Consider the following 57,265-nt stretch of genomic DNA (forward strand, 5'->3'; position numbering starts at 1 on the left):
GTCCTGGTGCTCGTGCTCTGGCTGGTCGGGGCGCTGGCGTCCGAGCGGGGCGTGCCGCGAGAAGGGGCAGCAGGCGCGGACGGATCGGGCCCGCACAGCCCGGGTCAGGCCGACTCGAGGAGGGGCTCCGGGTCGCGGAGGCCGGGCACGAGGCCACGGCGGCGGCGGGCGGCGGCCAGCACGGTCACGGCGAGCGCCCCGACCAGCCAGAGCACGAGCACCAGGACCGCGTGCGCGACTCCGATGCTGCCGCCGGCGATCAGCGAGCGGAACGCCTCCACCGTCCAGGTCAGCGGCAGCACGCCGTGGATCGCCTGGAAGAAGGCGGGCGCGGTCTCGACCGGGTAGGTGCCTCCGGCCGAGGACAGCTGCAGCACGATCATCAGCAGCGCCAGGAATCGGCCCGGGGCGTCCAGCAGCGCGATCAGCGCCTGGTTGATCGCCACGAAGGTGAGGCTCGTGAGCACGGCGATCCCGATCAGCCCGGGCAGGTTCGACGCCTCGACGCCCACTCCGAAGCGGATGACGAGCGCGGCCAGGACGCCCTGGGCGACCGCCATCAGCGCGCCGGGCAGGTAGCTGCGCAGTGCGATGACCCAGGCGGGACGGCGCGCGGCGAGGAGGCGGGAGCTGAGCGGGGCGCTCATCAGGTAGAAGGCCAGCGCGCCGACCCAGAGCGCGAGGGCCATGAAGTAGGGGGCGAGGCCGTAGCCGTAGGACGGCACGCGGTTCATCCGCTCGGCGTCGATCCCGACCGGGGCGGCCGCGACGGTGCTGAGCTCCTGCGCCTGCTCGCCGGTGTAGGTGGGCACGTCGTCCGCGCCGTCCGAGAGCTTCGTGTCGAGGGTGCGCGATCCGGAGGCGAGGGAGTCGATCCCGTCGGCGAGGTCCTGCGAACCGGTGGCCGCGTCGGCCGAGCCGGTCGCGGCGGTCTCGGCGCCGTCCGCGAGGTCCGACGCGCCCGTCGCGAGGGCGGCCGTCCCGGAGGCGAGGTCGGAGGCGCCGGCGGCCGCGGAGGCGATCCCGCTGGTGAGCGGGCCGACCGCGCCGGAGAGGGTGTCCACTCCGCCGGCGACCTGCGCGGCTCCGCCGTCGAGGGTCGCAGCTCCCTGGGCTAGGGCCTGCGCACCGGTCTGCAGCTTCTGGGCGCCGTCGGCGGCGGAGGTCGCCCCGGTGGACAGAGCGGCGGTGCCGGTCGCGAGGTCGGCGGCTCCGCCCGAGACCGTGGCGGCACCGGCGGCGAGCGCCGTCAGTCCGCTGCCGTCGTCGCCGACGAGCGCGGTCGCACCGGAGGCGAGCGTCTGCGCGCCCGCGTCCGCCGTGGCGGCTCCGCCCGCGAGAGCGGCCGCACCCTGCTCGAGGGCGGTCAGCTCGGCCACGCGCTGGGCGTCGGACAGCGAGTCGTACCGAGAGAGCAGGGAGGCGAGGCCGGAGTCGACTCCGGTCGCTCCGGTGGCGAGTTGCGGAGTGGCGGTCGCGAGCGCTCCCGCGCCGGTCACGAGCTGCTGGGCTCCTGCGAGGGCCTTCCCCGCTCCGTCGGAGAGGGAGGCGGACCCGGTGGCCAGCGCCTCGGCGCCGGACGCCGCCGAGGCCGCGCCGTCCTTCAGGGTCGACGCCCCCGCGGCGAGGTCGGCGGCGCCCGAGGCGAGCGACGCCGCTCCGCCGTCGAGCTGCTGGGCGCCGTCGGCGACCGTGCGGGCTCCCGTGTCGAGCGCCGCCGCCTGGTCGGGCAGCTGACCGGTCCCGCTCGCGATCCGCTGGAGTCCCGACGAGAGGTCGGACGCTCCGGAGGCCGCGCTCCCCGCGCCCGAGCGGAGGGAGTCGGCGCCGGTCGCCAGCTGCGCGGTGCCGTCCTGCAGCTGCGCGAGCCCGACGACCAGCTCGGAGGAGCCGGACGCGGCGGTCCCGGCGCCGTCCGCCAGCTGAGCGGCGCCGTCGGCCGCCTGCTCGAGGCTCGAGTGCACGTCGGTGAAGCCGAGGTAGACGTTCTCGAGGTAGGTCGCGCCGACCTTCTCCTCCAGCGTCTTCGTCACGGTGGTGCCGATGGTGGAGGCGATGTTGCCGACGATCAGGTTGGCCGCGTCGTTCGTCTCGATCGACAGCTTCGCCTGCACGGCCGCGGCGGGGTCGTCGCCGCCGACGGAGGCGACGTCGGCCGAGAAGCCGGCCGGCACCGTCAGCACGGCGAGGACGTCGCCGGAGGCGAGCTCGCGGGACGCCTCGTCGGCACCGGTCGCCGTCCAGGCGAAGTCCGAGCCGGACGTGTCGGTGGTGAGCTGCTCGGTCAGGTCGTCGCCGAGGGCGAGCGCGGAGCCGTCCGAGGCGGTCGCGCCGGTGTCCTCGTTGACGATCGCGGCGGGCACCGTGTCGAGGTGGTGCGTGGGATCGAGGTTGGCCGAGGTCAGCAGTCCCGCGTAGATCAGCGGGATGAGCGCGATCGCGGCGAAGACGACGACGAGGCGCGGGTTCACGGCGCGCAGGGCGCGGCGGAGCGGGGTGGTGGTCATGGTCCTTCTACTTCGTGGAGTGCAGGGCGGCGAGCCGCGGCGAGGCGACTCCGGTGACGAGGAGCTCGGCGATGTCGGCGGAGGCCGAGGCCACGGGACGGCGGGCGTCGCCGTCGAGGAGCCAGCCGACGACCAGCCAGGTGGTACCGGCGGCGAGGAGGACGGCGAAGCGCTCGACGCGGGCGTGGTCGCCGCCGCCCGATCCGCGCTCGGCGAGGGGCGAGAAGGCGAGGAGCCGCTGCGCGAGGAACGCGACGACCGACTCCTGCACGGCGCGGGCCGTGCCTCCGCTCAGCACGCGGCGGTAGAAGTCGGCGTGCACGAGCAGGCCCTCGAGGAGCCCGCGGACGATGCGGGGGACCGCGCCCTCCCAGTCGGCGGGGGCGGTGCCGGGAGCGACGTCACCGAACAGCGCGTGCATCCGCTCCACCGCGGCGGCCTCGATCAGTGACGGCACATCCCCGAAGTGCTGGTAGAACGTGGGGCGGCTGACACCCGCGGCGCCGCAGAGCTCCGTGATGGAGGGCTGGTCGTCGCCCGGGCGGTCGAGGGCACTCGTGATCGCGGTGAGCAGGAGCTCGCGCGAGCGGGTGAGCCGCGGATCGGTCACGGGGTCCTTCTTCCCGGCGCGAGGAGCGCCTTCTTTACGTCCGTCAGATAACTTACAACCGTAAAGAAGAGCGCGCAAGGGTCAGGAGGAGGGCGGCTCCGGGAGCAGCGTCGAGATGGCGGACGTGTCGACGATCACCGAGTCGTGCGGAGTCAGTCCCGGGCTCCGGGGCGTCGGCACCGGCAGGCGCACGAGCAGGGCGCCCGGATCCACGCCGAAGCGCCCGGAGCGGGTGCGGCCGACCGGATCGCCGTCCAGCTCGGCGAGCACCGGCTGGTCGAGCTCGAACGAGAACTCGCGGCCGGGCCACTGCCGGAGCGAGGCGAGCCCGTTGCGGTTGCCGGTCGCCACGTCCAGCGCGAGGCCGAAGCGCCGACGCAGCAGCACCAGCTCCAGGTCGCCGTCGTCGAGCACGGCTCCGGCGGCCAGCTCGATGTTCGCCACCACGGAGCTGCAGTTGCAGGCCAGCACCATGAAGCAGCGCTGCGGAGGCTCCTCCGCGCCGTCGATCGTGAGGGTCACCTCGAATCCGGCCTTGAACATCGCCGGCGCGCCCGCCGCGAAGTAGGCGCCCCAGCCCACCCGCTTCTTCAGCTCCTCGTCCGTCTTGTCCATGATCTCGGCGTCCAGGCCCACCCCGCCCATCACCATGAACACCCGCTCCTCGCCGTCGTCGAAAGCGGCCGTGCCCACGTCGATGGCGCGGTCCTGCCCGAGCAGGGCGATCTCCACCGCCTCGGGCAGCGAGCCGAGCGGGATCCCGAGGTTCCGCGCGAGGAGGTTGCCCGTGCCGCTGGGCAGCAGGCCGTAGGGGACGCCGGTCCCCCGCAGCACCGTGGCGACGGCGCGGACGGTGCCGTCGCCTCCCATCGAGCACACCAGGTCCGGGCCCGCCTCGAGCGCGGCGCGGGCCGCAGCGGCACCGGAGTCGCCCGGACTGGTCTCGAACCAGAGCGGCTCGTTCCAGCCGTGGCGGCGCGCGATCGTCGCGACCAGGTCCTCCGCGGCGCCGACGTCGTCGAACTTGCTCGGGTTGATCACGACGGCGACGGTGCGCTTCTCAGGTGCCTTCACCCCGTCAGTCTGACGGCACCGGCGACCGGTCCAGTCGCGCTGACGCCTCCAGCGCGAGCACGGCGCCGATCTCGGCCGAGAGCGTGGCGGGCAGCGACGGAGGCGCGTCCCAGCGGGGCCCGGCCAGCAGCACGCCGCGGCGGACGCTCGAGCTCTGCAGCGCGGCGACGCTGCCGGTGACGAAACCGCGGACGCGAGCCGCCACCGCGGGCGCGACTCCGCTCGTCGTGGCGAGGTCGACGAGGTGCCGGTAGGCGATGCCGCCGAACAGGGCGCCGTCCCCCGATCCCTGGTCGACGAAGACGCCGTCGGGGGCGAGCCGGTCCAGCAGGTCCTCGGCCGTGCGGGAGGCGTGGGCCACCAGGCGGGGGTCGGGCCGCAGGCGGTGCAGGGCGAGCGCCGCGCCGATGTAGACGGCGTGGTTGTAGCTGAAGGCCCAGTCGTCGCGCGCGGAGCCTCCCTCGCGGCCGATGCCGTCTGCGACGAAGCCGGTGTCGTCGTCGCGGAGGCGCACGTGCATCCAGTCGAGGGCGGCGCGCGAGAGCTCCTCCCGGCCGTCGGGCCGCAGCCGCTCCAGGCGGGCGCCGAGGATCGCGAACGGGCCGTTGGCGGGCGCGTTCTTGTAGTCGAGCTGCCGGCGGCGCCAGGCGAGGCTCGCCCCGTGGCGGAGGTTCCACCCCTTCGCGACGGCGAAGCGCCAGAGGCGGTCGGCCCGGTCGAGGAAGCGCGGGTCGCCGGAGGCCTCCCCGAGGCGGGCGAGCGCGCCGCCGAGCCACATCATGTCGTCGAAGTAGCCGTTGACCAGGCGCCCGCCGTTGCGGAGGCGGATCGCACGGTGGATCCGCCGGGCACGCTCCAGGTGCGCCTCGTCGCCCGTGCGCTCGAAGGCGTCGACGGCCGCGTCGATCGCGTGCGCGAGCCACCAGTAGTTGAACTCGAGGTCGGCCCGCAGCGAGGTCGGGTAGCTCATGTGGTAGCCCAGCAGCGGCACCGCGAAGAGCCGCTCGAGGCTCTCCTGCGCGGTGTCCGCGGGGCTACTCGTAGATGTGCGGGGCGAGGACGGCGACATCGCGGAGGTTGCGGTAGCGCTCGGCGTAGTCGAGCCCGTAGCCGATCACGAACTCGTTCGGGATGTCGAAGCCGACGTAGGCCACGTCGACCTCGACCTTGGCGGCCGCGGGCTTGCGGAACAGCGCGCAGATCTCGACGGACTCGGCGCCACGGCTGCGGAGGTTGCCCTGCAGCCACGAGAGCGTGAGGCCGGAGTCGATGATGTCCTCGACGATCAGCACCTTGCGGTTCGTGATGTCGGAGTCGAGGTCCTTCAGGATCCGCACGACGCCGGAGGACTTGGTGCCGCTCCCGTAGGACGAGACGGCCATCCAGTCCATGACGATGTCGAGCTTGAGCTCGCGGGCCAGATCGGCCATCACCATCACGGCGCCGCGCAGCACCCCGACGATGAGCAGGTTCTCGCCCGCGTAGTCGCGCTCGATGGCGCGGGCCAGGTCGCGGATCCGCTCGTGGATCTCGGCCTCGGTGTAGAGGACCTCGGTGATGTCGTCGGCGATGTCGGCTGCTTCCACCCGGCCACTCTACGGGTGCCCGGCCCCCGTCTCCCCTCCGCGAGACTCCGCTCCTGTACACCTCCGCCGGCGAGTCGCGTGCCGGAGCGGCATCTCGCGGGGAGGGGTCGGGCGTCGCGCGGGGACCGGGGGTCGCGGGAACGGGTCAGGGGGCCGCGGGTGCGAAGACGAGGGTGGTGCCGCGGCGGGTGGCGAGGACGCCGGGGAGGTCGACGCCCTTCTGGCCGTGCCAGTCGGTGACCAGCGCGGCGACCGCCAGCGTCTGCGAGCGCGAGAGCGCGACTCCGAACTCGTTCGCCACGACCAGGCGGATGATCCGCTGCCGCAGCGCCGGCGGGTCCGCCGCGAGCCCGCGCGCGTCGACCGTGACGTGCCCCGCCTCGTCCTGGCCCACCAGCTCGAGCGCCCAGTCGAGGGCGAGCGCGTCGAGCGCGTCCCCGTCCTCCCGCAGCTGCTCGGCCGTGCGCGCCAGAGCATGGGCCACTCCCGGCCCGAGCTCGTCCTCCAGCACGGGCAGCACGCGGTTCCGCACCCGGACCCGCGAGTAGCGGGGGTCGTCGTTGTGCGGGTCGTCCCACGGCACGAGCCCCTGGTCGGAGCAGGCGAGGCGGGTCGTCTCGCGCCGCAGGCCCAGAATCGGCCGACGCAGCTGCCCGCTGACCGGCGCCATCCCGTGCAGCGAGGCCGCACCGGCTCCTCGTGCCAGGCCCAACAGCACCGTCTCGGCCTGGTCGTCGAGGGTGTGGCCCAGGAGGATCGCGGCGGCGCCCGTCGCGGTCAGCGCGTCGTCGAAGGCGCGGTAGCGCGCGCTGCGGGCGGCCGCCTCCGGACCGCCCTCGGCGGACACCGTCACCACCTCGCGCAGCACCGGCGCGAGCCCCAGCGCGTGCGCCTGCTCCGCCGCCCGCCGCGCGACCTCGGCCGACGCCTCCTGCAGCCCGTGATCGACGATCACCGCGCCGGCCCGCCTCCCGCCCCGCGGGGCCTCGAAGGCGACCGCCGCCGCGAGCGCGAGCGAGTCCGCTCCCCCGCTCAGCGCGACCAGCACCAGCGCTCCGGGGTCGAGCCCGTCGAGGCTCTCGCGCACCGCCCGCCGCAGATCGGCGACGGCGGGGGTCAGGCGGGGGCGATCGGGCACATCAAGTAACGTAATGCCAGCGATCCGCCCCTCCCGCGCGCGCACCCGCGCGAGCGTTCCGGAGGCCGATCCGTCCGCCGATGCGCCGCTCACGGCGCCACCGACTCAAGGAGAGAGCATGGCCGCATACGACGTCGTCGTCGAGATCCCCAAGGGGAGCCGCAACAAGTACGAGGTCGACCACGAGACCGGTCGCGTCTACCTCGACCGCGTGCTCTTCACCTCCTTCGTCTACCCGACGGACTACGGGTACTTCGAGAACACCCTCGGCCTCGACGGCGACCCCGTCGACGCGCTGGTGCTGCTCGAGTACCCCGTCTTCCCGGGCGTGGGCGTCTCCGTCCGCCCGGTCGGCGTGCTCAACATGAGCGACGAGGCCGGCTCCGACGCGAAGGTGATCGTGGTCCCCGCGAAGGACCCGCGCTGGCAGCACATCCAGGACATCGGCGACGTCCCGGAGCAGACGAAGAACGAGATCAAGCACTTCTTCGAGCGCTACAAGGACCTCGAGCCCGGCAAGTGGGTCAAGGTCGACGCGTGGGGCGACGCCGCCGAGGCGGAGCAGATCGTCCAGGACGGCATCAAGAAGCTGGCCGAAGAGGGTCACTGACCCCTCGCATCAACGAAGGAACCCCCTCCCGTCGTCTCGACAGGAGGGGGTTCTCTCGTTGTGCTGTGCGGCCGCGGCTCAGGCGGCCGGGCGGCCGACCATGCCGGCGGGCGTGCCCCAGGTGTTCCAGATGCGCACGGGCTTGCCGTAGTCGGCGGCCTCGATGATCTGGTTGTTCCCGAGGTAGATGGCCACGTGGTAGTAGTCCCCGCCGCCACCCCAGAAGATCAGGTCGCCGCGCTGGCGCTGGCTGTAGGGGACGAGCTTGCCGGCGCCGGCCATCGTGTTGTACTGGTTCGTCGCCGAGTGGGTGCCGATGTAGATGCCCGAGGACGCGTACGAGGCCTTGGTGAGGCCCGAGCAGTCCCACTGGTCCGGGCCCATGCCGCCGAGGACGTACTCCTCGCCGAGCTGCGCCATCGCGTACGAGATCGCGTTCTCGACGGCGCCGCTGGTCGGCACCAGGACCGGAGCGGTGACCGGCTGCGGGAGCGGCTGAGCCGCCGGCTGGGCGATCGGCTGAGCAGCGGGCTGGGCCGGAGCCGGAGCCGGCTGCTGCTGCGCGGGCTGCGGAGCGGCGGGCTGCGGGAGGGACGCGGTCTGACGCGACGGGGCGGCGGCGTCGGCCTGCGCCGAGGACTGCTGCTGGGCGGAGCGGGCGGTGGACTGCGCCTGAGCGGCGGCCTCCGCCTCGGCCTGCGCCTGGGCGGCGGCCTCGTCGGCCTGGCGCTTCTGCTCGCCCGCGAGGTACTGGGTCTCGGCCTCGACCGAGGAGTCCTTCAGCAGCGCGAGCTGGGCGACCAGCTCCTGCGACTTCTCCTCCTGCGCCGAGAGCGACGCGCGGGCCGACTCGGCGGCGGCGTCGGCGTCCTTGCGGGCTGCGTCCGCCTCGTCCGAGAGCGCCTGGTGCTCGGTGACGGCGAGGTCGGCCTGGTCGCCGAGCGACTCCGCGTTCTGCTTGTCGGCGAGGGCGTCGGCGTAGACCTTCTGCGACTGCTCCGAGAGCTGCGACATCGCGCCGAGCTGGTAGAGCAGGTCGCCCGCGTCCTTGCCCTTGGCCACGAGGCTGGCGGAGAGGTCGCCACCGGCGGCGCGAGAGAGGTGCGCGGCCAGCAGGCCGGCGCGCATCTTCGAGGTCTGGGCCTTGGCGGAGGCGGTGGTCGCCTTCTCGTCGAGGTCGTCGACGGCCTTCGCAGCGGCGTCGAGCGCCTCCTTGGCCTGGCGCCAGGCCTCGGCCTTCTTCATCGCGGTGATCGACTTCTCGTCGACCGCGGTCTGCAGGCTCGCGATGAGGCCGGTGATCGAGTCGATCTCGGCCTGCTTGCTCGCCTCGTCCTTCTTGGCGTTCTGCACGTCGTCCCACGAGGGGTACTTCGCGTCGTCGGCGAGGGCCGGGGTGATGCCGAGGGACGCGGTGACCGCCGTGACCGCGAAGGCGGCGGAGATGACGAGCGGGAGGCGGCCCTTCCAGGCGCGCTCCCGGGGTGCCGGGGTGAAGGTGCGTGCGGTCGTCTGTGCGTCAGCCAAGGGTGACTCCTCGTTGGGCCATGAAAGGTTGGGCGTCGACGGCGGAGCCGTTGACGCGGGTCTCGAAGTGCAGGTGGCAGCCGGTGGAGGCGCCGGTCGAGCCGACGGCGGCGATCTGCTCGCCCGCCTGGACCTGCTGGCCGACGCGGACGTAGATCCCGCCGGACATGATGTGGGCGTAGCCGGTGCTGATGCCGCTGCCGTGGTCGATCAGAACCCAGTTGCCGTAGGTGCCGTTGGGGCCCGCGTAGGAGACGGTGCCGCTGTGCGCCGCGAAGATCGGGATGCCGCAGCCGCCCGCGAGGTCGGTGCCGCGGTGGTACGAGCCGGAGGATCCTCCGCCGGTCGAGATGCTGTCGCGCGGGCCGAAGGTGCCGGTGATGCGGCCCCCGGCAGGGCGGACCCAGCCGGAGTCGCTGACGGCGCTGGAGCCGCCGCCGCCCGAGGGGGCGACGTACCCGCCGCCGCCACCGCTGCCGCCGCTGGACGCGGCTGCGGCCCGGGCGGCCTCGCGGCGCGCGGCCTCGGCCTGGGCGGCGGCCTGACGGGCGGCCTCCTCCTCGGCGAGCTTCCGGAGGCGCTCGGCCTCGCGGGCGGCGACGCCGGCCTCGTACTCGGCCACGGTCTTCGACTCGGTGTCGCGGAGCGCGGCGAGCTGCTGCTCGAGCACGACGCTCTGCTCCTGCTGCTCGGCGAGCGCGGCCTCGGACGCCTCCTGAGCGGCGGTCGCCTCGGCCAGCTTCTGCTCGGCGGCGACGCGGAGGCGCTCGCGCTCCGTCTGCGCGACCTCGGCCTGGTCGGCGAGGGACGACGCGGTGTTCCGGGCGGTGCTGGCCTGCTCGTAGATCGCGGAGGAGCGCTCGACCAGCTTGGTCATGCTCCCGATCTTCGACAGCAGCTGGTCGGCCTGGCCGGCCTTCTGGTCGAGGAAGATGTTGACGGACAGGTCGGTGCCGGTGCTGCGGTAGAGCTGCGCGGCGAGCAGGCCCGCCTGCTGCGAGGCCTTGTCGGCCTCCTCGGCGCTGGCGGCGGCCCGGTCCTCGAGCTTCTTCGACTGGTCCGAGGCCTCGTCGAACGCCTGCTGAGCGGCGAAGTGCTCGTCGCCGCGCTGCTGCGCGAGCTGCTGAGCGGAGGCGACCTCGCTCTGGAGGTCGCCGATCAGGGACGTGATCCGGTCGACCTGAGCGGCGGCGGCGGCGGTGTCGCCCTTCGCCGCCTCGACGTCGGCCCACGACGGGTACTCGACCGCCTGGGCGGGAGTGGCGACGAGCAGGCCGGCGACGAGCGCGACGACGGCGGAGGCCAGGGCAGCACCTCGGAGTCGCCCGAGTCGCGGCGCGCCGGGGAGGCGGGCGGGACGCGGACGGCGCAGGGAGTGGGGCATGGGACCTCGGGGATAGGGGGCCCTCCCTCCGCGGCGGTGCGGCTCCGGCGCGCGGGTGGGGGGAAGAGCGATTCCGCCCCACCCTAACCGCGGCCCTGCCCGATCTCCTAGACCCGGGTCAACCCCGGACGGGGTGCACGCCGCCTGCGGAACCGTCGATTTTGCATCCTGCGCCGCGGCCCCCTATGCTTGCGTGTCGGTAGTCATGGGGGGTCGGCCGCAGGGTCACCCCGCGAGTCTCCGGCCCCATCGTTTAGTGGCCTAGGACACCGCCCTTTCACGGCGGCAGCACGGGTTCGAATCCCGTTGGGGTCACGGATGGGTCGGTACTACCAGCACCACCAGAAGTACCAGCACCACCGGAAAGTGCGCCGGCTCGAGAGGGTCGGGGCGTGAAAATAGAACAGCCTCGAAGGCAGTATGCTTGTCTTCGCAACGAGGCCCTGTAGCGCAGTTGGTTAGCGTGCCGCCCTGTCACGGCGGAGGTCGCGGGTTCAAGTCCCGTCAGGGTCGCAAAGAGGCCCTTCCGAGAGGAAGGGCCTTTTTCAGGAGATCACCTCTCCAGCGACATCACGTCGCAACGGCTCTGTAGCTCAGTTGGTAGAGCGCACGACTGAAAATCGTGAGGTCACGGGATCGACGCCCGTCGGAGCCACTGGAACCCTCGCCTAGCTTCTACATGGCGGGGGTTTCTTCGTACCCGGAGGTCCCCGCCGCCGCGATCCGCCGCACATCCCTCCCGTTCCGGACCGCGCCGAGCAGTGACGGCAGCCCGGATCCCGTCCAGGCGGTCTGCGTAGGCTGGCCCGGCCATGCAACCCGACGCCTTCCCGCCGCCCGATCCCGCGACGCTCGCGCCCGACTCCGCTGCGACGACGTCGTGGCCGGCCGAGCCCCTCCCCTCGGTCCACGCGCCCTACTCCTCCCTCCTCTACCTGCCCGATCCTCGGGTCCGCTGGGGCCTGCCGACCGCCGTGCTCACGATCGTCGGGATCGTCCTGCCGCTGGCCGTGCTCATCCTGCTGTTCGGGTTCGGCGTGCTCCCCTACTCCGCCGGACTCGCCTTCGCGGGGGCGCTCGCGAGCTACCTCGTCGCGCTGATCGTCCCGTTCGCGGCGTCTCGGCTGCGCGGGCTGGGCACGATGGCGGCCGACTTCGGGCTGCGGTTCCGCTGGATCGACGTGCCCATCGGGATCGGGCTCGGCATCGCAGTGCGCGTCGTGATCCTGTTCGTGCTCGCCGCGTTCGCTCCGCTCCTCCAGGACGCGCAGGGGAACCTCGACATCGACCCCGATCCGCTGTGGTTCGTGCTGAGCTCGGTCCTCATCCCCGTCGTCGTCGCGCCGCTGGTCGAGGAGGTCCTCTGCCGCGGCGTCGTGATGCGCGCGGTGCGGAACCGGATGCTCCGGGGCTCGGCGGAGTCGGCGCCGCCCACCCGCGGCCGCCGCGTCTGGGCGATGGTGTTCAGCATCCTGGCGTCCACGGCGGTCTTCGCCCTGCTGCACGGGCACCAGATGGTGAACCCGGCGACGATCGTGACGCTCGGCGTGACGACGGTCACCGCGGGACTCGCGCACGGCTGGATCGCGACGATCACCGGGCGGCTCGGAGCGGCGATCGTCTCGCACGCGACGCTGAACGGCTCCGCGGTGCTGCTGCTGGCGCTGCTGCCGCTGCTGACTCCGTAGGGGGATCTCGAGAGGCCCGCTGCGCGGGGTGCTCGATCGGCAGGAGTCGGGGCGGCCCGATCGGGGGCGTGGGGCGGCGCGTCAGACGTCGTAGGTGCGCGCCCCGGGCAGCGGGCCGCGGACCTGGCGGTGGAGGCGCTCCATGTCGGCGTCGAGGGTGGCGGCGGTGCGGGCCGCGTCGGCGAGGCCGTCGAGGAGCTCCTGCGGGACCTGGCGGTCGTACTTGTAGTAGATCTTGTGCTCCAGGCTCGCCCAGAAGTCCATCGCGATGGTCCGGAACTGCACCTCGACGCAGACGTCGACCGATCCGCCGGAGAGGAACACGGGCACCTCGACGATCGCGTGCAGGCTCTTGTAGCCGTTCTCCTTCGGCTCGGCGATGTAGTCCTTCACCTCGAGCACCGTCACGTCGGACTGCGAGGTGAGCAGGTCGAAGACGCGGTAGACGTCCGAGACGAAGCTGCAGGTGATCCGCACGCCGGCGATGTCGGTGATCGCGTCGGCGATGCCCTCGAAGGTCGTCTCGCAGCCCTTGCGCTCGATCTTCTCGATCAGGCTGTCGGCCGACTTGAGCCGGCTCGTGACGTGCTCGATCGGGTTGTACTCCTGCAGCTCGCGGAACTCCTCCTGCAGGATCGACACCTTCGTGACGATCTCGTCCATCCCGAACTTGTACTGGAGCATGAAGCGCGCGAAGTCGTCGCGCAGGGCGCGGATCTCGGCGACGGTGGTGGCGTCGAGCGCTTCGGCGACGGCATCCGTCAGCGGAGGGACGGCGTGCGCGGGTTCGGGGATGCGGGATTCCACAGTCGGACACCCTACGCGCGGAGTCGTTCGAGACCGGTGGGAGGCGCCCGGCCTAGCCTGGGAGCGTGATCACCGAGCCCCGCCCGCTGCGCTTCTGCGCGTTCGTCATGAACACCGCCTCCCACATCCAGCACGGCCTCTGGCGCCACCCCGACGCCCGGCAGGACGAGTTCGACGACGTGCAGCTCTGGATCGACCTCGCCCGGACGCTGGAGCGCGGCCGCTTCGACGCGATGTTCTTCGCCGACGTGGCGGGGCTCTACGGTCCGGCGGACGGCGACTGGGACGTCAACGCCCGCGAGGGGCTGCAGCTGCCCAGCAACGACCCGTCCGTGCTGCTCTCGGCCCTGGCAGTGAGCACCGAGCACCTCGGCTTCGCGTTCACGAGCTCGGTGCTGCAGTCGCATCCGTTCGACTTCGCCCGGAAGGTCTCGACCCTCGACCACCTCTCGAAGGGGCGGATCGCCTGGAACATCGTCACCAGCGCCCTCGACGGCGCGGCCCGCAACTTCGGCTACGACCGGCTCGAGGAGCACGACGAGCGCTACGCCTGGGCGCAGGAGTACCTCGACGTGGTCTACAAGCTGTGGGAGGGCTCGTGGGACGACGGTGCGCTCCTGCGCGACAAGAGCGGCTCCTTCGCCGACCCGGCGCGCATCCACCGCATAGACCACGTCGGGAAGCGCTACCGCGTGCAGGGGCCGCACCTCTCGGCTCCGTCGCCCCAGCGCACGCCCGTGCTCTTCCAGGCCGGCTCCTCCCCCGCGGGTCGGCGCTTCGCCGCGCGGAACGCGGAGGCGCAGTTCGTGTTCTCGGGGTCGCCGGAGAAGACCCGCGAGCTGATCGAGGACACGCGGGCCCTCGCCGCGGCGGCCGGTCGCGGAGCGGGTGCGCCCTCCTTCTACCTGGGGCTCTCCTTCATCACCGGCGACACGGAGGAGGAGGCGCGCCGCGCTGAGCGCGAGATCGACGAGTACCTCTCCTCCGACGCCTTCCTCGTGCACTCGAACCTCGGCTTCGACCCGGCGACGGGCGAGAAGCTCGACCCCGACCTGCCGCTCTCGGCGATCGAGACCTACGCCGGCCAGAGCCACCTGCAGTGGATCCGCGACGCCTCCCCCGACCGCGAGCCGACCGTCCGCGACCTGGCCCGGCTCTCGGCGAAGCTGCGCGGACGGGTCGTCGGCACTCCCGAGCAGATCGCCGACCACCTGGCGGGCTGGCGCGACGCGGGGATCGACGGGATCAACGTCGTCAACTGGATCCTGCCCGGCAGCTACGAGGAGTTCGTCGACCGGGTGATGCCGGTGCTCCAGGAGCGGGGCCTCGCGCAGACCGAGTACGCCGAGGGGACGCTGCGCCGCAAGCTGTTCGGGACGGACGAGCTGCCGGCGACGCACCCGGCGCGGGCGTACCGTGGGGCGTTCGCGGGCTGAGCCCTCGCGGGCCGGGCTCTGCGCGTCCACTGCCCCTGCACCGGCTGCCCGCCCCGCCCCGCGCTCTCCGCCGAGCTGGGGACGCGAGGGCGGGCGCGGCTCCGTAGCGTCGAGGGATGATCCAGACCTGGGGAGTCCTGACCGCGCTGTACGGAGTCGTCGTGACGGCGGTCGCGGTGCTCGCGATCGTCCTGCTGGTGCTGCTGTGCCGCCTGGTGCTCGCCGCGCGCGAGAACCTGCAGACCTCGACGAGGCTGCGCGAGCTGCAGATCGAGCGGATGCTGCTCGAGGACGAGTAGCGGACGCGCGACGCCGGCCGCGATCAGGTCCTCGGCGAGGAGCAGTCGCGGCCGACGACGCGCGGTCCGGTCAGGGCAGAGCGGGTCGCGCCTCCGGGCGGGGCGCCCGCGGGATGAGCAGGCCGAGGGCGACGGCGACCAGCGCTCCGATCGCGCCGATCACGAACGTGGTCTCGAAGCCCTGCGAGCTCGGCAGCTGCACGTCGCCGACGGACACGGTCAGCTGCGCGAGCACGCCCGCGGTCACGGCGGAGGAGAGCGTCGTGCCGAGGGTGCGCATCAGCGAGTTCAGCCCGTTCGCGGCGGCGGTCTCCGAGGCGGGGACGGCGTGCATGATGAGCGTCGGCATCGCGGCGTAGGCGAGGCCCAGCCCGACGCCGATGAGGGCGTTGATCACCAGGATCTGCCACACCTCGCCGCCGAACGGGAGGATCAGCAGGTACGAGACCGCGATCAGCCCGGAGCCGGCGATCAGCACGAGCCGCGGCCCGGACTGCGCCGAGAGGCGGGCGGCGAGCGGGGACGTGGCCATCATCGCCAGGCCCGAGGGCGCGAGCACGAGGCTCGCCACGATCAGGCTCAGGCCGAAGCCGACGCCCGACGCGGCCGGCAGCTCGAGGCGCTGCGGCAGCGTGATCTGGGCGCCGAAGAACGCGAAACCGACCGCCACCGAGGCGAGGTTGGTGAAGAGCACGGCGGGGCGGGCGGCCACCCGGAGGTCGACGAGCGGGCTCTCCTGCCGCAACTCGTACCAGCCCCAGAGGAGCAGGACGGCGATGCCGCCGAGGCCGGAGCCGAGGATCGCGGGGCTCGTCCAGCCGGAGTCGTTGCCGCGCGAGACGGCGATCAGCACGCCGCTCAGTCCGAGGGCGAGGCCGATCGTGCCGACCACGTCGAAGGTGCCGGGCGAGCGCAGCGTCGACACCGGCACGACCAGGAGGACGAGGACGATGTCGAGGACGCCGAGGCCCGCGGACATCCAGAACAGGACGTGCCAGTCGGTGTTCTGCGCGATGAGGGCGCTGAGCGGCAGGCCGAGCGCGCCGCCGATGCCGAGGGTCGCGCTGACCAGGGCGATCGCGCCGGGGAGCCGGTCGCGGTGGAGTGTGTCGCGGAGGATCGAGATGCCGAGCGGGATGACGCCCATCACTGCGCCCTGGAGGGCCCGGCCCACGACCAGCGTCCACACGTCACCCGCGAAGGCGCAGACGATCGAGCCGATCACGAGCACGACCAGCGCGGCCACGGCCATCCGCCGCTTGCCGTAGAGGTCGCCGAGGCGGCCCGAGACCGGGGTGAGGATGCAGGCGCTCAGCAGCGTCGCGGTGATCACCCACGCGGTCTCGTTGCGGTCGGCGCCGAGCAGCGTCGGCAGCTCGGACTGGATCGGGACGACCAGCGTCTGCATGAAGGAGGCGCTCATGCCCGCGAAGGCGAGGACGGCGGTGATGAGGCGCGGGTCCGGCGAGCGGGTCAGGGAGCGTCTGTCGGAGTCGGGCACGGCGGTCCTTCGTGTCGGCGGCGGACGCGCACCCGGACCGCGGCGGCGGGCGGGCCGTCGTCGGCGGGATCGTATCGCTCGGCTCTGCTTTCGACCGGCTCGGGGCTCAACGGCGCGGGGCGCCGCTTTGTTCCCTCCTTCTCCTTCCCGCGCGCGTCGGGCAGGACGAGGATGGGCGGATGATCGACATCGAGAGCTGGATCGCCCGCTACGAGAAGGCCTGGGCCACGGACGACGCGGCCGATGTGGCCGCACTGTTCACCGAGGACGCCGAGTACTTCACGGCGCCGCACCGCGACGCGATCACTCCGCGCGACGCGATCGTGGAGTGGTGGCTGGCGGAGGAGGAGCCCGCCGACCCGACCTTCGCGTGGGGCCTGGTCGCGCTGACGGAGGAGACCGCCGTGGTGGAGGCGCGCACCGTCTATCCGGGCGACCGCACCTACCTGAACCTCTGGGTCATCCGCTTCGCCCCCGACGGGCGGGCGCGCTCGTTCACCGAGTGGTACATGGAGGAGCCGGCCGACTCCGTGTCCTGACCCGCGCGGGTCCCCAGGGAGTGGCGAGGAGCCCTCAGCGGCGCCCGGTCAGAGCTGCGCGGCCGCGAAGGTGTCGCAGCTGGTGGCGTCGCCCTCGAAGCCGGCCTGGAACCAGCGCTGGCGCTGCTCGGCCGAGCCGTGCGTCCACCCCTCCGGATCGACGGTGCCGGTGGCCTGCTCCTGGATGCGGTCGTCGCCGACGGCGGCCGCGGCGCCGAGCGCGTCCTGGTACTCCTGCGCCGTCACCGGCTTGAGGTAGGGCGTGCCGGTCTCGTCGGGCACCGTCGAGGCGTCGCCCACCCAGGCTCCGGCGAAGCAGTCGGCCTGCAGCTCGAGGCGCACCGAGTCCGACTCGGGGCCGGTGCCGGAGCGGTCCGCCGACTCCATCGCGCCGGTCAGGTTCTGGATGTGGTGGCCCCACTCGTGGGCGAGGATGTACATCTGCGCGAGCGATCCGCCCGAGGTGTCGAACCGGGTGCGCAGCTCGTCGAAGAAGTCGGTGTCGAGGTAGATCGTCCGGTCCGGCGGGCAGTAGAACGGGCCGACCGCGGCGGTCGCGCTCCCGCAGCCGGTGGTGGTGCTGTCCTCGAACAGGTCGACGCCGGTCGGGGTCGTGTAGGCGACTCCGAGGGTCGGCGTCTGCTCGCCCCAGTAGCGGTCGAGCGACTCGGCCGCACCCTCGAGGCGGCAGTCGACCTGCGTGTTCGCGTCGGCGCCGCTGTCGCAGGCCACCGCGGTGGAGGTGACGCCCTCCGGCGAGGACCCGCCTCCGCCGAACACCTCGCCGAGGCCCGAGAGGTTCACGCCGAGCAGCTGCGAGAGCAGCGCGAGCACGACCACGCCCACCGCACCCCCGCCGACGGCGATGCCGGTGGTGCGGCCGCGGCGGCGGACCTTGCCGCCGCTGAGCTGGGAGTCGTCGTTGAAGGTCATGCCGACGAAGCTAGCGCTCCGCGGACGGGCTCCGCTCGGGCTTGCGGTCAGCCCCAGCGCGACTCGCTGGCCGAGCGGATGATCTCGAGCAGCGCCTCGCGCAGGGGGCCGTGCTCGAGCGAGCCCGGGAACATGTCGACCTCGAGGCGGTGCGCCCGGCGCCAGGCCTCGCCGCCCGCGTCGGTGAGCGCGACGAGCTGCCGGCGGCGGTCCGACGGATCCGTGGTGCGCGAGACGTGGCCCTCGCGCTCGAGGCGCTCGATGGTGCGCGACATGGTCTGCACCTCGACGTGGGCCGCGGCGGCCAGCTCCTTCTGCGCGACGGGACCCGCCTGCAGGAGGTGCAGCACGATCAGGCCGGCGTGGGTGAGGCCGATCTCGGCGAGAGCGCCGTGCCAGGCGTGCTCGACCATCCGGGAGGCGGTGGAGAGCAGCCGGCCGGTGGGCCAGTCCTCCATCCCGGAGGCGTCGTCCGCGCGCATCTGATCAGGGTAGACCCGCTCCCGGGGCACGACGGCACCGGGCGCGGGACGCTCAGGCACGGGCGCCCGGGCATCCCGGCCGCGAGGCGCGGACCGCCCCGCGCGTCAGGACGCGAAGCGGTCCGTCGCCTCGATCAGCGCGTCGAGGATCCCCGGCTCGTCGAAGGCGTGGCCCGCGTCGGCGATCATCCGGAAGTCGGCCTCGGGCCAGGCCCGGTGCAGGTCCCAGGCGGTGAAGGCCGGGGTGCACATGTCGTAGCGGCCCTGCACGATGACGGCCGGGATGTCGCGGAGGACGCCGGCGTCGCGGATCAGCTGCCCCTCCTCCAGCCAGCCCCTGTGCACGAAGAAGTGGTTCTCGATGCGGGCGAAGGCGAGCGCGAAGACGGGATCGGACCAGTCCGCGATCAGCTCCGGCTTCTGCAGGAGGGTGATGGTCGACGCCTCCCAGGTGGTCCAGGCGACACCGGCGGGGCCGTGCACGGCGGGGTCCGCGTCGTGGAGCAGGCGGTAGTACGCCTCGATGAGGCTGCCCCGCTCGCCGGCCGGGACGACGGAGGTGTAGCCCTCCCAGAGGTCCGGGTAGACCGCGGCGGCGCCGCCCTCGTAGAACCACTCGAGCTCGGCGCGGCGGAGGGTGAAGATCCCGCGGAGGACGATCTCGCTGACCCGCTCGGGGTGGGTCTCGGCGTAGGCGAGGGCGAGGGTCGAGCCCCAGGAGCCGCCGAGCACGAGCCAGCGCTCGACGCCGAGGTGCTCGCGGAGGCGCTCGATGTCGGCGACCAGGTACCAGGTGGTGTTGGTCGAGAGGTCGGCCTCCGGCTCGCCGGCGTGCGGGGTCGAGCGGCCGCACATGCGCTGGTCGAACAGCACGATGCGGTACTTCTCGGGGTCGAACAGCCGGCGGTGGGCGGGCGAGGTGCCGGCTCCGGGGCCGCCGTGCAGGAACACGACGGACTTGCCCTCGGGGTTGCCCGAGACCTCCCAGTAGAGCGAGTGGCCGTCGCCGACGTCGAGCATGCCGGAGTCGTGGGGCTCGATCTCGGGGTACAGAGTGCGCATGGCCCGCACCCTACCGACTGTCAGGGTCGCGGTCCGCGAGGCGGGCGGCCCGGCACCGGAGAGGGCGGGAGCGCCCGCGTCCATCCGGCGCACCCGCCTCCCGCGGTCGTTACTGTGGAGCGGACCTGCACGCCCCCGTCGAAGGAGCCCCCATGCCCACCACTGTGCGCGGCGTCATCGCCCGGTCGAAGGGCGCTCCCGTAGAGCTCGTCGACATCGTCGTCCCCGATCCGGGCCCGGGCGAGGCCGTGGTCGACATCGAGACCTGCGGTGTCTGCCACACCGACTTCCACTACCGCGAGGGCGGGATCAGCGACGACTTCCCCTTCCTCCTCGGTCACGAGGCGGCCGGACGGGTCAGCGCGATCGGAGAGGGAGTCACCCATGTCGCGGTCGGCGACTTCGTGGTCCTCAACTGGCGCGCGGTCTGCGGCGAGTGCCGGGCCTGCACCCGGGCCGAGCCCTGGTACTGCTTCGACACCTTCAACGCGACGCAGCGGATGACCCTGGAGGACGGCACCGAGCTCAGCCCCGCCCTCGGGATCGGCGCCTTCGCCGAGAAGACCCTCGTGCACGCGAAGCAGTGCACGAAGGTCGATCCGGAGGCGGACCCCGCCGCGGTGGGCCTGCTCGGCTGCGGGATCATGGCCGGCCTCGGCGCGGCGATGAACACCGGGAACGTGACGCGCGGCGACTCCGTCGCGGTCATCGGCTGCGGAGGAGTCGGCACGGCCGCCGTGGTCGGCGCCGCTCTCGCGGGCGCCGGCACGGTCATCGCGATCGACCGGGACCCCAAGAAGCTGGTTGCGGCCGAGACGCTCGGCGCCACGCACGTCATCGACTCCAGCGGCCTCGACGAGGCGGGCGTCATCGCGGCGGTGCAGGCCCTGACGAACGGCTTCGGAGCGGACGTCGTCATCGACGCTGTGGGCCGCCCCGAGACCTGGCGCCAGGCGTTCTACGCCCGCGACCTCGCCGGGACCGTGGTGCTGGTCGGGGTGCCGACTCCCGAGATGACCCTCGAGATCCCCCTGCTCGACGTCTTCGGCCGCGGTGGATCGCTGAAGTCGAGCTGGTACGGCGACTGCCTGCCCGAGCGCGACTTCCCGATGCTGACCGGCCTCTACCTCCAGGGCCGCCTGCCCCTGGACGAGTTCGTGAGCGAGCGGATCGGGATCGAGGACATCGAGGAGGCCTTCGCCACGATGGCCGGCGGCGACGTGCTCCGCTCGGTGGTGGTGCTCTGATGGGCGCGCGGATCGAGCAGCTCGTCACGAGCGGCACCTTCAGCCTCGACGGCGGCACCTGGGACGTCGACAACAACGTCTGGATCGTCGGCGACGACTCCGAGTGCGTCGTCATCGACGCGGCCCACGACGCGGACGCGATCCTCGCGGCCGTCGGCGAGCGCCGGCTCCTCGCCGTGCTGCTGACCCACGGGCACGACGACCACCTCGACGCGGTCGAGGGAGTCCGCGCTGCGACCGGCGCCCCGGTGCTGCTCCACGAGGCCGACCGGATGCTGTGGGACGCCGTGCACCCCGGCACGGCCCCGAGCGGCGCCCTGGTCGACGGGCGGATCGTGCCCGTCGCCGGCGTCGAGCTCGAGGTGCGGCACACCCCGGGCCACACCCCCGGCGCCGTCTGCTTCGTCGCCGAGGCGCTCGGCACGGTGTTCACCGGCGACACGCTCTTCCAGGGCGGGCCGGGAGCCACCGGCCGCTCCTACAGCGACTTCCCGACGATCATCGACTCGATCACGGAGCGCCTGCTGACGCTGCCCGCCGCGACGGTCGTCCGGACCGGCCACGGCGACTCGACCACGATCGGAGCGGAGGCGCCGCACCGCGAGGAGTGGATCGCGCGCGGGCACTGACCGGGCGGGGCGGGGGCAGAGGCTGCCGGCCCTCCCGCTTCGGCGTTCTGCTCGCCCGGATGTCCGACGGGTGTGGGAGTTTCGCAACCGATGGTCGTGCTCCCTTGTTACCGTGAACAATCGCCGGTACCGTGCGAAGACCATACCGCTGGCGGGATCCCCCGTCCGCCCACCGGTTCGCTGCAGAACCCGAGAGGACACGTCGACGATGACGTCACGACCCCCGGGCGGAGGCAGGCCCTCGCGCCTGCTCGCCGCCACCCTCGCCGCATCCGCGACGATCGCCCTCGCCGCCGGCGCCGCCGTGCCGGTCGCCGTCGCCGCGACAGCGGCGACCACTCCCGCGCAGAGCCTGCTCGCGGACTTCACCTTCGACACCGCCCCGAGCGGAGGCGCCTTCACCGACAGGTCGACCCGCGCCGCCGTGAAGGGCACGCCGACCCTCGTCGCCGGGCGCACCGGGCAGGGCAGCGCCGTCTCGCTGTCGTCCTCGTTCTGGCTCGACCTCACCGCGACCGACGGGCAGCCGCTGCTGAAGGGTCGCGACTCCGTCACTCTGTCGTACGACTCCAAGCCCGCCGCCGCGGACAACGTCGGCTGGTCGGTCTTCGCCGCTCGCTCGGCCGCGACCCAGGACTACGCCCAGGAGAAGTACGTCGGCGTCCTCGACAGGACGAACGGCCTCACCGTCGAGCGCTACGCCAACAGCGGCGCCCGCGACTCCTCGGGCAACCTCACCGGCCCGAGCAGCACGGAGTGGAAGCACGTCGATCTCGTGCTGAGCGGCGGCACCGCCCGCCTCTACGTCGACGCGAAGCCCGTGGCCGTCACGACGGCCGGCCCCTCGCTCGCGACGGTCCTCGGATCGACCGGCGGAGTCCTGCAGATCGGCAAGGCCAACTGGGGCGGCGGGGAGTACTTCACCGGACTCCTCGACAATCTGCGCGTCTACGACCGCGCCCTGACCGGAGCCGAGCTGGGCGCGACGAGCAGCACTGTGGCGACCGACCTGCGCGCCGCACTCGACGTCCCCACGACCGTGCTCGGCGACCTGCCCGCGCAGGTCCTCGGGAACACCGTGACGTGGACCGCCTCCGGCGCCGGCGCCGCGCGCGTCTCCTCCACCGGCGCCGTGAACCTCTCGGGCCTCACCGCTCCCGTCGCCGTCCGCCTCCAGGCAGCCGTCGCCGGGCAGACCTACGCGTGGGACAGCACCCTCGCCGTGCCCGGCGGGCGCATCGCCACCTCCGTCAAGACCGTCACCACGACGAACGGAGTGAAGGACGACCCGCTGGCGTACAACGACGACCGCCGCGCGGACTCGCTCTTCACGGCCGCACTGCCCGCCGGCGCGACCACCTGGGAGCCGCTGAACCGCTCGCAGTCGATCCTCTCCGTCCTCAAGGACGGCGATCAGGCGCAGCGCCCGAACGCCCAGATGGGCTCGCCGCTGCTGTTCCGCTCGAAGGACGGCTCGCTCGGCGCGGTCTCGTCGCAGAACAACGCCACGGACTCCGTCTACCTCTGGAGCTCCGCCGACGGCCGCACGTTCCGCGACCAGCGCGTCCTCCGGGTCGCGCCGGGCTCGGTCGTGACCGACCCGCGGATCGTCTTCGACTCCGCCCTCGGCGTCTACAAGCTGTTCTGGACCGATCTGCTCACCACCGAGGGCCGCGTGACGCTGTTCACGGACCTCGCCTCCGGCACCGCTCCCGGAGCGACCACCCGCGCCGACGCCCGCGTCCCCGGTGTCCAGGGCTCGGGTCTCCCCGCCGGGTTCACCCAGGGCCAGGCCGGCGAGACGGCGCTGACCTCGACCGAGTTCAGCACGTTCTACCGCGAGTACGTCGACCTGAAGAACACCGGTGTGAAGTCGCTCAGCGGCTCCGTCGACTCCGGCGCCGGATCCGCTGCGATCGCCGCAGCGCTCCCGGGGCAGGCCGTGATGGAGTACAACGACGGCTCGACCAAGTCGCTCAACGTCGACTGGCAGGACGATCTGACCACCGCCGTCGACACCTCGCGTCCCGGGACCTACCGGGTCACCGGCTCCGTCCAGCAGGACCCCGAGGCGATGGTCAACGAGGCCCGCGCGGATCCGCACGTCTTCTTCAACGAGGACGACGGCTACTACTACCTCACGGGCTCGCACTACGGTCAGGACTCGCTCGGCCCGATCGAGGAGAGCTCCAGCTACCGCAAGATCGGCCTCAAGCGCTCGAAGACCATCGCCGGTCTCGACTCCGCTCCCGAGCAGATCGTGATCGACCCCGACGCCGGCACGCCCGGTCGCCAGAGCCAGTACCCGAACACCTTCTACGGCTGGGGCGGATACATCTGGGCGCAGGAGTTCCACAAGATCAACGGCACCTGGTGGATCGTCGCCGGCATGAACAAGGGCTACGCGCCTGTGGGCGGCTGGTGCGACAACACCGTCCTGATCCCCTACACCGGGACCGACGCCTCGATCGCCGAGGGCGGATTCCTCGACCAGACGAAGTGGGGCGAGCCGGTCGTCCTCGAGGGCGCGGCCTTCGACGTCAGCTACATCGACCGCCAGGAGAACGGCGCCACCCAGGGCTACTGGGTCCTGCCCAACGGCAACACGCTCTCCCTCGCCAAGGCGACGATGGGGCCCAAGGGCACCGTCCCGCTGGTGACCGGTGCGGTCACCCGCATCTACGGCGAGAGCCAGCCGTGGGAGTCGGGCAAGCGCTCGCCGACCCCGTCCGACACCACCGAGGGCAACGACCAGGGCGTCGTCGAGGCACCGTTCATCGTGTCCAAGGGAGGACGCATGTACCTCACCTACTCGGGCGGAACGGTCGACAAGTACTACTCGCTCGGCCTGCTCACGGCCGACGCGAGTGCCGACCTCCTCAACCCCGCGACGTGGACGCAGACCGCGTTCCCCGTGCTGGACACCGAGGACACCTACCTGGGCCGCCTCGGCGCGGACGAGACGCAGTACTTCTCGCGCCAGCAGGCCGGCACCGGGCACAACTCGTTCGTCGAGGACGAGTCGGGCAACCTGCTCCTCGCCTACCACGCCCGCCCCTACCCGGACCCGCACACGGCGACCGATCCGCAGAACGCGGGCGGCCTGTTCGATTCGGACCGCAACACCTGGTTCAAGGGCGTGAACATCCGCGCGAGCGGCCGGCTCGACCTCTCGCTCTCGAAGGAGCAGGAGGTGGCCTCGGCCAACCGCACCGTCACGGCGACGATCACCGTGAAGGCGCCGGCTGTGCCCGTCACCGCCACTGCAGCGGCTCGCTGCGTCGCGGGCAAGGTGGTGGTCACGCTGACCACTGTCAACAAGGCCGCGTCGACCGCCGACCTCCGCTGGAACACCCTGTGGGGCGCGAAGACGCAGCAGATCGATGCGGGCCGGACCGCCTCGCTGGCCGTGACCACGCGGGCCGCCTCGGTCGCCGCCGGCACCGTCCAGGGGGTCGCCACCGTCGGCAGCGCCTCCGCTCCCGTGAGCGCCGCCTACCCGGCGCTCCGCTGCGGCTGACCTGACCGGGTCCTCCGACCGACGACGCCCGGCCGCCTCTCACCTGAGGGCGGCCGGGCGTCGTCGTTCCGGTCTGCGGTGATGTGCCGGGCGACCGGGTCGCGACCCTCGATGATCTCGGCGGTGCAGCCGGCATCGCGGGAGAAGACCCACCGGATGACGCGGCCGCGTCGGACGACCGGACCGTTGCGATCCACGAACGACTCCCCATCGAGGGGAGGTCGTCGGTCGGCGACCTACGGGGTGTCGTGAGTCGGACGGGAAGAGGCGAGCCGGTCTGCCGCTGCTGCACGAACCGGCCCGCCCCTTCGGCATCGTCTCAGTGGACGAGGGCGGCCTCCGCCTCGTCCCAGGCGGGGTTCAGGTCTTCCTTCTTCCCTCGGATGAGGAGGAATCCGGTGAGGGAGGCCGCGACCATGGTCACTGCTGCGGCCAGGAACACGGCCTTGTAGCCGTCGGTGAATGCGGTGAGCTCGGCCGTTCCGGACGCGATGGCGGAGTCCGCGGTGCTCGCGTAGAACACGGTGAACACCGCGAGACCGATGGACCCGCCGATGTGGAAGACGGAGTTGACGACGGCGGAGGCCACTCCGGCGTCCTCGTTCTCGACCCCGAGAAGGGCGAGGTTCTGGACGGGCACGAAGAGCATGGAGAGTCCGATTCCGAGCACGACCAGGGCGGGCAGGACCTGGAGGAAGTAGTTCCCGTCCGGGGTGATGCCGAGGAGCAGGAAGAGTCCTGCTGCCGAGACGAGCGGCCCGACGATCATCAGGGGTCGGGGGCCGAACGTGTTGAGGATCTTCGTGGTGACGGGCGAGAACGCCATGATCGCGACGGTCATGGCGAGGTTCGCGAGTCCTGCCATCAGCGGTCCCATTCCGAGCACGATCTGGAAGTAGAACGCGAGATAGAGGATGGCCCCGATCATCACGGCGCCATTGGCGGCCTGGATCAGGATCGCGCCGCCTCGCACACGACGCAGGATGACGCGCAGGGGCAGCAACGGCTGGTCGACCGTGCGTTCAATGAGCACGAAGACGGTCAGCAGGACGATGCCGAGTGCGAGGAAGGCGACGGTGTCGATCGCGCCCCATCCGTGCTCGGCTCGGGTGAACCCGTAGACGATCGCGCCCAGTCCCAGGGTCACGGTGACGGTTCCCCAGACGTCGTAGCGGTTGTCTCCTTCCGCCTTGCTCTCGCGGAGCACGAGAGCCCCGCCGACGAGGCCGAAGGCGACGAAGATGAGGTTGACGAAGAGGCACCAGCGCCAGTCGGTGAATTCGGTGAGCACGCCGCCCAGGATCAGGCCGATTGCGGCTCCGGATCCGGCGACCGTGCCGAAGACGGCGAAGGCGAGATTGCGCTCCTTGCCGTGGGCGAACGTCACGGTGAGCATGGCGAGTGCGGCGGGGGCGAGCAGTGCCGCGAAGGCGCCCTGGACGCCGCGAGCGATGACGAGTTCCATGCCGCTCTGCGACAGTCCGGCCCAGAGCGAGGCCGCTCCGAAGCCGATCATTCCGACCATGAAGGTGCGCTTGCGGCCCCAGTAATCGGCGATCCGACCGCCCAGAAGGAGAAGTGCTCCGAAGGCGAGGGCGTAGGCGGTGACGACCCACTGGCGCAGGCTGTCGCTCATCCCGAGATCCAGTTGGGCCTGAGGCAGGGCGATGGTGACGATCATCGTGTCGAGGACGACGACGAGCTGGGTCATGGCGAGAACGGCGAGCGCCCACCAGCGGGCGTTCGGCTTGTCCGCGATTCTGGACATGAAGAAACCTCCAGGCTTCTGAGGAATGAAGTCGCTGGAGGTTTTCAGCCTCGGATCCCGCACCGGCAGTGCATCTGACCGCCCGCAGCTCCGAAGCTGGGCAGGCCGTTACAGTACCACAACTGTACAATCATGAATGTACAGTTGCTCTCTGATTCGTCGACCGTGACAGCCGTCCCTCCGGCTGCAGTCCGTCGTCAGGACGGCTCGACACCGAGGGGGTCGAGCCTCACCTTCCGACGTCGGCAGGAGAGGATGGCAGACTGGCGGCCGACGCTGTCGCACCCGCTCGTGCGGTGACGCGTCGACACCCTCCGGGCGCCTCAGCACCCGCCGTCCCTAGCCGCTCACTCGGACCGAGGGAGCGGCGGAATCGATCACGACATGGAACCGAACCCGCCCAGCGGTGAGGGGGTCCTGGCTTCTCCTCGGACGTCTCCTCGCGCGACGCGACCCAACAACCGGACTCGGATCCTCGACGCAGCGGTCCGTGTCGCGGCGAGGGAAGGTTCTGTTCGCGTCACGCTCGAAGCGACTGCCGAAGAGGCTGGGCTGACACGCGGTGGAATGATGTACCACTTCCGCGATCGAGCCGATCTCGCCCATGCTCTCCAGGAGCACGTCGCGGCCGGCTGGGAAGCCCAGCTGATCGACGTCGCGGGGAAGACCGCGGACGAGGCCACCTTGACGGAGCGCGTGAGTGCCTACGTCACCGTCGCCCTGACGCCGTCGACGCATATGCAGATCGGACTCCTCCAGGCCACGGGCAGCGACACCGCTCTCCGAGCGCCGGTAGCGGAGGTGCGCCGAAGGTGGACGCCCTCCGCAGAGGAGACCGCGACCGATCCGATCACTCTCCGCCAGTTCATCGCCTGCCTTGCGGCTGACGGCCTGTGGTCGCACCACTCCCTCGGAGGCGATCGGATACCGGACGACACTCGAGCCGCGGTGATCTCCGAGATCGTCCAGCTCTCCAGCACGGGGTGATGCACGAAGGGCGCGTTCCGGCGTGAGGCGGATCCCGGTCGGAGGAGCTCGACCGGGACCGAGACTCTTCCTTCTGCAGTCGAGGATCAGGACAGGCCTGTCCCCGGACCCGGCTCCTGGGTCGAGGCGAGCCCCAGGCCGGCCTCGCACTGCTGAGGATGCAGCAGGGACGGCCTCCTCGAGGAGCGCCGCCATCGCGTCGCGCCACGGCAGCACGGTCGCGAACGCGGCGCCCAGGATGGTCGGCGACGCCTCGTGCTGCCCCGGAGCGCCCAGGACGCAGTCGGAGGCGACGTCCATGTCGAAGTCGCGCCACGTGGAGCGTCACCGACACGACCGATCCGACGACGGCCGACCAGGAGACGTCCCGCGTGCGCCCGCACAGGCACTCGGCTCGTCAGCGGGACAGCAGCGCGACGTGGATCTCCTCGGCGAGGAGGTCCAGTGCTCTGGCGTGGGACGCCAGGAAGGCCCGGCCGTCGCGCGTGATCGAGAAGCGCTCGATGCGCTGCAGCGGGGTCCTCCTGCCTCTCTCAAGGAGCACCAGACCCCGGCGAGAGAGCCGCAGGAGGCGCTTGCGCACCTCGACGACATCGACACGGTCACCGGAGCGGTGGTCGAGAACCTCTCGGAGGCGGGACTCGCCGCGGTTCTCGCCGGTCGCGAGCGCGATCAGGATGAAGACGTCGGTGCTGCAGTCGAGCCCGCAGGCTCCGCAGCGGTTCGTGCACCGCGCAGAGCGTGCCAGGGACACGAGGAATCGATCGAGGCGCATCAAGGGTGTCTCCTGGGGAACGGCGGTCTCCTGCTGCAACGAGAGGAACGGGCCGGACCGGTCACGGTCGGCCCGCATCCGGGAGTCCGCTCAGGAGAGGTTCGCACATCAGCGATCGGTCCGGACAGCAGGATACGGCCCGATCGCCGCCCCGGTCCGCAGCCGGTGGTGATGCCGCCGCGGCGGAATCGTCGGGCGATCAGGGTCGAGGACCCGTCCCAACGGCGCAGGGGGGGCTCAGGAGAGAGGGAGGGCGTTGCCGTTGATCAGCAGGAGGTCGTGTCCTCCGACCGCAGCTGCGCTGCCGGCCGCTCCGTCGTCCTTTTCCTCGGTGAGGGTGTGCGACTGCGCGACCTTCGTCAGCACGGGCCCGATCGTCGGGACCGTCCCGGCCCTCCTACTGTGGTGCATCTCGTCGGTCGTCCTTCTGAGGTGGCGGCACTGCAGGGCGGCGCAGTGCCGGTCGGGGGCGGGACGACGAGGGAGCGGGCGATCGTGGCGCCCGCTCCCTCACCGTCTCAGCGGCAGCTGCGCGCCGTGTAGTCGACGCTCGTCTGCGTGCTGACCGTCTTCCCGTCGACGACGGCCTTTCCTGTCGCGGCCACCGACCCCGCGGGGATCGAGACCGCTCGGGTGGTGACGGCGCTCGACGCGGACGATCCCGGAGCGACTCCGGTCACGGTCTTCGAGCCGAAGGCGGTGACGGTCGTGATGTCCATGATCGAGCGGCTGTCGTTCTTGACCACAGTGGTCAGGACGACCTTCCCGCTGACGCAGCGGGTCGACGCCGTGGCGGTCACGGTCAGGGGCGACGTGACGGTGACCTTGGCGGTCACAGTCCGGTTCGCGGGTGCGACCTCCTCCGTCGGCGTCAGGTCGAAGACCGGCCGGCCGTCGGCGGCGTAGTGGATGCGGGCGAGACGGGTGTCGCGGCCGTCACCCCCGACTCCGTTGCCCCAGGTGTGGTAGACGTACACGTCGTTGCCGTCCTCGTCCTGGGTGACGGCTCCGTGGCCGGGACCCTGCTCGTAGGTGCGGTAGTCGAGGACGCCGTCGGGCAGGGGAACGCTCTGCAGGAGCGGGGCGTCGTACTTGGTCCAGCTCGCGATGTCGGTCAGGTCACTGCCCTCCTTCGCCCAGGCGCCGCCCACGATGTACTTCGGGCTGACGCCGCTGCTGGAGTAGACGAGCGTGATCCTCCCGTCGCGCTGGATCGCGAACGCTCCCTCGGACAGGTGGTCCTCGAACGTCAGCGAGGGCACGATGATCGGGGTCGGCTCGCCGATGACGCGGGTGGGGTTCGCGGGATCGACCTTGGCGATCCAGGTCGCCGGGTCGCTCACTCCGTTGTCGACGTAGCGCTGGGACCAGGCGTAGTACGCAGTTCCACCGGACTCGAAGTAGGTCATGTCGAGGCTGATGTTGCGTCCCGTGCCGGGGCGTCCGAGGGCGCTCCCATCGCTCTTCACGACGGCGCGCGGCGCGCTCCAGTCGGAGGGGTTCGCGGGGTCTCCGCCGTCGCGCAGCTGCATGATGTGCGCCTGCACCGTGAACCACTGACCGTTCTGGTTCGACTGGTCGTTGTCCGGGTTGAAGCACGGGGCGAACAGGATGGAGAGCTTGCCGCCGATCTCGTGGATCTCGGGGGCCCAGTAGCAGCCCGCGATCACCTTGCCCTCGGCGGTGCGGTCCATCCGCGTGGTGCGGTTGAGGAGGTCCACCTCACGGGCCCGTCCGCCGTTGTCGTCGCTGAGCTGGTCGATGCTGTCGGCGACCCGGATCGGCAGGTGCTGCGAGGCGACGTTGTTGTTGTTCGTGTCGTCCGTGGCGGTGAAGAGGTACTGCGTCTTCCCGTTGCGCTCGTAGCGGTAGATCGTCGGATCCGCGCGGTTGTAGGCGAACGGCTCGTTGTACTGCCGCTGGCGGACGGTCCCGGAGAGGTCGTACGTTCCCGGGCCCTTCGCGGCGAGGTCGGCGAGCTGCTGCTGGTTCCAGTCGATGCCGAGGCTGCCGGTCGAGCCGTCGTTGTAGGAGAGCTGCGCCTTCACTCCGGACAGGGCGGAGGTATCGCCCTGATCGATCGTCTGCGGTGCGACCGAGGATCCGGTGTTGACCGTGCGGCCGAACCTCTTCACGAGCGAGTCGGCGACGGAGCCGGAGACCGTCAGCGCGCCGCCCGGCAGAGCGTCGGCGACGCGGCCCGGGACTCCGGAGAGGTCGGGAGCGGCGACGGTGGCGGGGCTTCCTCCGAGGACCGCACCGCGGTTCCCGTCGGTCACGACGACGCTGCGACGGCCGCCGTCCTTCGGCCAGAACGCCTGCGCGCGGAGCTCGGTGCGGGCGAGGTCAGTGACGGTCGTGTACTTCGCCGCCCCGGAGGAGTCCGTCCAGGAGACGAGGTAGCGGTTCTGGTCCGTGTCGAAGACGGCCTTCGGCGCGACGACGCCGCCGGTGGTGCCGAGGTCGATGAGGCCGAGCTCGGTGAAGTCGGACGCGGTGGCGTCCGTGGCCTTGAAGATCAGAGCGCTCGAGGCCCCGGTGCCGTCGGACGCGCCCGACTGCAGGACGCGCGTGGCGATCACGCCGACGGTGCCGTCGGCGAAGGTGAACAGCGAGGGGTTCGCGAGGCCGCGGTTGTCGGCCTTGTCGGTTCCGAGGAAGACCCCGTCGGCGAAGAGGACTCCCGAGTTGCCCGAGAGCGGTGCTGCGTCGGCGACGGACGAGCCGAGTGCCAGGTGGAGGCCGCGGGCGATCGTGTCCTGGTTCGCCTTGTCCTCGCCGGTCGGCGTCCGGGTGTACGACACCACGGTCTTCGCCGTGGAGGCGCTGAGGACGGTGGTGCGGAAGGTCTTCGTCAGCGTGGTGGCGCCGACCTTCACGGAGGCGGTGAGCGCGAGTGCCCGGTCGGTCGCCGAATCGTTCACGAGGCGGCTGCCGGACAGGCCGGCACCGTCCGCGCTCCACGACACGGTGTAGCCGGCGACCGTGGGAAGAGCGGTTCCGGAGGCGACGGTCGGCGGGACGACGAGGGCGGTGCGCAGGCGCGCCGTGGCGTCGGCCTCGGTGTCGGCGGCGACGGTGACGGTTCGCGCGGTGCCGGTGGCGGCGGATCCGGCGAACGTCGCGGTCGGGGTCAGGGTCACGGTGGCGTTCGCCGAGCCGGGTGCCGGGCGGCGCACGGAGCCGTCGGTGCCGATCACCGCGGGGTCGCTGCTCGCCCAGGTGAGGACGGAGCCGCCCGCGCCGCGGGTCGGGAGGGAGAGGTCGCTGGTGACGGGTCCGGTCACGGCGATGGTCGCCGCGGCGGCGTCCGATGCAGCGATCGCGGCAGCGGCCGGAGCCGCGTCCTCGCGCACCTGGTCCTGGGTCAGTGCGGAGGAGTAGACGTGCACGTCGTCCATCGCCCCGGCGAAGAGAGGGTCGGGGCCGTAGAACGACTTGCCGAGGAGGCCGGAGAAGGCGGAGGTGCCGACAGTCGCCGCTCCGGTCGCGGAGGTCGGGGTGGTCTGGGCGAGCCGGCCGTCGACGTAGGTCGAGACGCTGACGCCGCTGCGCAGGACCACGGCGACATGGCTCCAGCGGCCGGTGGCGGCGGGACCGGAGTCGGCCGCGCGCTGCTCCGAGCCGTTCTTCACGGCACCGATCAGGCTGCTTCCGCACTGGGGCGTGGTGAAGAGGTACCGCTCGGTCGACTGCCCGAGCGCGTACGCCCAGCTGCAGTTCTGGTTCCCCTCCCAGCGCAGCCAGGCCGACATGGTCACGTCGGTGGTGGCCGCCGTGGTCAGTCCCGGCGCGATCTCGGCGTAGGCGGCGGAGCTGCCTGCGGCGCCGCCGGGGAGGCGGAGTGCGCGGTCGGTGCCGCCGCGCGGACCGGCGACGGTCGTCGCTCCGGTCCCGCGCACGGTGGCGGAGCGGCCGGCAGCGGAGTCGGTCAGGGTCGTGCCCGCGCCCACGGCGGAGCCGACGGCGGCGGACGAGGAGAAGTCGTAGGAGAGGACCGGGCTGGGCACCGCGGCCTGTGCGGGTGCCGCGCCGAGCGCAGCCCCTCCCGCTGTCAGGCTCGCGGCGACCAGGAGGGCCGTCGTGCGTCGGAACCGCATTGTTCGTCTACTTCCGTGGGAGAGGTGGATTCGGGGAGCACGGAGCCAGGGTCCATGCTCCCCTGCTCTGGTGGCCGGAGGCCCCGGAACGGAGGAGGTCAGGGGAGGGGCGGCTGGACGCCGCCCCTCCCCTGTCACCGGCCTAGCGGCAGGTGAGCGCCGAGTACGGCGCGGTGGCCGTCCTGGTGCCGTTCGCGTCCTTCGAGGCGACGCTCACCTCGCCCGCGGTGACCGAGGTCGCCCGGGTGGTGAAGGCGGCGGACACGGACTTGCCGGGAGCGACCCCGGCGAAGGTCCTGCTCCCCCACTGCGAGCCGACGGTCATCTCGACCGTGGAGCCGCTCGTGTTGGTGCCGGTCGCGGTGACCGTCACCTTGCCGGCGACGCAGCGGCTCGCGGCCGAGGCCGTCAGCGACGGTCCGGGAGGAGCCGTGGCGGTGATGGTGGCGATGGCCGGCGTCGCTGCCGAGTTGGCGAGCTGTCCGCGCACCTGCACGGTGTCGCCCGCCTTCTTCAGCGAGCTGAGATCGGCGGTCGCCCACGTCACGGCGACCGTCTCACGGTGGCCGTCCTTGAACGTCGCGCCCACCGTGGCGGGCAGGTCGACGGTGGTCGATCCGGCCTGAACGGTCCGCGCCACGGCGTCGATCGAGGTCACCAGGAGCGACGGGTTCCACTTCGCGGCGAGCCCGTCGCGCTCCTTCGCAGTGATGGAGACGACGGATCCGTGGCGGGGCGACGTCGGCAGCGAGAAGCTGCTGGGGATCGTCCACTGGATGTCGCCCTCGAGCGAGTTCGTGCCGAGCGGGATGTAGCCGCGTCCGCCGTAGTTGTCGGTCCAGAGGAAGTACTTGTACCCCGCCCGGTCGCCCTCGTTGGTCTTGAAGATCTCGGGACCCTCGACCTCCGGCGTTCCGGCGGTGCGGCCGATGCAGGTGTCGATGAGGCTCCACGCACCGGAGGCGGTGGTGGCGCGGAGGTTCGTCGACTTCTGTCCGATGATGTCGGGCGAGGGGCAGCCGCTGGTCTGGGTCGCCTTCGTGAAGCGGTAGTAGGTGTCGCCGTCCTTGAGCATCGTGGCGTCGATCAGTCCGTTGCTCTTGTTGAGCGAGGGGACGTCAGCGGCCTTGAACCAGACCTCGGGGGTGGTGAAGTCGCGGAAGTCGCGGGTGGTGGACGTGAGGATCTGCGGTCCGTTGCCGTCCTCGACGTTGCGCGTGCTGTCGGTGAAGAGGGCCGAGGTCCAGTAGACGACGTAGGCGTCGATGGTGGGGTCGTAGGTGGCCTCCGGTGCCCAGGTCATGCCCGCGTTGGGCAGGTTGACCTCGACGTGGCGCTGCTGGCCCCAGTTGACGAGGTCCGTGGACTCCCAGATCTCGAGGTAGCGGCTGCCGCGGTTGGTCGATCCGCCGAAGCCGGTGGTGCCGACGGAGAGGTCGGTGGCCATCAGGAAGAAGCGGTCGCCCTCCTTCGAGCGGAAGACGAACGGGTCGCGCAGCCCCTTCGTGCCCATGGTGGAGGTGAGGATCGGCTGGGCGTCGTTCAGGGTCTTCCACGTGAGCGAGTCGTTGCCGTCGGAGGTCGCGAAGCGGATCTTCTCGCCTTCGATGCTGTCGCCGGTGAAGTACGCGAACAGGTACGCGTCGAGGTCGCTCGCGGCCACGGGAGCCGCGGCCGGAACGGTGCGCGTGAGCGTCCGCACGAGGGGCGTGGTGCCGGGCACCGTGACCGTCGCGGTGAGGGTGACGGTGGTGTCGGCGGACGGGCGCGTGAGCGAGCCCTTCGCGACGACGTTCGGCGCGGTGCCCTTGTCGGCGGAGGTGATGACGGCCTCGTTCGACGAGGTCCAGCTGACCACGGCGCTGGAGCTGTTCGCGCGCGCGGCGGTGGCGGCGACGTCGGCTCCGGTCGAGGGCAGGTTCAGGCTGCCGCGCACCGGTCCGGCGAGAGCGGGATCGTTGCTGATGCCGTCGGCGACGGCCCGGGCGAGCTCGGCCTCGGCGCTGTCACCGGCGGCGTACGCCGGGACGAACACGGTGGTGGCACGGCCGACGACGGTGATGCCGCCGTGGACGGCGGTCGGGGTCAGCGTGACGGTGGCGTCCGGGCTGCCCGCGGCGGGCCGGGTGACGACGCCGCTGGTGCTGACGACGCCGGGGGCGCTCGACGTCCAGGTGATCGTGGAGCCGTTGGCGCCGGTCGTGGGGAGGGCGAGGTTCGAGGTCACGTTCGAGGTGTCGCCGAGCGAGACGGCGGCGTCCTGGTTCGCGAGAACCGAGTGCACGGATGCGGCGCTCTGCTGCACCTGGCCGGCGGTGAGCGCGGAGGTCCAGACCTGCATGTCGTCGATGGCACCGGCCCAGTAGGCGTCCGCGCCGTAGAACGATTTGCCGAGGAAGCCGGAGAACGTGGACGTGCCGATCGCGGACGCGGCGGTGAAGGTCGTGCTGCCCTGGCCGACGAGAGCTCCGTCGAAGTAGGTCGAGACCGACTGGCCGCCCTTGACGACGACCGCCATGTGCACCCAGCGGTTCGCGGCGACCGGAGTGTTGCCTGCGGCCCGCACCTCGGAGCCGCTCTTGATCGCGCCGAAGCCGGCCGGTCCGCACTTCGTGGTGGAGAGGACGTGGGAGTCGACGCTGGAGCCGAGCGTGAAGGGCCAGGTGCAGTCCGGAGCACCGCTCCAGCGCAGCCAGGCGGACATCGTGACGTCCTGCGTGCCGGCGGGGATCAGGCCCGGCGCGATCCGGACGTGCGGCGCGGCCGACGTGCTCGATCCGCCCGGGAGCGAGAGAGCGCGGTCGGTGGAGGCGCCGGAGGGACCCGCGACGCTGGTCGCGCCGGAGTTGATCAGGGTGCCGGGGTGGTTGCCCGGAGCGGAGTCGGCGACGACGGCTCCGTTGGCGAGCGTCGCACCGATGCCGTCGAACGAGTACTGCAGCGCGGGAGCGGGGACGGTCTCTGCGGCGCCGGCGGCGCCGATCGGTCCGAGGACGCCGCCGAGGCAGGCGATGGCGAGCGTCAGCGCGGCGCCCGCTCGGGGGAGGCGTGAGCGCCGGGTGCGCTCCTGCCGGGGGGTTCGTGACATGGGGGGTCCTTCAGGTGAGGGGTCGGAGGGGGAGGACGGAGCCCGCGCGATCGGCCGGCGGAGTGGTGAGTCCGGCGTCCGTCTGGCGGGGAGGGAATCGCCGGGAGGCGGCCCGGGACGCGGGCCTGGCGACCCGTGATCGGGAGGCGGAGGTCGACGTGCGTGCGAGGACGGGACGTCGCGCGCTGCGGGCGCCGACCGCGGTCACCGCGTGGGAGGTGTCGGCGGGGCCGACAGTCATCGGCGCCGGGCGTGGGCCTGCGGCGGGAGGGTGCGGCGGGAGGGTGGTGCTGTCGTCATCATCGACGTTCCTCTCAGGTTCGCCTTCGAACCGGTCGGAGTGGGACGCGAGGCGCGAGGACGCGCTTGCCCACTTCAGGTGACACCGTACCGACTTTTGTTAACGGTAACAATGGCGGATTCCCGGGCGATGCCGCAGTGACGGCGGGTGTGAGCGCTCTCTCCCTGCGAGCACGGGGATCCGCGTGGACGGATCACCCTCGCCCGGCGGGGCTCGGACCGGATCCGCTCGAGACCGGCACTTGACACCGGCTCCGCGACCGGTCGATGGTTGTCCACGTCAACATGCAGGTCGTGATCAGCTTCCCATCCCACTCGGAGCGTCGGCGCTGACGCGTCCCGCGGCGGGACGACCGGATCACCATCCCGGTCGCTCCGGCGCATCCTCTGCCGTGCTCCGATCCCTTCGGACACGGCTCCTTCCTGCGACCCTCATCCGCGTCCCTTCGGGGACGCCGGATGTCTGTGAAAGGCACCCATGTCCCGGACAACGAAGTCCCACCCCTCCAAGCGCCTGATCGGCGCCCTGATCGCGGCCGTCGTCGGGATCACGACCTTCGGCATCAGCTCGCCCGCCTCTGCAGCCACCGCCCCGGTCGGCCTCGGATCGGCGCAGGAGATCCGCAACCAGCACAGCAGCATGTGTCTCGACGACTTCGACTTCGGCACTCAGCCCGGAGCCGAGGTGCGGCAGTGGAGCTGCACCGAGGGGAGCAACCAGCGCTGGCAGGTCACCGACCTCGGCACCGGCTACGCCGAGATCAAGAACACCTTCAGCAACCTCTGCCTCGACAACTTCGACTTCGGCACCACCCCGGGCTCGGACGTGCGGCAGTGGAGCTGCAACGGCAGCACCGCCCAGCAGTGGCGGATCACCTCCGTCGGCGGAGGCTACGCCGAGATCGCCAATCGGCACAGCGACCTCTGCCTCGACAACAAGGACTTCCGCCAGCTCGACGGCTCCCCCATTCAGCAGTGGACCTGCACCGGCTCCAAGGCCCAGCGCTGGGCACTGACCGATCCGACCGTGCAGAAGATCACCTGGACGCTGAACCGCGTCGCGAGCCCGACCGCTGACGAGGCCGACGCCTACGCCCGCATCACCGACGCGATGGACCGCGCCGTGGCCCGCTACAACCGCCTCAGCAACATCTCCCGCTCCCTGACCGTCTCGTACAGCCCCGGAACCCCGACGGCCGATGCGAACATCTACGGCCAGATCCGCTTCGGCAAGGAGCGCGTCTACATGGTGGAGGGCACCGCCATGCACGAGATCTCGCACACCGTGGGCTTGGGCACGTCGACCACCTTCAACACGAACTGCGAGAACAGCAGCTGGGACTCGGCCCTGGCACTGCTGCGCACCTGGGACGGACCGGACGCGACAATCCAGTGCACCCCGGGTCACATCTTGAACTACGGCCTCAACTACAACAGCGAGTTCAGCCAGCTGAACCTCGAGCGCCACGTGAAGCTGGTGCAGTCCATGCTCAGTGACGGCATGTAGCCGTCACTCGAGGCACGCCCGAACGAGCATCCTCGCCGCCCCTCGCGGGCGGCCGGCGCCGGCGGGGCGGGGAACCAGAGCCTTCCCCCCCGCCGGCGCCGCATGCCCCGATGTCTCCCTCCGGAGGCGCGGGGCAGCGGAGCGCTCGGGAGTCGAGGAGGGCCCCTCGACCGGGTGGTCGCAGCCGACGTGCCGGACGCCGCACCCTGGGGAGGGGGCGTCCGGCACGTCTTCCTCGTGTCGGCGCCGTCCGGTCCGCCGGACCCCCCGGAGGCGCATGACGGGCGGCGTCTGCGGGCGCTAGCGGTTCTGCTCGACGGTGCTCGGCGCGGTCCGGTGCGTCTCCGGCGCCTCCGTGCCGACGGGCTCCGCCTCCCCGCTCGCCGCGGCCTCCCGCAGGTACTGCGCCGACATGACGCGGTAAGAGCGGGTGAGCATCGCCGCGCCGGCCGCGATGATCATGACGACTCCGCCGACCAGGAACACCAGCGCGATCCCCCGGCCGATGCCGTCGCCCAGCAGCCCGCCGAACGCCGAGCGCCCGGCCGGCGACTCCATGTACGGGATGAGCGCGAACTCGGCGATCGGGGCGATGAGGAACGACGTGATCGGAGCGGCGGCCGACTCGAACGCCGCCGCGAAGCCGAAGACGCGCCCCTGGGTCTCGAAGGGGACGACCTTCTGGATCACCGTCTGCTCGGCGGCCTCGACCGCCGGGATCAGGGTCATGTAGATCCAGATGCCGCCGGCGTAGAGCCACCACCAGTCGCGGAGGGTGAAGACCGCGCCGATCAGGCCCATCGCCATCACGAGCAGCAGCATCGTCCGGATCGGGTTCCTCCCGAGACCGAACCTCGCGACGAGCAGACCGCCGATGACGAAACCGGTCGCCGTCACTCCGAGCACCACGCCCCACAGCTCGACCGGGAACAGCTCGAGGCCGTACGGGTCCATCAGCGCCATGTAGACGCCGCCGATCAGGTTGTTGAACGTCGAGAAGACGATGAGCGCGAACAGCCCGGTCGCCGCCCGCACCGCGGTGATGCTGCCGCGGAGATCGATCAGCGGCGCCCTCTCCCCCGTCGGCGCGGGCCGGTCCTCCGGGATGCGCAGGAAGAGGAGGTGCAGGAGCGCGGCGGCGGAGAGGCCGATCGCGATCACCAGCGTCCACCCCATGCCGAGCAGGCCGATGGCGAGCCCGCTGAAGACGCTCGTCACCACGAAGGCGAGGCCCTGGACCGTCCCGACGAGGCCGTTTGCGCGGGCGTGCCCCTCCACCGGGACCAGCAGGGTCACCGTCGTGGACAGGGCGATGTTGCGCATGTTCTCGATGACGGCGCCGAAGAGGATCGTTCCCGAGAACACCCAGAACCAGGGGGCGCGGAAGTCCAGGAGCGCCGCCTCGGGCAGCGCGAGGAAGAGACCGCCCGCGACGCCGAACGACACGAGCGTGACCGCCCCGGCGAAGACCATGACGCGGAACTTGCGGTGCCGGTCCACGATCGTGCCGAAGGCCATCGCGAAGACCGCGACGAGCAGCATGTAGGCGCCGCCGATGATCCCGGTCGCCAGGACGGAGCGCGTCTCGAGGTACACCCAGAACGTGAGCGCGAACCAGAGGAAGCTCGTCGTCACGTTCGCGACGGCGGTGTTGAGGAGGATCTGGTGGAAGTCGCGGAGCTTCGTCGAGGTGTCGGCGTCGGCTCCGGGCACGGGGGCGGTCGAGGACACGGCTTCCCTCCGCTCGCGACGGCGCCGTCGGTCCCGCGGCGGGAGTCGAGGGTCGTCGCAGCCACTGTAGGACCGCGCCGTCGGCGAGTCGAGAGGGGCCGGGCGTCCGGCGGGGATGCGCTGCCGCCTCCCGCGCGGACGCGGGCGCCGCCGCCCTCGCGACCCGGATCAGCGGGCCTCGGGGGCGGTGGCGCCGACGGGTCAGACGATGGCGGCGCGGAGGGCCGCGGCGGCCTCGCCGACGTCCGGGGCGCCGTAGATGGCCCCGCCCGCGACGGCCACGAGGGCGCCGGCGCGCTGCACCGACTCGATGGTGGCGGTGCTCACGCCGCCCGCGACCGAGAACGGCACGCCGGAGGACTCGCCGTCGCGCAGCAGGGTCTCGAAGGTGAAGCCCTCCTCCGCCTGCTCGTCCAGACCGGCGTGCATCTCGACGAACTCGGCGCCGAGGGCGACGACCTCGCGGGCGCGGGCGGCCTTGTCGGGCACGCCGATGAGGTCGACGACGACGCCCTTGCCGTGCTTCCTCCCGGCGGCGATCGCGCCGGCGATGGTGCTGTCGCCGGCGACGCCGAGGACCGTCACGAGGTCGGCGCCGGCCGCGAAGGCCATGTCGGCCTCGAGCTCGCCCGCGTCCATCGTCTTGAGGTCGGCGAAGACCGTCTTGTCGGGGTGCGCCTCCTTGATGGCGGTGATGGCGGAGAGGCCGGCGCTCTTGATGAGCGGGGTGCCCAGCTCGAGGATGTCGACGTGCGGGGCGGCGGCAGCGGCGAGCTCGAGGGCGGCGTCGGTGCTGAGTGTGTCCATGGCGAACTGGAGCTTCACGGGGTTCTTCTTCCTGTCGAGGTGGGGAGTCGGGTCATTCGAGGTTCGCGTGGCGCGGCCAGAGCTCGTCGGCGCTGTCGCCGCGGCGCTGCCAGAGCGCGTGGAACAGGGCGTCGCCGGTGAGCACGACGACCTGCTCGAAGAGCCCGCCGGAGTACTGCGCCGAGGCGGCCCCGGAGCGGTCGAGCTTGTCGGCGGCGGGCACGACCACCACGGCGGAGGCGAGCCCGGCCAGCGGGGAGTCGGCGGCGGTCGTGATCGCCGCGACCCGCGCTCCGGCGTCGACGGCGGCCTGCGCGGCGCGGACGATGCCCCCGGTGGTGCCGGAGCCGCTCGCGGTGAGCAGCACGTCGCCGCCGCGGATCGCCGGGGTCGTCACGTCGCCGACCACGTGCACGACGAGTCCGAGGTGCATGAGGCGCATGGCGGTCATCCGCAGGGCGAGGCCGGAGCGGCCGGCGCCGTGGACGAAGACGCGGTCGGCGCCGGCGAGCAGCTCGAGGACGGGCTCGAGCCGGTCGGTCGTCAGCGAGGCGGTCGCGGCGGACACCTCGGCGGCGATCACGGCGAGCGCCTCTGCGGGGTCGGTGGTGCGGTCGTCAGCGGGCATGGGTCCACAGTGCGCCCGGCGACCGGATCCGCGCGCCACCTGATCGAGGAGGTCCGCCTACCCGATCGGGTGGGCGGTGCCGCTCGCGGGTAGGACGGGTAGGTTCGGGGGATGGATCCCGCCGAGTCCCCCGCCTCCCGCACCCTGCTGCAGCAGCACGCCCGCACGGTGGCCGAGCAGGCCGACCGGCACGCGGTGGCGCTGGAGTCGGTGCTCGCCGCCCTGCGCGCCGAGCGCCTCGACGACCGTGCGGCCCGCACCGTCGCGATCGACATCGCCGCGAACGCCCTGGTCGAGCTGCGCACCGCCTCGGACGAGCAGCGCAGCGCGATGCTGGAGCCCGTCGTGGGCGCGTTCGCGCGGCTCCGGAGCGACCTGCGTCCGCTCGTGCGCTTCGGCGACCTCGACGTGCAGTTCGTCGAGCCGCCCGCCACCGGGCGCGCCCTCCCCGGCGAGGTGGCGCACGCCGCCCGCGCGATCGTGCGGAGCGCCGTGCTGGCCTTCGTGGAGTCGGAGCAGACGCGCCGGGTGCGGATCCAGTGGGACTGCGACGGGCTCAACCTGCTCATCGAGATCCGCGACGACGGCCGGGGCGAGCTGACGACCCGCGACGACGCCCTGCGCCCGATCGCCGAGCGCGTCCGCGGGCTCGACGGGGAGCTCTCGGTCGCGTCGACCGCGGGCTGGGGGTCGACCCTGTCGATCCGCCTCCCCCTCGATCCGCCGGCGCAGCCCGACGGGCTCGACCTCGCCGAGCTCAGCGCCCGCGAGCGGGAGGTGCTGAACCTGATCACGCTCGGCGCCTCGAACCAGCGGATCGCGGACGACCTCGGCATCAGCGGCAACACCGTGAAGTTCCACGTGTCGAACCTGCTGCGCAAGGCCGGGGCCCGCACCCGGGCGGAGCTGGCGGCGCTGGCGCGCTGATCGATCGGGGTGCCCCGCCCGGCAGCACGGCCCTGACAGACCCCCCGGATGCACGGACGGGCCGCGGCGGCCGCCGAGGGTCCCCCCTCTGTGGCGCCGCGGCCCGTCCGGCCGATCAGCGCGTCCCGATCACTCGCTCCGGAGCAGCCCGAAGCGGAACCGGCCGGAGCCGTCGAGCGTGTCGTCGATGCCCGAGATCGTGGAGGAGGCGATGACGGTCTCCGTGCCCTCGAGGAGCGGCACGGTGATCGCCTTCTCCGCCGCGAGGCGCTGCGCCTCCTCGATCGCCGCGGTGCGCTCGTCGCCGGGGGCCAGGCTCCGCTCGCGCAGCACGACCTCGTTGTAGGCGTCGTCCTTCACGGCGGCGCCGAGGATGGAGGGGGCCTCGTCGGTGCCGTAGAGCAGGTTCAGGTAGTTGTCCGAGTCCGGGTAGTCCGCGAACCAGCCCTGCTGGTAGAGCGGGTAGGAGGTCGACTTCTCCTTCACGTACTGCGTCCACTCCGTCGACTGCAGGTCGACCGTGAACAGCCCGCTGCGCTCGAGCTGGTTCTTGATGAGCGCGTACTCGTCCGAGGTGCTGGAGCCGTAGTGGTCGGTGTTGTACTGCAGCTTGAGATCGACGGGACCGGTGATCCCGGCCGCCTGGAGCGCGGCGGCGGCCTCGTCCGCGCTGGGACCGCCGCTCCCGTCGCCGAAGGCCTCCTCGTACGCCGGCGTCGATCCGGTCAGAGCGCTGGGGACGATCGAGTAGACCGGCGCGTAGGTGCCCTTGTAGACCTGGTCCGACAGCTCGTCGCGGTCGATCAGGTCGGCGACGGCGGTGCGGACGGCGAGCGCCTTGTCGGCGTCGGCCTCGGAGGTCGCGGAGCCGTAGGGCATGGTCTCGGGGTTGAAGACCAGGAAGCGCATCTCGGCACCGGGACCGGAGTGCACCGTCAGGCCCTCCTCGCCGCGGAGGTCCTCCGTGTCGGTCGCGTTCAGCGTGCGGTAGGCGACCGCGATCTCGCCGCGCTGGATGTCGAGCTTGAGGTTGCTCTCGTCCGCCTAGTAGCGGACGATCACGGACTCGTTGGCGGCGGCGCCGAGGAGGCCGTCGTAGGAGTCGTTGCGGGTGAGCTGCACGAGCGAGTTCAGCGTGTAGCTCGTGATGGAGTACTGCCCGTTGAAGGCGTCGCCGGCGACGATGTCGTCGTCGGTGGTGAGGGAGTCGGCCGAGAAGACGTCCTCGTCGACGATCGCGGCGGCGGGGCTGGTGAGGATCTGGGGCCAGAGGGCGTTGTCCGGGGTGGCCAGTGTGAAGACGACGGTGGAGTCGTCCTCCGCCTCGACCGAGACCATGTCCGAGAGCAGCGACGAGGGGCCGTTCGGAGCGGCGATCGCCACCTGGCGCTCGAAGGTGAAGACCACGTCCGAGGCGGTGAGCGGATTGCCGTTGGCGAAGGCGGCGTCCTCGCGCAGGGCGACGCGGTAGTGGGTGGGGTCGGTGAACTCGGCCGAGGCCGCGAGGTCCGGCACGGGATCCGTCGATCCGGGGGCGGAGGTCAGCAGCCAGGAGAAGACCTGGTTCTGCAGCGTCGCCGAGCCGAGATCCCAGGAGCCGGCGGGATCCAGGGCGGTGACCTTGTCCGTGGTCCCCAGGAGGATCCCGGGGGCGCCTGGGCGCCGGTGGTGCCCGGCGAGCAGGCGGTGAGGGCGACCGGCGTCGTGCCGTCGCGGTTCCGGCTACTCGAGCAGCTTGCCCGCAGTGGCGACCTCGCCGCTGATCAGCGCCTGGATCTCCTCCGGCACCGCGGGGATCTCCTCGCGGGTGATCCCCGTGGAGGGCGACCAGACGAGGTTCACCTGGAGGGCCGGGTCGATGTCCGGGTAGTCGCTGCGGTTGTGGCAGCCGCGGCTCTCCCGGCGCTCGAGGGCGGCCTCGAGGGTGGCCCGCGCGGCCATCGCGGCCGACTTGAGGTCGAAGGCGTGGGCGAGGTCCTGGAAGCCGGCGATGTCCGGGTGCACGCCGATGTCGGCGATGCGCGCCTCGATCGCGTCCAGCTCGGCGAGCCCGGCGAGCAGGCCCTCCTCGTCGCGGACGACTCCGGCGTGCTCGGTCATCGTGTTGCGGATCGCGCGCTGCAGGGCGCGGACGTTCTCGGTGCCGTCGGCCGCGAGCAGGCCGGCGATCTCGTCGCGGGCGACCTGGACGGACGCGGCCGAGCGCGTCTGGGCGGTCAGTGAGGCGGAGTACTCCGCCGCCGCCTGACCGACGATGCGGCCGAACACCAGCAGCTCGATCAGCGAGTTGCCGCCGAGGCGGTTGGCGCCGTGCAGTCCACTGGAGGCCTCTCCGATCGCGTAGAGCCCGGGGACGTCGGTGCTGTGGTCGTCCGAGCGCACCCAGACCCCGCCCATCGAGTAGTGCGCCGTGGGCGCGATCTCGATCGGGTCCTTCGTGATGTCGAGCATCTGCAGCTCGAGCATCGTCTGGTACACCCGCGGCAGCCGGGTCATGATCGTCTCGCGCGGCAGATGCGAGACGTCGAGCCAGACCCCGCCGTTGGGCGTGCCGCGACCCTCCTTGATCTCGGTGTAGCAGGCGAGGGCGACGCGGTCGCGGGTCGAGAGCTCGAGGCGCTCGGCGTCGTACTTGCCCATGAAGCGCTCGCCGAGGCCGTTGCGGAGGATGCCGCCCTCGCCGCGCGCGGCCTCGGAGATCAGCGTGCCCGCCGCGTTCTCGGGCTCGATGATGCCCGACGGGTGGAACTGGACGAGCTCGGGGTCGCGCAGGCGCCCGCCGGCCTCGACGGCCAGGCGGAACGAGTCGCCCGTGTTCTCGTCCCGACGGGAGGAGGTGCGGCGCCAGATGCGGTTGTGCCCGCCCGCGGCGAGGATCACCGCATCCGCGTGGATCAGGTAGCGGGTGCCGTCGACGAGGTCGAAGCCGTAGGCGCCGAACACGGCTCCGTCCTCGTTGACGAGGATGCGCGTGACGTACACGGTGTCCAGGATCGGGATCTCGAGCTGGGCGGCCCGGTTGACGAGCGTGCGCTGGATCTCGAGGCCGGTGTAGTCGCCCGCGAAGGCGGTCCGGCGGTAGGTGTGCGCGCCGAAGAAGCGCTGCGAGATGCGGCCGTCGTCCTCGCGGGCGAACGGCATGCCGTAGCGCTCGAGGTCCTGGATGCCGCGGGCGGCGTTGGAGGTGACGATCTCGACCGTGTGCGGGTTGGCGAGCTGGTAGGACTCGGTGATGGTGTCGGCCGCGTGCTGCTGCCAGCTGTCGTCGGGGTCCATCGTGGCGAGGGCGGCGTTGATGCCGCCGGCGGCGAGGGAGGTGTGCGCGTCCGACTTCGAGCGCTTGCCGAGCGCGAGGACGTCGACGCCCGCCTCGGCGAGCTCGATCGCGGCGCGCAGGCCCGATCCGCCGGTGCCGATGACGAGGACGGAGGTGGAGATCCGGCGCTCCGGTGCGGTGGTCTCTGAAGTGGTCATGCCTCCACGCTAGGCACGGCACTTCGATTACTCCAATGCATAATGCTGGGCACGGCCATGCGCATAGGGTATGCATGTGGATCTCGAGCAGCTCACCGGATTCGTCGAGGTCGCCCGCCTCGGCAGCTTCACCCGCGCCGCCGAGGAGCTGCATCTCGCGCAGCCCTCGCTGAGCCGCCGGATCGCCGCGCTGGAGCAGGACCTCGGCTCCGAGCTCTTCCACCGGGCGCGTTCCGGCAGCACCCTCACACCGGCCGGGGAGCTGCTGCTGCCGCTCGCCCGGCGCATGCTCGCCGACGCCGGATCGGTGCGCCGCGAGCTGGCCGAGCTGGCCGGACTCGAGCGCGGCCGGGTGCGGTTCGGCGCGACGCCGACGCTCTGCATCAGCCTCGTCGCGGAGGTGCTGCACGCGTTCCACTCCGCGCATCCCGCCGTGGAGCTGCACCTCGCCGAGGACGGGTCGCGGAGCCTCTTCGACCGGCTGGCACGGGGCGAGCTCGACCTGGCGCTGGTGACGACCTCGACCGCGGCCGCTCCCGGCGCCTTCACGGTGACGCCGCTGCTCGTCGAGGAGCTCGTCGTGGTCTCCTCCGCCGCGGAGCCTCCCCTCGCCGCGACCGGCGCGCTCGACCTGGCGGCGGTCGCCCGCCTCCCGCAGATCGTCTTCAACTCCAGCTACGACCTGCGCCGCACGACCGACGCCGCGTTCGCCGCCGCGGGCCTGGAGCCGGACGTGGTGCTGGAGGGCGCCGAGATGGACGCGGTTCTGCGCTTCGCCGAGCGGGGCATCGGGGTCGCGGTCGTCCCGGCGATGGTGCTGCAGGGGCGCCCGGGGCTGCGCTCGATCCGCCTCGAGGAGCCGACGCTCGAGAAGCCCACCCTGACCCGGACGATCAGCCTTGCGCGCCCGGCGGACCTCGCGCCGACCGCCGCGGCGCGGGTCATGCAGCGCACCATCGCGGCGACCGCCCGCGCCTTCGCCGCCCAGGCCGGCGGAACGATGCGCCTGGCCGACGCCCGCTGACCGAGCTGGGGTCTCGAGGCGCCGCTGCTCGACCAGCAGTACGGCGAACATGCTGATCGAGCAGCCCCGGAGGCGTATCGAGATCTCCCCCGCACGCGCAGGAGCGCCCCCGGCCCCGCAGGGCCGGGGGCGCTCCCCGGTGGTTCAGCCGTGCGCTACGAGCACGGGCGCGCCGCGTACGGAGCGCTCACCTCCGTCTCGACGGGGGCGCCGTTCATCGTGGCCGTGGCCTCGACGGTCACCGCACCGGCGGGCAGGTTCGCCTGACGGGTGGTGAAGGCGTGCGACACGGTCTTGCCGGGCGCCACCGAGGTGAACGACTTCGTGCCGGACGTCGACGTGAAGGTCACGCCGACGGGGACGTCGGAGCCGTTGCTCGCCTGGACGGTGACGATCGCCTTGCCCGCGATGCAGCGGGTCGCAGCGCTCGCCGTGATGTCGAGCGCCGGAGCAGCCTCGCCCTCGGTGAAGGCGAAGGTGTCGAGCTCGAACAGGTCGCCGGAGGGTCCGGAGTAGCTGAAGTACACGTCGTGCACTCCCGTCGCTCCGGTCAGCGCTGCGCTGACGTCGGTCCACTCGCCGGTCGTCCCGTTCACCGCGACGGTGCCCGCGACGGGCCCGGTCTCGGAGTCGAGGCGGACGGTGACGGTGCCGCCGGCCTGCAGCGCCTTGGCCTTCGCGGTGAACGTCGCGGCTCCGGTGTCCCCGAAGTCGACGGCCGACAGCGCGGTCCAGTCGCCGTTGTCGAGGTCCTTCAGCACGAGGTTCTGCGTCGCGCCCGCGGCGGGGGTGCCGAGCGGCGCCGTCGCGATGCCCTTGCTCCAGCCGATGGTCTCGGCCGGGAAGGAGCGGTACGGATCGAAGTCCTTCACCTGGTCGACGCCCTTGTAGTCGCCGACCACCTGCTGCACCGTGCCGTCGGCGTTGAACTGCAGCTCCTGGATGTGCGGGCTGCGGTACCCCTGGGTGGTGTCGCCGTTGATCCGCTTGTTGAGCGTCGGCGCGTGGTAGGTGAAGTAGTACTTGCCGCCCAGCTCGAAGACCGACTGGTGATTGTTGCCGCCGGTGCCGGCTCCGAAGAAGCGGCTCTGGTTCGGGAACATCACGCCGGCGTAGTTCTCCTTGGGCCAGGACATCGGGTCGTCCGAGATCATGTAGCCGATCTCGCCGCCGCCCGGGTAGCCGGGCTCGCGGGTCTGGTTGCCGCCGAAGTCGTTGCCGCCGAAGTGGGACGAGTACGAGAGGTAGTACTTGTCCTGGCGCTTGAACACCTGGGCCGCCTCGAACGCGACGGGCGCGTCCACGACGGCGGAGGTGCCCTGGGTCGAGATCATGTCGTCGCCGAGCTCGATCACGCGGATGTTCTTCGGGTTGTTGAAGCGCTCGGCCGCGGGGAGCGCGGTCGAGGCGGGTCCGCCTCCGAAGAACAGGTAGCCCTGGCCGTCGTCGTCGACGAGCGGTGCCGGGTCGAACTTCCACGCGACCGCCTCGGCGCCCGGGGTGGACGCGTTGATGAGCGTGGAGGTGCGCTGGCTGGTCCACGGACCCACCGGCGAGTCGCCGGTGATCACGTTGCTGGAGCCGCCGCCGTTGGCGTAGTAGAGGAAGTACTTGTCGACGCCGTTCACGGTCTTCTTCGCCATGCCGGGAGCCCACGAGTTGCCGGTGTAGGGCGCGACTCCGGTGGAGCCGGCGACCTGGATCTCGCCGTGGTCGGTCCAGTTGACGAGGTCGTCCGAGGAGATCACGGTGATCTGGTTGATCTTGCCGTAGTCGATGCCCGCCGAGACGCCCGTGGCGGGGTTCGGAGCGTAGCCCTGGGTGTCGTTCGTCATGTACATGTACACGCGGCCGTTCTCGACGAAGCCGAAGCCGTCGGCGCCGAACTTCCAGCCCATGAGCGGGTTGTGGTCGCCCGGGATCTTGCCCACGACCTCGATGGTGCGCGAGGCGGGCGCGGGCGGCGCCGCTCCGACCAGCGAGACGTCGTCGAGCTTGTAGTCCATGAGGTGCGTCTCGGGCGCGGCCGAGGGAGTCGCGGTCCACGGCGTCTCGAAGAAGAGGCGCGCGGTCGCGACGCTCTGCCCGGCGGGGATGGTGAACGATCCGTTGATCGTCGCCCACTGCCCCTTCGTGGCGGTGACGCTCGCGAGGTTCGTGTAGGTGCCTCCGCCGTAGTGCATGGTGGCGAAGAACTGCTTGGTCGCGGGGCTCGCGGCGTTCTCGTACTTGATCTGCGCCTTGACCTGGTAGGTCTGGCCGGCGACGACCTTGCCGCTGAGGTCCTGCATGGCGCCCGCGCCGGTGGTCGTGCGGCCGGTGACGAGCGCTGCGGCGGTGCCGGTGCGCGCGTCCGTGGTCGTCGCGATGGCGCCGGCGTCGGCGGCGTTGCCGTTGTTGACGAACCAGCTGCTGATGCCGCTCTCGAAGCCGCCGTTGACGATGAGCTCCGCCTCAGCGGCGGACGAGGTCTGGGCGGCGAAGGGTGCCACCAGGAGCGCGGTCAGCGCGGCCGTGGCCAGCAGCCTCAGCCGCAACCGCCCCTTCGGAGCGGCTTCTCGTTGTGGTGATCTCACGGATCCTCCTTGATCGTGTCGTGCAGGAGATCGTCGGCGACGGGTGCCGCTGACGCGTTCGGGGGCGGGGGCGGCCGCGCGGGCCGCCCCCGGAGTGCTCAGCCGCAGGACGCGGCCGGGTGGGGCGCTCTCACCGTGGTCGTCACCGGCTCGCCGTCGAGGGTGGCGGTCGCGGTCACGACCACCTCGGCGGCGGGGACCGAGGCCGCCCGCGTGGTGAAGGCGTGGCTCGTCGTGGCGCCGGGTGCGAGCGCGGCGACCGTCTTCGTGCCGGAGGCGCTCTCCATCCGGAGGGCGACGGGCACGTCGTCGGCGTTGGTCGCCCGCACGGTCACGACGACCTTCCCCGCGATGCAGCGGGTCGCGGCGGCGGCGGTCACGTCGAGCGACGCCTCCTTCAGCGTCCCGAGGCGGGCCAGCTGGTAGCTGAGCGCGCGCTCCGGGGCGTCGATCTGGTTCTGCGTTCCCGCGGTTCCGACCGCCTGCGCCTTCGCGAGGACCGACTGGAGGTCGGACCAGGCGTCGGCCGGGTAGTCGTCGGAGCGGAGCGTCGCCGCGTGAGCGACGGCCGCGTCGAGCTGCGAGCGGTCGAGCGCCTTCCCCTCCGAGGAGAGGGTGTCGCTCAGGAGGAACTCGTCGACGTCGACGTGGCCGCCGGCGGTCTTCGTCGCGTAGCTGAACAGCCCGAGGCGGTGGCCCATGAAGTGCGTGAGCTGACCGTCGAGGGTCTGCGGGCCGACGCGGCTGCCGAGCTTCGTCCAGCTCGTCCCGTCGAGGCTGTACGAGAAGGTCGTCCAGAGCTGTCCGGCCGGGGCCGAGAGCTCGAGGTCGGCCTTCAGGCGCACCTGCGAGGCGTCGCCGAGGGCGGCGGTGGTGCCGGGGAGGAAGGACTCCACGGCCGCCTGGTCGAACGTGGTCGCGAACGGCTGGCTGCGGTTCACGACGCCGACGGTGGTGACGCCGTCCACGCGCTTGACCGCGACGTAGGAGAAGCCGCGGTTGTAGGCCGCGAGGCCGGCGACGTCGCCGTCCTTCATCCCGGAGACGTCGAACGCCGCCTCCGCCGACTGCTTCGGAGCCACGATGCGCTGGGAGAGCGTGTTGCGCGCCTCCTCCAGGTACGTCATCTCGGGCGAGCCCGAGAGACGCGTGTGCGCGGCCGTTCCGCTGAGCACCTTCCCGTTGGTGAGGCGGAGCCAGCCCTCGCGCTCGGTCAGCGACCAGTAGCGGTTGTCGGGGGCGTGGTTCCACTGCCAGGGGAGGGCGAGGGTCGAGCCGTTCGGCTCGATCTCGGCGGCCGTCGGGCGCTCGAGGGTGGGAGCGGCGCCGACGAGCGAGACGTCGTCGAGCAGGTACTCGGTGCTCGAGGACGCCGGCTGCGGATTGCCCCACGGCGTCTCGACGGCGAACTTCACGCTGCCGACGTTCGCGGTCTCGGGCACCGTGTAGGTCCCCGTGATCGTCGTCCACTGCCCCTGCGTGACGGCGGCGGAGGCCATCGTCACGGGTCCCGCGCCGAAGTCGGCGCAGAGGTTGAAGCGGACCGACGCGGGGCCGGTCGTGTACTTCACCTTCGCGGACACGGTGTAGGTCACGCCGCGCTGCAGCTTGTTCGCGAGCACCTGGCTCGGGCCTGAGCCGTTGAGCGTGCGGGTGCCCACGCGGAGCGCGGCGGTGCCGGACGCCGGGTCGGTCGTGTCGGCCGACAGCGTCGCGCCGAACTGGCCGGCCCACGGCGCCGTCCCCGACTCCGCTCCCGGGTTCTGGAGCAGCTGCACGCCGAGCAGCGACGCGTCGTAGGCGGGCGCGGGCGGGATCGTCCACGACTCGTCCTGGTAGGCCTTCGCCGGGGCGTCGTTGTCGAAGTCGTCCGAGACGACGATGCTCTTCTGCCGCTCGAACAGCTCCTCCTCGGGGCTGAGGCGGATCGGCTTTGGGAAGCTCCCGCCCACCGGCACCGAGCCGTTCGTCCCGAACGTCGGCCAGCCGTCCTTCCACGTCGCCGGGATGAGCCCGGGGATGCGGCCGGTCGGGAAGCTGTCGCGGAAGAACATGCCGTGCCAGGCGGTCGAGCCGTCCTCCTTCGCGATCGGCACGAGGCTCCCCTGGGCGAACCCGCTGGAGTTCAGCACGCCCTTGCCCTCGTAGGGGTTGCTGCCGTCGGCGGTCGCGTAGCGGCCCAGCAGCTCGGACGAGCGGAACAGCGCCACCTGGCGGCCCTGGCCCGAGGGCCAGGTGATGATGACGATGTAGTACTGCCCGTCGATGTACTGCACCTGCGCGCCCTCGAACAGGCCGCCGAGGTAGCCGGCTCCCGGGTAGTCCGAGGTGCGGAGGATGTTCGGGTACTCGGCGACGACGGTCGTCAGGTCCTCGCTCAGCTTCACGGCGCTGGTGGATCCGGAGCCGTAGAAGATGTACGGCGTGCCGCCGTCCGCGTCGTCGAAGAAGAGCGACGGGTCGTGGAAGGCGCGGCCGAGGGCCGTGCGGGTCCAGGCTCCGTCCTCGATGTCGTCGGTCGAGTAGAGGTAGGAGCCGCCGAGGTTGTTGGTGTTGAAGACCGCGTAGTAGCGGCCGTCGTGGTACCGGAGCGACGAGGCCCACTGGCCGTTGCCGTAGGAGTTCTGCCCGTTCCGGAGCGAGAAGCGGTCGCCGATCTCGAGCCGGTCGAAGACGTAGTTGACGATCTCCCAGTTGACGAGGTCGTAGGACTTCATGATCGGGGCGCCCGGGCTGAGGTGCATCGTGGTGCTGATCATGTAGTAGATGTCGCGGCCCTCGTCGTTCTCGGACGCGGGCACGCGCTCGACGCTGACGTCGGGCACGTCGGCGTTCAGCAGCGGCACGGAGTAGGTGCCGTCGCCGCGGTCCGTCGACGTGTAGGAGGCCTTCGGCGACCAGGCGCCGGCCGCGGTCGCCGGAGCCGCGCCGGAGGCGAGCAGGCCCGCCGCGAGGAGGGCGCCGATCGCCGTGGAGGCGACTGCGCGCATCGGGGTCATTCGAACAGCGACAGCGTCAGGACGGAGGAGTAGTCGCCGGGGGCGACGTCGGCCTCGGTCTTCAGGGTGAGGCCCGCGGACACGGTCCAGGACCCGTCCGTCGCGGTCTCCTGCGAGTCGAGCGACAGCGCGAGCAGCTCCTGGTCGAACAGGCCCACGGCGTCGGCACCCTCGTCGAGGATCGTGTCGACCGGGTCGCCCTCGGACACGAGGCCCGACTCGCCGCCGTCCACGAGGACCGGCGTCCAGCCGAGGTGGTCGGAGGAGATGTCCTCCTGGTCCGCGTCGCCGGTGAAGGCGCTCGCCGAGCCGAGGACGTACCAGCCGGCTCCGGCCGGGATCTCGTCGACGGTCCGGGTGTCCGTCACGGTCACGTCGGGCAGCTGCCCCGTGAAGGCGCGCACGGTCGGGGTGGAGCCCTCCTCGGCGAGCGTGGCGGAGGTGCCGTCGATCGACATCGAGAGGGCGCCGGGCTGCTCCAGCTCCTCGATGCTGACGTTCACGTCGACGTCGTCGGAGCCGTACTCGGTGTCGGCGGCCGCAGCCGCGGCGGCGACGCCGGACAGGAGCAGGCAGCCGGCGAGAGCGGCGCCCGAGCGGACGAGCCAGAGGGGTCGGGGGGTGCGTCGCGTGGACATGGTGTTCCTCACTCGATCGGCATCGTCGCCGATCAGGTCGAGCGCCGGACGGCGCGGAGTGGTGGCGCGGCCCGAGGCCGCGAGAGGACGGAGCGCGGCGCAGCCCGAGGGGCGTTCGGCCGCGCCTGGAGCGCAGGACGCGCGGAGAGCGGCGGACGGCTCGTGCGCGGCGGCTTCCACAGCGTGGCCACGCGAGCTCCAGCTCTCGACCCCCTCAGCACTGAGGGGAGAAAGGCTGCCCGACACTCGTCTCTCTCGACTGCTGAGCTTTCCCTCAGCTAGTCTTGCGGGCAATGTTACCGGGAACATTCCCGATTGCAAGGACGTGTTCTCAACCGTCCGGAGCAGCGCAGCGAGGCGATCACCGCGTTCCGCCGCGGCCGGGCGGGGACGGCGGGAGGGGACGAGGATGTCCGCAGGGGCGGCGACGGCGGAGGCCGAGCAGGAGGTCGTGACGACGGAGTGCGCGGAGCGCTCGGGCGTCATCGGCGTGCTCCTGGGCGACTTCGAGCCGTTCGGCACGGAGGTGCTGCAGGGAGTGGCGACGGCGCTCCGGGGGACCCGGTTCGACCTCCTCGCCGGCAGCGGGGCGAGCCGCCGGGGCCGAGCGGGCTGGGAGCAGGAGTCCCTGCGGCGCCTCACCGAGGCGCACGTAGCGGGAGCGATCCTGGTGACTCCCTCCGGCGTGATCCCCTCGTCGGACCTGCCGCTCGTCGTCGTGGACCCGCTGACCGCGCAGACCGAGCTGCACTCGGTGGCGACCGACGACTTCGGCGGAGCGCAGCTGGCGACGAGCCACCTGATCGGGCTCGGCCACCGCCGCATCGGCTTCGTCGCGGGCCGCCCCGACCTGGAGTCGTCGCACCGGCGCGGCGCGGGCTACCAGCGGGCACTCGCGGACGCCGGCCTCCCCTACGACCCCGCGCTCGTACGGGTCGGCTACTACCGGCACGACCCCTCCCTCGCCGCCGCCCACGAGCTGCTGCTGCTGCCCGACCGCCCGACGGCGGTCCTCGCCGCGAACGACGCCTCCGCCATCGCCGTGATCGAGGCGGCCCGGGCGCTGGGCCTCTCGGTGCCGGGGCAGCTGTCGGTCGTGGGCTACGACGACGTGCCCGACGCCTCCCGGGTGGTCCCCGCGCTCACGACGGTGAGGCAGCCGCTGCACCGCGTGGGGCGCGCGGCCGCCCGGGCGCTCCTGACGCTGATCGACGGCGGGAGCGTGGCCGAGCAGCACGTGCGGCTGCGCAATAAGCTCGTGCTCCGCGGGTCGACGGCGCCTCCCGCCGAGGGCCCGCCGTCCGGCTGACTCCTCCCCCTCCCCCAGCCGGCGGGAATACGCTCGGCGCATGAACCAGCAGCGCACTCCGGTCACGGTCACGGTCACGGGAGCGGGAGGCGCCATCGGCTACGCGCTCCTGTTCCGCATCGCCTCGGGTCAGCTCCTCGGGCCGGACGTCCCCGTCCGCCTGAACCTGCTCGAGATCCCCTCCGGCCTCCGCGCGGCCGCGGGCACGGCGCTCGAGCTGCAGGACGGCGCCTTCCCCCTCCTCCGCGGGATCGAGGCGACGGACGACCCGGCCGCGGCGTTCGACGGCGCGAGCGTCGCCCTCCTCGTGGGCGCCCGGCCGCGCAGCGCGGGCATGGAGCGCGCCGACCTGCTCGCCGCGAACGCGGGCATCTTCGGGCCCCAGGGCGCCGCGTTGAACGCGCACGCCGCCTCCGACATCCGCGTGCTGGTCGTCGGCAACCCGGCGAACACCAACGCCTGGATCGCGCGGCGCAGCGCCCCGGACATCCCCGCCGGCCGCTTCACCGCGATGACGCGCCTCGACCACAACCGGGCGGTCGCGCAGCTCGCCGCGAAGCTCGACGCCCCCGTCGACGCGATCGAGGGCGTCGCGATCTGGGGCAACCACTCCGCCTCGCAGTACCCCGACGCGACGCACGCCACCGTCGGCGGACGGCCGGTGCCCGAGCTGGTCGACGCGGAGTGGCTGCACACGGAGTTCGAGCCGCGGGTCGCCAAGCGCGGCGCCGAGATCATCGAGGTCCGCGGAGCCTCCTCGGCCGCGTCCGCCGCCTCCGCCGCGATCGATCACGTGCGCGACTGGGTCGACGGCACGTCGTGGACCTCGGCCGCCGTCGAGTCGGACGGCTCCTACGGGGTGGAGGAGGGGCTGATCTCCTCGTTCCCGGTCCGCTCCGTCGACGGCGAGTGGCGGATCATCGAGGGGCTCGAGATCGACGCGCACTCCCGCGCGCGGATCGACGAGTCCGTGCTCGAGCTGCGCGCCGAGCGCGACCAGGCGCTGGCGTTCCTCGCGTCCTGACGCGCCCCTCCCCGTCCTGTCGCCACGGGATGCCACTCCGGTGCGCCTCGCGCGACGTGTCGCGTACCGGAGCGGCATCTCGAGGAGGGGCTCAGCGGCGCTTCTCCGGAGTGGGGAGGGTGCCGGAGGCGCGGGCGGCCTCGTACCAGGCGTGCGCCTCCTCCTGGCGCTCCGCCTCGGCGCCGGTCGCGATCGCCGCGCGCACGTGCTCGGGCCCGTAGCCGAACGACGCGACCAGGTCGGCGGCGTGCGGGCGGATGCGGGCGAGCAGCCGGTCGATGTAGGACGTCACCGCGACCGCTCGCTGCGACGACAGGCGCCCGTGGATGAGGTACCAGTCGAGGTGCTTCTCGATCAGGCCCAGGCCGAACAGGTCGCGGAGCCAGGTGAGGACGGTGCGCGTGCCCGCGTCCTCGACGCCGGCGAGCGCCTCCGTGAACGCCTCCCACTGCAGCAGCTCGGCGTGCGCGCGCGCCGCCTCGATGAGCTCGCTCTGGTGTGCGTTGAACAGGCGGGCCGCCTCGTCGGAGGGCAGCTTCGACGCCGGGCGCAGCCGTGAGGCGATCCCCGCGACCATGCTCTCGACGCGGCCGGTGAGCAGCTCGCGCTGGTCCTCCCGCAGCTGGCCGACCGAGCGGGCCGTCGATCCGCGATCGGCGACGACCTGGGCCAGACGGCGCAGACCCGAGTTGTCGACGGTCGCCCCCGCGACCTGCGAGGCGGCGTACCGCGCGAGCTCCGCGGGCTGGGCGCCCTTGAAGCGGCGTCCGACGTCGGTCAGCAGGCGCTTGGCGACCAGCTGGAGGAGCACGGTGTTGTCGCCCTCGAAGGTCGCATACACGTCGAGGTCGGCGCGCAGCTGCGTGAGCCGGTTCTCCGCGAGGAAGCCCGCGCCTCCGCAGGCCTCGCGCGCCTCCTGCAGCGTGTCGAGAGCGTGCCAGGTCGAGAGCGCCTTCAGCCCCGCGGCGAGGGTCTCGAGGTCCTGCCGCGACTGCTCGGTGTCGTTCGCGCCGGAGAAGACCTCGTCGAATGCCGTCAGCAGCTTCTCGTGCGCGAAGGCGGCGGCGTAGGTGGTGGCCAGGCGCGGCAGGAGGCGGCGCTGGTGCCGCTGGTAGTCGAGCAGCACCTCCTCCCGCTCGCCGCCGCCGGTGAACTGGCGGCGCTGGTCGCCGTAGGTGACGGCGACCGTCAGCGCGATCTTCGCCGCGGCGACCGAGGCTCCGTCGAGCGAGACGCGGCCCTGCACCAGCGTGCCGAGCATGGTGAAGAAGCGGCGGCCCGGGCTCGCGATCGGCGAGGAGTAGGTGCCGTCGGCGGCGACGTCGCCGTAGCGGTTCAGCAGGTTCTCGCGCGGGACGCGGACCCCGTCGAAGTGGAGGCGGCCGTTGTCGATCCCGTTCAGACCGCCCTTGAGGCCGTCGTCCTCCCCGCCGACGCCGGGCAGGAACGCGCCCTGCTCGTCACGGATCGGGACGAAGAAGGCGTGGACGCCGTGGTTCACGCCCCGGGTGCCCAGCTGCGCGAAGACGACCGCCGCGCGCCCGTCCACCGCCGCGTTGCCGAGGTAGTCCTTCCAGGCCGCGCGGAACGGCGTCCGCAGCACGAACTCGCCGTCCTCGTAGGTGGCGGTCGTGGCGATCGATGCGACGTCGGAGCCGTGCCCGGTCTCGGTCATCGCGAAGGCGCCCGGGATCTCGAGGCTCATGATCCCCGGCAGCCACTTCTCGTGGTGCGGGCGGGTGCCCAGGTGCAGGACCGCGGCGCCGAAGAGCCCCCACTGCACGCCGGACTTGATCTGCAGCGACGGGTCGGCGGTGACCAGCTCCTCGAAGCCGGCGATGTTGCCGCCGTGGTCGGCCTCGCCGCCGAGGTCGACCGGGAAGGCGCGGTGCACGCCGCCCTCGGCCGCGAGCACGCGCATCTGCTCCGAGACGCGGAGGCGGTGCTCCTTCATCGGGAGGCCGTCGGTGCGGTGCAGCTCGGGACGGGCGGTCAGGGCGCGGCTGGCGAGGCGCTGCTCGCGCCAGGCGCCGAGCAGGGTCTCCCCGAGGGCGGCGACGTCGACAGCGGGGGCGCCGTCCTCGTCCAGGCGCGCGTCGACCTCGGAGCCGAGGGAGTCCACCGGCGGCGTGGGCGCGATGGAGCCCGAGCGGGAGCGCCGGGCCCGCGTGCGTCCGGTGGCCGCCCGGTCGGCGGCGTCGGCGGCGGAGCGGGGGTGGGGAGCGGTGCTGACCATGGTGTTCGTGTCCCTTCGACCGTCTGCGGTTCGGGCCGCTCCCGGTGCGTCGTGTGCCGACGGGCGCGGCAGCGGAGGCGGTCCTCGCACGGTAGGTCGCGCGGCGGCGCGGCGGAAACGTTCCGTCGCCCGGGCACAAACAGCGCCGGGCGGAGGCGGAAGCGCGTTGTCGGAACCGACCAGGCGGGGGCGGGGCGCGCGGCTCGTGCGCAGGACGGGCTGTCCCTGCGACGGGAGCGGAGAAGGGGGCGGCTCGTCCGTGTGCTGAACGGGCTGTCCCTACGGGCTGCTTCTGCGGAGGAGGGACGCCGCACCGGAGGCCGCCTCGCTAGTCTCTCGGCATGAGCGAGCCGCCGCTGCCTCCCCCTCCGCCCGCCCGACACCCGGCGGCCGGGCCGCCCGCGGACGTCGCGGCAGCGCCTCCCCGGACTCCGGGTGCGCCGCCCGTGGACGTCGCGGCCGCGCCTCCCGCGCCTCCGGCCGCGCCAGGATCCGGGGTTCCGCATGGGCGCCCGGTCCGCGTCTGGGACCTGGTGCTGACGATCGTGCTGATCCTCGTGGCCTCCGCGGTGACGCTGCTGCTGTCGTTCTTCGGGCTGTTCTTCGCGATGGCCAGCGACTCGTGCGGCGGATCGAACGCCTGCGACATCGGCCTGATCGAGGGCGGGGTGGTCCTCGCCGCAGGAGGAGTGTGGGTGCCGTTCCTCGCGGCGCTGGCCGTCTCGATCGTGCTGCTGGTGCGGCGGCGCATCGCGTTCTGGGTGCCGGTGGCGGGCCTCGCGGTGTCG

The 57,265-nt window shown here is 72.2% G+C and carries 41 protein-coding genes, 3 tRNA genes and 1 pseudogene (1 of these 45 cut by a window edge); 18 read left to right on the top strand and 27 right to left on the bottom strand.

Features of this window, described 5'->3' with window-relative positions; translation table 11 throughout:
- Positions 1-104: 104 nt before the first annotated feature.
- The 6 genes from C5C63_RS08545 to tilS all read right to left on the bottom strand — a co-directional run bounded on the left by C5C63_RS08545 (position 105) and on the right by tilS (position 6,915).
- Positions 105-2,507, bottom strand: a complete 2,403-nt coding sequence (locus C5C63_RS08545) for a YhgE/Pip domain-containing protein (protein ID WP_104325860.1) — start codon at positions 2,505-2,507, stop codon at positions 105-107.
- Between the two features lie 7 nt (positions 2,508-2,514).
- Positions 2,515-3,117: a TetR/AcrR family transcriptional regulator gene (locus C5C63_RS08550; RefSeq protein WP_104272970.1), complete on the bottom strand. Its 603-nt coding sequence runs from the start codon at positions 3,115-3,117 to the stop codon at positions 2,515-2,517.
- An 81-nt stretch (positions 3,118-3,198) separates the two neighbouring features.
- Positions 3,199-4,191, bottom strand: coding sequence for a diacylglycerol kinase family protein (locus tag C5C63_RS08555; RefSeq protein ID WP_104226014.1), 993 nt, complete (start codon positions 4,189-4,191; stop codon positions 3,199-3,201).
- 4 nt (positions 4,192-4,195) lie between these two features.
- Entirely contained in the window at positions 4,196-5,260 is a 1,065-nt protein-coding gene (locus C5C63_RS08560; protein WP_104226015.1) for a glycoside hydrolase family 76 protein, read from the bottom strand.
- Positions 5,226-5,777, bottom strand: a complete 552-nt coding sequence (gene hpt, locus C5C63_RS08565) for a hypoxanthine phosphoribosyltransferase (protein ID WP_104325861.1) — start codon at positions 5,775-5,777, stop codon at positions 5,226-5,228. The genes C5C63_RS08560 and hpt overlap by 35 nt, the downstream gene beginning before the upstream one ends.
- A 145-nt stretch (positions 5,778-5,922) precedes the next feature.
- A complete protein-coding gene (gene tilS, locus C5C63_RS08570) occupies positions 5,923-6,915 on the bottom strand; it encodes a tRNA lysidine(34) synthetase TilS (protein WP_104325862.1) in 993 nt (330 codons plus the stop codon).
- A gap of 118 nt (positions 6,916-7,033) precedes the next feature.
- Here tilS and ppa point away from each other — a divergent pair, with 118 nt between their 5' ends.
- Positions 7,034-7,525, top strand: a complete 492-nt coding sequence (ppa, locus tag C5C63_RS08575; protein ID WP_068255683.1) for an inorganic diphosphatase — start codon at positions 7,034-7,036, stop codon at positions 7,523-7,525.
- Between the two features lie 78 nt (positions 7,526-7,603).
- Here the strand turns inward: ppa and C5C63_RS08580 are convergent, their stop codons facing one another.
- A complete protein-coding gene (locus C5C63_RS08580) occupies positions 7,604-9,052 on the bottom strand; it encodes an NlpC/P60 family protein (protein WP_104325863.1) in 1,449 nt (482 codons plus the stop codon).
- A complete protein-coding gene (locus C5C63_RS08585; protein ID WP_104291751.1) occupies positions 9,045-10,436 on the bottom strand; it encodes a peptidoglycan DD-metalloendopeptidase family protein in 1,392 nt (463 codons plus the stop codon). The genes C5C63_RS08580 and C5C63_RS08585 overlap by 8 nt, the downstream gene beginning before the upstream one ends.
- A gap of 242 nt (positions 10,437-10,678) precedes the next feature.
- On the opposite strand from C5C63_RS08585, the gene C5C63_RS08590 reads away from it, so the two are divergent.
- From C5C63_RS08590 to C5C63_RS08605, 4 genes are all read left to right on the top strand, one after another.
- Positions 10,679-10,751, top strand: a tRNA-Glu gene (locus C5C63_RS08590).
- A gap of 124 nt (positions 10,752-10,875) precedes the next feature.
- Positions 10,876-10,949, top strand: a tRNA-Asp gene (locus tag C5C63_RS08595).
- Between the two features lie 69 nt (positions 10,950-11,018).
- Positions 11,019-11,091: transfer RNA gene (locus C5C63_RS08600), tRNA-Phe, on the top strand.
- Between the two features lie 157 nt (positions 11,092-11,248).
- Positions 11,249-12,124, top strand: a complete 876-nt coding sequence (locus C5C63_RS08605; RefSeq protein WP_104224403.1) for a CPBP family intramembrane glutamic endopeptidase — start codon at positions 11,249-11,251, stop codon at positions 12,122-12,124.
- An 81-nt stretch (positions 12,125-12,205) separates the two neighbouring features.
- On the opposite strand, the gene C5C63_RS08610 is transcribed toward C5C63_RS08605, so the two are convergent.
- Positions 12,206-12,808: a GTP pyrophosphokinase family protein gene (locus C5C63_RS08610; RefSeq protein WP_104234325.1), complete on the bottom strand. Its 603-nt coding sequence runs from the start codon at positions 12,806-12,808 to the stop codon at positions 12,206-12,208.
- A gap of 230 nt (positions 12,809-13,038) precedes the next feature.
- Here C5C63_RS08610 and C5C63_RS08615 point away from each other — a divergent pair, with 230 nt between their 5' ends.
- Together C5C63_RS08615 and C5C63_RS08620 are read left to right on the top strand one after the other, a co-directional pair.
- Complete coding sequence (locus tag C5C63_RS08615; RefSeq protein WP_374954097.1) at positions 13,039-14,367, top strand: NtaA/DmoA family FMN-dependent monooxygenase; 1,329 nt, start codon at positions 13,039-13,041, stop codon at positions 14,365-14,367.
- A gap of 116 nt (positions 14,368-14,483) precedes the next feature.
- On the top strand, positions 14,484-14,666 hold the full coding sequence (locus C5C63_RS08620) for a hypothetical protein (protein WP_104234313.1): 183 nt from the start codon (positions 14,484-14,486) through the stop codon (positions 14,664-14,666).
- 70 nt (positions 14,667-14,736) lie between these two features.
- On the opposite strand, the gene C5C63_RS08625 is transcribed toward C5C63_RS08620, so the two are convergent.
- Positions 14,737-16,167: an MFS transporter gene (locus tag C5C63_RS08625; RefSeq protein ID WP_258065418.1), complete on the bottom strand. Its 1,431-nt coding sequence runs from the start codon at positions 16,165-16,167 to the stop codon at positions 14,737-14,739.
- A gap of 179 nt (positions 16,168-16,346) precedes the next feature.
- Between C5C63_RS08625 and C5C63_RS08630 the strand changes: the two genes are divergently transcribed.
- Positions 16,347-16,706: a nuclear transport factor 2 family protein gene (locus tag C5C63_RS08630; RefSeq protein ID WP_104247847.1), complete on the top strand. Its 360-nt coding sequence runs from the start codon at positions 16,347-16,349 to the stop codon at positions 16,704-16,706.
- Positions 16,707-16,754: 48 nt separating this feature from the next.
- Here C5C63_RS08630 and C5C63_RS08635 read toward each other — a convergent pair whose 3' ends face one another.
- The 3 genes from C5C63_RS08635 to pip form a co-directional block, all read right to left on the bottom strand.
- Complete coding sequence (locus C5C63_RS08635) at positions 16,755-17,639, bottom strand: neutral zinc metallopeptidase (RefSeq protein ID WP_104224400.1); 885 nt, start codon at positions 17,637-17,639, stop codon at positions 16,755-16,757.
- A gap of 47 nt (positions 17,640-17,686) precedes the next feature.
- On the bottom strand, positions 17,687-18,121 hold the full coding sequence (locus C5C63_RS08640) for a MarR family winged helix-turn-helix transcriptional regulator (RefSeq protein ID WP_104224399.1): 435 nt from the start codon (positions 18,119-18,121) through the stop codon (positions 17,687-17,689).
- Positions 18,122-18,226: 105 nt separating this feature from the next.
- Positions 18,227-19,183: a prolyl aminopeptidase gene (gene pip / locus C5C63_RS08645; RefSeq protein WP_104325864.1), complete on the bottom strand. Its 957-nt coding sequence runs from the start codon at positions 19,181-19,183 to the stop codon at positions 18,227-18,229.
- 152 nt (positions 19,184-19,335) lie between these two features.
- Between pip and C5C63_RS08650 the strand changes: the two genes are divergently transcribed.
- From C5C63_RS08650 to C5C63_RS08660, 3 genes are all read left to right on the top strand, one after another.
- Positions 19,336-20,430 carry an S-(hydroxymethyl)mycothiol dehydrogenase gene (locus C5C63_RS08650; protein WP_104325865.1) on the top strand — a complete coding sequence of 365 codons (1,095 nt, stop codon included), beginning with the start codon at positions 19,336-19,338 and terminating at the stop codon, positions 20,428-20,430.
- Complete coding sequence (locus C5C63_RS08655; RefSeq protein ID WP_104224396.1) at positions 20,430-21,059, top strand: MBL fold metallo-hydrolase; 630 nt, start codon at positions 20,430-20,432, stop codon at positions 21,057-21,059. Before C5C63_RS08650 ends, C5C63_RS08655 begins: the two co-directional genes overlap by 1 nt.
- A 208-nt stretch (positions 21,060-21,267) precedes the next feature.
- Positions 21,268-24,579, top strand: coding sequence for a family 43 glycosylhydrolase (locus C5C63_RS08660; protein ID WP_104325866.1), 3,312 nt, complete (start codon positions 21,268-21,270; stop codon positions 24,577-24,579).
- A 319-nt stretch (positions 24,580-24,898) separates the two neighbouring features.
- On the opposite strand, the gene C5C63_RS08670 is transcribed toward C5C63_RS08660, so the two are convergent.
- The gene (locus C5C63_RS08670; RefSeq protein ID WP_104226024.1) at positions 24,899-26,347 is read right to left on the bottom strand and encodes an MFS transporter; all 1,449 of its coding nucleotides are present in this window, start codon (positions 26,345-26,347) and stop codon (positions 24,899-24,901) included.
- 384 nt (positions 26,348-26,731) lie between these two features.
- Here C5C63_RS08670 and C5C63_RS08675 point away from each other — a divergent pair, with 384 nt between their 5' ends.
- Complete coding sequence (locus C5C63_RS08675) at positions 26,732-27,334, top strand: TetR/AcrR family transcriptional regulator (RefSeq protein ID WP_104325867.1); 603 nt, start codon at positions 26,732-26,734, stop codon at positions 27,332-27,334.
- A gap of 397 nt (positions 27,335-27,731) precedes the next feature.
- Here C5C63_RS08675 and C5C63_RS08680 read toward each other — a convergent pair whose 3' ends face one another.
- From C5C63_RS08680 to C5C63_RS08690, 4 genes are all read right to left on the bottom strand, one after another.
- The gene (locus C5C63_RS08680; RefSeq protein ID WP_104224392.1) at positions 27,732-28,109 is read right to left on the bottom strand and encodes a hypothetical protein; all 378 of its coding nucleotides are present in this window, start codon (positions 28,107-28,109) and stop codon (positions 27,732-27,734) included.
- A 237-nt stretch (positions 28,110-28,346) separates the two neighbouring features.
- Complete coding sequence (locus C5C63_RS17390; protein ID WP_258059766.1) at positions 28,347-28,475, bottom strand: hypothetical protein; 129 nt, start codon at positions 28,473-28,475, stop codon at positions 28,347-28,349.
- 152 nt (positions 28,476-28,627) lie between these two features.
- Positions 28,628-32,209: a family 43 glycosylhydrolase gene (locus tag C5C63_RS08685; protein ID WP_104325869.1), complete on the bottom strand. Its 3,582-nt coding sequence runs from the start codon at positions 32,207-32,209 to the stop codon at positions 28,628-28,630.
- Between the two features lie 142 nt (positions 32,210-32,351).
- Complete coding sequence (locus C5C63_RS08690; protein ID WP_104224390.1) at positions 32,352-35,297, bottom strand: immunoglobulin-like domain-containing protein; 2,946 nt, start codon at positions 35,295-35,297, stop codon at positions 32,352-32,354.
- Between the two features lie 778 nt (positions 35,298-36,075).
- Here C5C63_RS08690 and C5C63_RS08695 point away from each other — a divergent pair.
- Positions 36,076-37,104, top strand: a complete 1,029-nt coding sequence (locus C5C63_RS08695; protein ID WP_104266640.1) for an RICIN domain-containing protein — start codon at positions 36,076-36,078, stop codon at positions 37,102-37,104.
- Between the two features lie 300 nt (positions 37,105-37,404).
- Here the strand turns inward: C5C63_RS08695 and C5C63_RS08700 are convergent, their stop codons facing one another.
- The 3 genes from C5C63_RS08700 to hxlB form a co-directional block, all read right to left on the bottom strand.
- Positions 37,405-38,835 carry an MFS transporter gene (locus C5C63_RS08700; protein WP_104325870.1) on the bottom strand — a complete coding sequence of 477 codons (1,431 nt, stop codon included), beginning with the start codon at positions 38,833-38,835 and terminating at the stop codon, positions 37,405-37,407.
- A 201-nt stretch (positions 38,836-39,036) separates the two neighbouring features.
- The gene (gene hxlA, locus C5C63_RS08705; RefSeq protein WP_104224387.1) at positions 39,037-39,660 is read right to left on the bottom strand and encodes a 3-hexulose-6-phosphate synthase; all 624 of its coding nucleotides are present in this window, start codon (positions 39,658-39,660) and stop codon (positions 39,037-39,039) included.
- A 34-nt stretch (positions 39,661-39,694) separates the two neighbouring features.
- A complete protein-coding gene (hxlB, locus tag C5C63_RS08710) occupies positions 39,695-40,270 on the bottom strand; it encodes a 6-phospho-3-hexuloisomerase (protein ID WP_104249685.1) in 576 nt (191 codons plus the stop codon).
- 111 nt (positions 40,271-40,381) lie between these two features.
- Between hxlB and C5C63_RS08715 the strand changes: the two genes are divergently transcribed.
- Complete coding sequence (locus tag C5C63_RS08715; RefSeq protein ID WP_104239653.1) at positions 40,382-41,197, top strand: response regulator transcription factor family protein; 816 nt, start codon at positions 40,382-40,384, stop codon at positions 41,195-41,197.
- A 129-nt stretch (positions 41,198-41,326) separates the two neighbouring features.
- Here the strand turns inward: C5C63_RS08715 and C5C63_RS17395 are convergent.
- A pseudogene (locus tag C5C63_RS17395) lies at positions 41,327-42,712 on the bottom strand (ABC transporter substrate-binding protein).
- A gap of 207 nt (positions 42,713-42,919) precedes the next feature.
- Positions 42,920-44,671, bottom strand: coding sequence for an L-aspartate oxidase (locus tag C5C63_RS08730; RefSeq protein ID WP_104224384.1), 1,752 nt, complete (start codon positions 44,669-44,671; stop codon positions 42,920-42,922).
- A 70-nt stretch (positions 44,672-44,741) separates the two neighbouring features.
- Between C5C63_RS08730 and C5C63_RS08735 the strand changes: the two genes are divergently transcribed.
- Positions 44,742-45,695: a LysR family transcriptional regulator gene (locus tag C5C63_RS08735; RefSeq protein WP_104266636.1), complete on the top strand. Its 954-nt coding sequence runs from the start codon at positions 44,742-44,744 to the stop codon at positions 45,693-45,695.
- Between the two features lie 155 nt (positions 45,696-45,850).
- On the opposite strand, the gene C5C63_RS08740 is transcribed toward C5C63_RS08735, so the two are convergent.
- The 3 genes from C5C63_RS08740 to C5C63_RS08750 form a co-directional block, all read right to left on the bottom strand.
- Positions 45,851-48,271: a family 43 glycosylhydrolase gene (locus C5C63_RS08740; protein WP_219813951.1), complete on the bottom strand. Its 2,421-nt coding sequence runs from the start codon at positions 48,269-48,271 to the stop codon at positions 45,851-45,853.
- A gap of 98 nt (positions 48,272-48,369) precedes the next feature.
- Complete coding sequence (locus C5C63_RS08745) at positions 48,370-51,261, bottom strand: family 43 glycosylhydrolase (RefSeq protein WP_258065419.1); 2,892 nt, start codon at positions 51,259-51,261, stop codon at positions 48,370-48,372.
- Between the two features lie 5 nt (positions 51,262-51,266).
- Positions 51,267-51,908, bottom strand: a complete 642-nt coding sequence (locus C5C63_RS08750) for a hypothetical protein (protein ID WP_104233676.1) — start codon at positions 51,906-51,908, stop codon at positions 51,267-51,269.
- Between the two features lie 409 nt (positions 51,909-52,317).
- Here C5C63_RS08750 and C5C63_RS08755 point away from each other — a divergent pair, with 409 nt between their 5' ends.
- On the top strand, positions 52,318-53,217 hold the full coding sequence (locus C5C63_RS08755; protein WP_104226034.1) for a LacI family DNA-binding transcriptional regulator: 900 nt from the start codon (positions 52,318-52,320) through the stop codon (positions 53,215-53,217).
- 40 nt (positions 53,218-53,257) lie between these two features.
- Complete coding sequence (locus C5C63_RS08760; RefSeq protein ID WP_104224379.1) at positions 53,258-54,241, top strand: malate dehydrogenase; 984 nt, start codon at positions 53,258-53,260, stop codon at positions 54,239-54,241.
- A gap of 91 nt (positions 54,242-54,332) precedes the next feature.
- Here the strand turns inward: C5C63_RS08760 and C5C63_RS08765 are convergent, their stop codons facing one another.
- Complete coding sequence (locus C5C63_RS08765) at positions 54,333-56,477, bottom strand: acyl-CoA dehydrogenase (RefSeq protein WP_104325874.1); 2,145 nt, start codon at positions 56,475-56,477, stop codon at positions 54,333-54,335.
- A 341-nt stretch (positions 56,478-56,818) separates the two neighbouring features.
- On the opposite strand from C5C63_RS08765, the gene C5C63_RS17260 reads away from it, so the two are divergent.
- Positions 56,819-57,265 carry the 5' portion of a DUF6264 family protein gene (locus C5C63_RS17260; protein ID WP_219812269.1) on the top strand. Its footprint extends 54 nt past the window's final position, so 447 of the gene's 501 nt are visible here — the first part of the coding sequence; it begins with the start codon at positions 56,819-56,821; its stop codon lies off the right edge, out of view.

Origin of the sequence: Rathayibacter sp. AY1B8, assembly GCF_002932775.1 — a bacterium.
Lineage (GTDB): Bacteria > Actinomycetota > Actinomycetes > Actinomycetales > Microbacteriaceae > Rathayibacter.

Excerpts from the sequence above, each read along its gene's own strand:
- C5C63_RS08610 (WP_104234325.1), bottom strand. The coding sequence starts at position 12,808 with ATGCTCCAGTACAAGTTCGGGATGGACGAGATCGTCACGAAGGTGTCG.
- C5C63_RS08670 (WP_104226024.1), bottom strand. The coding sequence starts at position 26,347 with ATGTCCAGAATCGCGGACAAGCCGAACGCCCGCTGGTGGGCGCTCGCC.
- C5C63_RS08655 (WP_104224396.1), top strand. The coding sequence starts at position 20,430 with ATGGGCGCGCGGATCGAGCAGCTCGTCACGAGCGGCACCTTCAGCCTC.
- C5C63_RS08620 (WP_104234313.1), top strand. The coding sequence starts at position 14,484 with ATGATCCAGACCTGGGGAGTCCTGACCGCGCTGTACGGAGTCGTCGTG.
- C5C63_RS08695 (WP_104266640.1), top strand. The coding sequence starts at position 36,076 with ATGTCCCGGACAACGAAGTCCCACCCCTCCAAGCGCCTGATCGGCGCC.
- C5C63_RS08640 (WP_104224399.1), bottom strand. The coding sequence starts at position 18,121 with ATGCGCGCGGACGACGCCTCCGGGATGGAGGACTGGCCCACCGGCCGG.
- C5C63_RS08745 (WP_258065419.1), bottom strand. The coding sequence starts at position 51,261 with ATGCGCGCAGTCGCCTCCACGGCGATCGGCGCCCTCCTCGCGGCGGGC.
- pip (WP_104325864.1), bottom strand. The coding sequence starts at position 19,183 with ATGCGCACTCTGTACCCCGAGATCGAGCCCCACGACTCCGGCATGCTC.
- C5C63_RS08545 (WP_104325860.1), bottom strand. The coding sequence starts at position 2,507 with ATGACCACCACCCCGCTCCGCCGCGCCCTGCGCGCCGTGAACCCGCGC.
- ppa (WP_068255683.1), top strand. The coding sequence starts at position 7,034 with ATGGCCGCATACGACGTCGTCGTCGAGATCCCCAAGGGGAGCCGCAAC.
- C5C63_RS08675 (WP_104325867.1), top strand. The coding sequence starts at position 26,732 with ATGGAACCGAACCCGCCCAGCGGTGAGGGGGTCCTGGCTTCTCCTCGG.
- C5C63_RS08680 (WP_104224392.1), bottom strand. The coding sequence starts at position 28,109 with ATGCGCCTCGATCGATTCCTCGTGTCCCTGGCACGCTCTGCGCGGTGC.
- C5C63_RS08685 (WP_104325869.1), bottom strand. The coding sequence starts at position 32,209 with ATGCGGTTCCGACGCACGACGGCCCTCCTGGTCGCCGCGAGCCTGACA.
- C5C63_RS08715 (WP_104239653.1), top strand. The coding sequence starts at position 40,382 with ATGGATCCCGCCGAGTCCCCCGCCTCCCGCACCCTGCTGCAGCAGCAC.
- C5C63_RS08690 (WP_104224390.1), bottom strand. The coding sequence starts at position 35,297 with ATGTCACGAACCCCCCGGCAGGAGCGCACCCGGCGCTCACGCCTCCCC.
- C5C63_RS08730 (WP_104224384.1), bottom strand. The coding sequence starts at position 44,671 with ATGACCACTTCAGAGACCACCGCACCGGAGCGCCGGATCTCCACCTCC.
- C5C63_RS08660 (WP_104325866.1), top strand. The coding sequence starts at position 21,268 with ATGACGTCACGACCCCCGGGCGGAGGCAGGCCCTCGCGCCTGCTCGCC.
- C5C63_RS08635 (WP_104224400.1), bottom strand. The coding sequence starts at position 17,639 with ATGACCTTCAACGACGACTCCCAGCTCAGCGGCGGCAAGGTCCGCCGC.
- C5C63_RS08605 (WP_104224403.1), top strand. The coding sequence starts at position 11,249 with ATGCAACCCGACGCCTTCCCGCCGCCCGATCCCGCGACGCTCGCGCCC.
- C5C63_RS08630 (WP_104247847.1), top strand. The coding sequence starts at position 16,347 with ATGATCGACATCGAGAGCTGGATCGCCCGCTACGAGAAGGCCTGGGCC.
- C5C63_RS08765 (WP_104325874.1), bottom strand. The coding sequence starts at position 56,477 with ATGGTCAGCACCGCTCCCCACCCCCGCTCCGCCGCCGACGCCGCCGAC.
- C5C63_RS08585 (WP_104291751.1), bottom strand. The coding sequence starts at position 10,436 with ATGCCCCACTCCCTGCGCCGTCCGCGTCCCGCCCGCCTCCCCGGCGCG.
- C5C63_RS08750 (WP_104233676.1), bottom strand. The coding sequence starts at position 51,908 with ATGTCCACGCGACGCACCCCCCGACCCCTCTGGCTCGTCCGCTCGGGC.
- C5C63_RS08650 (WP_104325865.1), top strand. The coding sequence starts at position 19,336 with ATGCCCACCACTGTGCGCGGCGTCATCGCCCGGTCGAAGGGCGCTCCC.
- C5C63_RS08755 (WP_104226034.1), top strand. The coding sequence starts at position 52,318 with ATGTCCGCAGGGGCGGCGACGGCGGAGGCCGAGCAGGAGGTCGTGACG.
- C5C63_RS08735 (WP_104266636.1), top strand. The coding sequence starts at position 44,742 with ATGCATGTGGATCTCGAGCAGCTCACCGGATTCGTCGAGGTCGCCCGC.
- C5C63_RS08560 (WP_104226015.1), bottom strand. The coding sequence starts at position 5,260 with ATGTCGCCGTCCTCGCCCCGCACATCTACGAGTAGCCCCGCGGACACC.
- hxlB (WP_104249685.1), bottom strand. The coding sequence starts at position 40,270 with ATGCCCGCTGACGACCGCACCACCGACCCCGCAGAGGCGCTCGCCGTG.
- C5C63_RS08615 (WP_374954097.1), top strand. The coding sequence starts at position 13,039 with ATGAACACCGCCTCCCACATCCAGCACGGCCTCTGGCGCCACCCCGAC.
- C5C63_RS08760 (WP_104224379.1), top strand. The coding sequence starts at position 53,258 with ATGAACCAGCAGCGCACTCCGGTCACGGTCACGGTCACGGGAGCGGGA.